The organism is Providencia sp. UF-224, from assembly GCF_058245955.1.
Genome location: NZ_JBSICC010000003.1, coordinates 1 through 57,671 on the forward strand (window position 1 = coordinate 1; position 57,671 = coordinate 57,671).

Consider the following 57,671-nt stretch of genomic DNA (forward strand, 5'->3'; position numbering starts at 1 on the left):
GTGGTGGGCGATAGCGGGCTCGAACCACTGACCCCCTCCTTGTAAGGGAGGTGCTCTACCAACTGAGCTAATCGCCCAATCATTTATTTTTCATCGTCAACGGTGGTGGGCGATAGCGGGCTCGAACCACTGACCCCCTCCTTGTAAGGGAGGTGCTCTACCAACTGAGCTAATCGCCCCGTCGTCGATGGAGGTGCATTATAGGGATACGGAGTTCAGAGTCAACGCTTTTTCGATAGATTTTTTTCGTTCGTTGCAAAATTAATCAAGATGTTTCAATATTCGCCAGAAAAGCTGCCTTTTTAATCAATTACCTATATAATTTAGCGTTTTTATTCTTTCATAAACTGAAAATATATTTGCACCTCTGCATCAATTTCATTTTTTTGCCTCACTTTTCCATTTTCTTTTCTTGTATCTTCATAACTTGATTGAGGAATCACCACAGGATGATAGAATAGAGGCACATTTTAGCAATGCTGACAGACTTCACGCGTTTAAAGCTTCATACAGCATCACGATTAATCGTACCATGCTGCATACATTAGCCTTCTATCTATTCAACCGTGAACTCTTAAGCGCTTCAAAAACAATGTTTTGCAATTAAGGCAATCTCGATGAGTAAAATCAAAACCCGTTTTGCACCAAGCCCAACTGGCTATTTGCACGTTGGTGGTGCACGTACCGCTCTGTATTCCTGGTTATTTAGTCGCCACAATCAGGGCGAATTTGTCCTGCGAATTGAAGACACCGACTTAGAACGTTCAACTCAGGAAGCTATCGATGCCATTATGGACGGTATGAACTGGTTGAATTTAAATTGGGATGAAGGCCCTTATTATCAAACTAAGCGTTTTGACCGTTATAACGCAGTGATTGATCAAATGTTAGAAGCAGGTACTGCTTACCGCTGTTTTTGCTCAAAAGAACGCTTAGAAGCACTGCGTGAAGAGCAAATGGCGAATAATGAAAAGCCTCGTTATGACGGTTGCTGCCGCGACCATGCGCATAACCACACAGCTGATGAACCGCATGTTGTTCGTTTCCGGAACCCACAAGACGGTTCTGTGATTTTTGATGATAAAATTCGTGGCCCAATTGAATTTAGCAACCAAGAGTTAGATGATTTAATTATTCGTCGTACTGATGGCTCACCAACGTATAACTTCTGTGTTGTTATTGATGACTGGGACATGGAAATTACGCACGTTATTCGTGGCGAAGATCATATCAACAACACGCCTCGCCAAATCAATATCCTAAAAGCATTAGGTGCGCCAGTACCTGTGTATGCTCACGTTTCAATGATTTTAGGTGATGATGGCAAAAAACTGTCTAAACGCCATGGTGCAGTTAGCGTCATGCAATACCGTGATGATGGTTACCTGCCACAAGCGCTACTGAACTATTTAGTGCGTCTGGGTTGGTCCCACGGTGACCAAGAAATTTTTACCATTGACGAAATGAAGGAGTTTTTCAGCCTTGATGCTATTAGCAAATCAGCAAGTGCATTTAATACTGAAAAGCTGCAATGGTTAAACCACCATTACATCAATACATTACCTGCTGAAGAAGTGGCGGTGTACCTTGCATGGCATATTGAGCAGCAAAATATTGATACCAGCAATGGTCCACAATTAGTTGAGCTAATCAAATTACTGGGTGAACGTTGTAAGACGCTGAAAGAAATGGCTGAATCTTGCCATTACTTCTACCAAGACTTTGAAGAATTCGATGCTGATGCAGCGAAAAAACACCTGCGCCCTGTTGCTCGCCAGCCATTAGAAGTGGTTAAAGATAAATTAGCCGCAATCACTGATTGGACCGCAGAAAATGTCCACCAAGCAATTGAAACTACTGCAACTGAATTAGAAGTCGGCATGGGTAAAGTGGGTATGCCTTTACGTGTTGCTGTAACAGGTGCTGGTCAATCTCCGGGCCTCGATGTGACTGTCCACGCAATTGGCCAAACGCGTTCTATTGCTCGCATTGATAAAGCCTTAGCGTTTATTGCTGAACGCGAAGCATCTGCCCAATAATTGATGCTATCCCTGCCCTCATTTCTTGGGGGCAGTTTTTCCTTTCTTATATTTATTCTTACGTTGATTGCAAAATGCTCTATATTTCAGCAATTAAACGGAAAAACCGATTATTTTATTGACACTCCTATCGAGCTTGAATATGATGCCTCCCGTCCAAAAGATTTTGTTTGGGGCTATAGCTCAGCTGGGAGAGCGCTTGCATGGCATGCAAGAGGTCAGCGGTTCGATCCCGCTTAGCTCCACCATATTTCACCTTCCTTTATTAATTTCCTTTTGCTTCCGTTTTTATCCAATTTATAAATTTAATGATTTCTGGCCTTTCAATTGTTTCAGGCAGCATCACCAAATAATAGGCAAACTTAGCGGGCCATGGCTTATCAAGCACTTGCACTAAGCGTTTCTCTGCAATTTCTTGCATGGCATACTCTTTAGGTACCAACGCCAATCCTTGCCCAGCAATTGCAGCACGGATCAGCAAGTAATCATCGTCAAATGCACTTCCGCGTTTTGCTTTTTCGTTGTATTCCACCCCATGAGCCGCCAGCCAAAGCGACCAATCCATACGGTCGTTATCTTGCAATAATGGGTAATTAAGACAGTCCTGAGGGGTTTCAATCACTGCGCTAAGCGGAAAATTTGGACTCATCACTGGCAATAAAACGGGGCTTATTAGCTGCTCACTGACTAAATTTGGGTAATTCCCTAGCCCATGTCGAATAGCAATATCGACTCGCTGTTGGTGCAAATTAACCAATGTTGCAGAGGCCTCAATATGCACTTCTATTTCAGGGTGTAACTGGGTAAATTTCCCCAAACGAGGCACTAACCAAGAAGCCGCGAACGAAGGAACTGTGCTAAGAGTGATCGTTTGTTCTTGCTGTATATTTTCAAGCACATACATAGCACCCTCGATTTGTTCAAACGCCTGCAACAATGCAGGGTAAACTCGTTGCCCCGCATGTGTTAACTCCATACTGTGATGACTACGCACAAACAAGGCTACCCCCACCCGCTCTTCTAACAAACGAATTTGCTGGCTAACAGCCCCCGAGGTCACACCAAGAAAGCTCGCAGCCTGCTTAATACTTTTATGTTTTGCCACTTCAGTGAAAGCGCGTAAGGCAAGTAAGGGGAGCACTGGATTCATAGTTTAGTTTTTCTAAATTCAAGTTGAGTTTATATGGTTTTATTTTCTTCATTAAAAAACCAATAATCAAAAGGAAATATCAATATATCCAGATAAAAACTAGAAGGCAACTATGCTTGAACTTTATACCGATAGCTCCCCAAATGGATTCAAGATAACCATAGCATTAGAAGAACTAAACTTGGATTATCACCTTAACCATATACAGATTTCCCGAGGGGATCATCAACAGCCTACTTTTTTGCAGCTTAATCCTCACGGTCGTATCCCTGTCCTTCATGACCCACAAGCGGACATTACCCTATTTGAATCCGCGGCTATCTTACTGTACCTCGCAGAGAAAACAGGCAAACTTTTACCTAACACGCCTAAACAGAAATGGGAGGTCATCAAATGGCTACAATTTCATTCAGCCAGCCTTGGTCCGATTATTGGCCAGTGGGTCAATTTCGCAATTTTCGATAAATCAGTTAAACCAGATGTGGTTGAACGTTATTTCACAATGACACACAAAGCACTCAAGGTATTAGACCAACAATTGCAAAATAACCTCTTTATTGCAGGAGATAGCTATACGATTGCGGATATTGCTAACTTTGCTTGGCTACATATTGCGGAGGTGATTGACTTCGACTTTAGCCAACACACGCATTTATTTGAGTGGTACCAACGCATTGCAGCAAGACCTGCTGTCAAAAAAGGCATTGCGCTCCCAGCCCCTGCAACTGAAGCATAGAATAGGAAATTCACTTGTGAATACAACGGCTTTTTTACCGAAAACCAAAGCATTACCTTCGACTTCATTTACTAACCATATTGGTTACCGCCGCATGTTCGCCCCTGGTAAACTGACATTGGGGATCTTTCTTCCCTTACGATTTTATCAAGGAGATGAACAAGTATTAAAAGGGCAAATAGAACTAATTGAATATATTGACCAAAAGAATTTTGCTGCGGTCTGGGTACGAGACATTCCCTTATTCGACCCCATTTTTGGTGATGCAGGGCAACTTTTTGACCCACTCACTTATTTATCGTTTATTGCTGCCAGAACAAAGCAGGTTGCACTCGTCACCGGTAGCTCTATTTTTTCACTGCGCCACCCAATTGATTTGGCCAAAGCTGCCACCACTATCGACCAACTTTCTGGTAACCGCTTAGTGATGGGAGTAGCCTCTGGGGATAGAGCCATTGAATACCCAGCTTATGGGATTGATTACGAACAGCGGGCTGCTCGTTTTGCTCAGTCGATTGATTACTTCCGCCAGCTGATGCAGCGCGGCTCTCTGGAAATTCAGTCACCTTTAGGCACAATAAGCCGCGCAGAATTGTTACCTAAACCGGTTGCAGGGCAAATTCCCTTAATTGTGACAGGTTCATCTGGCCAATCCAAACAATGGGTAGCGGATTACGCTGATGGTTGGCTATCCTACCCTGAAGCCACCAGCCACTCTGAAGGGGCAATCCGGCTAGGGCAGAAAATTGAGGCATGGCGCTCCCTCATTCCAAACAACGATTTCCGCCCACACATGACGAACGAATGGATTGACCTTGTAGATGACCCGAACTACCCAAGAACACCGTTGCGTGGAGGGTTTACCCTGCGTACTGGGCGCCACGGTTTGATTCAATTGCTTGAAGAATGGCAAGATGCGGGGGTAAACCATGCCGCATTAGGTATTCAATATTCACAGCGCCCAGCGGCAGAGGTTCTACAAGAAATGGCGGAGGATATTTTACCGCACTTCCCAAGCCACCAAGCAATACAAGGAAAACCTGTAGACTGGTAATGTTTAGTAGGCGCCTTATCTTGCTACATAAGGTGCCTAAAAGAATCACTGTGCTGTATAACCACCATCAATGGGAATAAATGCACCCGTTATAAAGCTGCTGTCCGTTGATAATAAAAAAGCCACCACATTCGCTATCTCTTCTCTTTTCGCCATCCGCCCCATTGGATGTGTCGATGCCATCCAATCTTGCGTATCCTGTGGTAGCATCGCAATATTCGGTGTTTCAACATAACCAGGCCCTACGGCATTAATCCGTATACCTTTTTTGGCATTCTCTAACGCAGCTGAGCGTGTAAGCCCTAATACCGCATGTTTGGCCGCAGTATAAGGTGCAATACCCGCTATCCCTGTCACACCATTGCAGGCAGATAAATTGACGATTGCCCCACCGCCGCTGCGATGAATTGCAGGTATGGCGTATTTCAAACCATGAAATGTCCCTGTGATGTCTGTTTCAATCACGTCATGCCATGCCTCTAATGGGTAATCCTCAATATTTACACTATGCGGGCCTGTCACACCTGCGTTGTTGACTAAAAAATGCAGCGCACCATATTTTGCTTCTATCTGCTCAATGGTTGATTGGAAATCCTTTGCATTTGCCACATCCATTTTTATTGCACTAATACGCTCCTCTGTTGGCGTAATTTCGTGGACAGCTCGCGTTAGGGCCTCTTCATGACGCCCTGTTATAACCACTGTCGCGCCTAATGAGTGCAGTTTTAATGCAATACCAAAACCTACCCCTGTAGATGCTCCTGTTACCAACGCGATTTGGTTTGTGAATTGTTGCATAGCCACCTCAATTATAATTAACTTTAGTTAACTATAATTAATTAACTAAAGTTAATCAATCACTCGTTTTCTTCTTAGTGCCAAGGTATACTTTCCCTGTTGAATAATAAGGAAGAATTTTTATGTCCCGTTCCCTTGAAGACGCATTATCGTTGTTGCAATGCACACTGGTTGCACGCCGTGTCAGCTATACGCCTGAACAAATTACGTGGGGACAATATGATGTACTGGAGATTTTGAGGCTTAAAGGGGATTTAACGCCAAGCCAACTCAGCCAATTACTGGGCATTTCTCGACAAAATTTATCGAAGTTTTTACGGGTATTAAAGTCTTTTGAGTTTGTCGAACAATATCAGTCTGAAGAAGACAAGCGGGAATTGATCACACGTTTAACAGACAAAGGGGCTCATTTTTTACAACGTGCGGCAACAGGCCGAGCAGAAAATGCAGTTAAAGTTAAAGCCGCATTAACGCAGCAAGAACAAGACATTTTTATTCAGTTGAGTCAGAAAATTACTGACGCTTTAGGGCATGAGTGATCTCATCACTTAGCCCGTTTTAACGGCTTTACTAACCCTTCTAAACCTTCAATTTTCAAACCAAGGGTCATTTCCATCAACTGCCCAAGCCGCCCAGCTGGGAACTCCCCTTTCTTATAAAACCAAAGAAGGTATTCTTCTGGTAAATCAATCAAAATACAGCCTTTGTATTTACCAAATGGCATATAGGTATTTGCCATATCGATAAGATCTTGCTTTTCCATTGTTGCCCCCATAAAAAAACGGCGTCCTAATGAACGCCGCTCTTAATCTAACACTTTTTTGCGAATTACAATACTAATCCGACAACTGCAGCAGATAAGAAGCTAACTAAGGTTGAACCGTATAGTAATTTCAGACCAAAACGCGCCACTGTGTTACCTTGTTTTTCATCTAACCCTTTGATAGCACCAGCGATGATACCAATTGAAGAGAAGTTAGCGAAAGAAACTAAGAATACAGACAAGATACCAACAGAACGCTCAGATAAGCCACCTGCGATAGCTTGCAGGCCATCCATTGCAACGAATTCATTCGTTACCATCTTGACCGCCATGATCCCACCCACTTGCAGCGCTTCATCCGCTGGGATACCTAAGATCCAAGCAAATGGATAAAACACATAGCCCAGCATAGTTTGGAAGTCGATACCGAAAATAGCAGAGAAAATACCATTAACCATTGCAATCAAGGCGATAAAACCAATCAGCATTGCAGAAACGATAATCGCGACTTTAAACCCAGCAAGAATATATTCACCTAACATTTCAAAGAAGCTTTGGCCTTCATGCAGGTTGCTCATTTGAATGTCTTCTTCACCTTCAGGTGGGTACGGGTTGATTAAAGACAACACCACGAACGTACCAAACATATTCAGAACCAGTGCGGCAACGACAAAACGAGGCTCCAGCATTGTCATGTAGGCACCCACGATTGACATGGATACTGTGGACATCGCGGTAGCCGCCATGGTGTACATTCTGCGCTCAGACATGCGGTTAAGCTGGTCTTTATAGGCGATAAAGTTTTCAGACTGACCCAGTAACAATGAGCTTACTGCGTTGAATGATTCCAGTTTACCCATTCCGTTAACTTTAGATAACACAGTACCGATGATACGGATCACAATCGGTAGGATTTTAATGTGCTGTAAAATCCCGATTAAGGCAGAAATAAAGATGATTGGGCACAGAACTTGTAAGAAGAAGAACGCTAAATTCCCTTCAATCATGCCGCCGAAGATAAATTTTGTCCCTTCTGCTGCGTAACCCAACAAGTGCGTAAATACCCCAGCGACACCCAGAACAAAAGACTCACCAATATTTGATTTCAAGAACAGGTACGCTAATGCAATTTGAATAACAAGCAGTTGAACAACATAGCGAGGACGGATCCCCCTACGGTTACTACTTGCTAAAATGGCAAGAGCAGCGATTACTACTAAAGATAAAACGAAATGCAGGATCGAGGTCATATGCGACTCCAACAAATTTAAGAATCAGTCTATGTGCATATTCTATGTAATAGGTAACATTTAAATGAGACAGATGTCACATTAATATGAAAACTAACTAGGTGTATTTTGCAAAAAGCAGAAGGGGATCACGTTTCAAACAGAGAGAAAGGGACAGATGACCTTTTTTGCACAGAAATTTAATTAAAAATTTAGTTTAGGTCTTACAACAACCTATCAGTGACTTAGTCACCTCACCTTAGTGAGATAACTAAGCCAAATAGAATATAGTTCACTATTCAATATTCAGCAAACGAATCAACTCATCTTCATCAATCACCTGAATACCTAACTCATTCGCTTTTGCTAATTTCGAACCGGCCGCTTCACCCGCAATCACCATATCCGTTTTCTTCGACACACTCCCTGCGACTTTTGCCCCTAAAGCCACTAGCTTATCTTTCGCTTCATCACGGGTTAAAACACTCATCGAGCCCGTTAATACCACGGTTTTACCTGCGAATGGGCTATCAATGTCGGCACTATTAACCACTTTCACTTCTGGCCAATGAATATTCGCTTTCGTGATTAAATCGTTAATAACCGCTTGGTTATGCGCTTCGTGGAAGAAATTTACCACATGCTTAGCGACTACATGGCCGATATCTTGTACGGTTTTTAAAGACTCTTCATCCGCAGCCATAACTGCATCTAATGTTGCGTAGTGCGCCGCCAAGTTAGCCGCTGTCGCTTCACCAACTTCACGGATCCCTAGTGCATAAATAAAGCGGGCTAACGTGGTTTGTTTAGACTTTTCGAGCGCATCAATCAGCTTTTGTGCAGATTTTGGCCCCATTCTATCCAACCCAGTTAACTTGCCTGCACTTAATTGGTAAAGGTCGGCTGGTGTTTGTACATATTCTTTTTCGACCAACTGGTCGATAATTTTATCGCCCATGCCATCCACATCCATAGCACGACGAGACACAAAGTGTTTGAGTGCCTCTTTACGCTGCGCACCACAAATTAACCCACCCGTACAACGCGCAACAGCCTCACCTTCAATACGTTCAATGTCTGAGCCACAAACAGGACACTGAGTTGGAAAGACGATTTCACGGCTATCTGCGGGGCGTTTATCCGCAACCACACTGACAATCTGTGGAATAACATCCCCAGCACGACGAATAATCACCGTATCGCCAATATGCACGCCAAGGCGCTCGATTTCATCTGCGTTATGCAATGTCGCATTACTGACAATAACCCCCGCGACTTGGACAGGCTCCAGGCGTGCAACGGGGGTGATCGCCCCCGTACGCCCGACTTGGAACTCCACGTCTTTCAATAACGTAATTTGCTCTTGTGCAGGAAATTTAAATGCCGTAGCCCAACGCGGTGCGCGGGAAACAAAACCTAACTCCTCTTGGATTGCAATTGAGTTGACTTTAATCACCACCCCATCGATATCAAACCCTAATTCAGGGCGAACTTGTTCGATTTGGTGATAAAAATCCAGTACTGCTTTATGGCCTTGGCGCAGCTGTACATAGTCACTGACGGGCAGACCCCACGCTTTAAACTGCTGCAAACGATCATAATGCGTGTCTGGCAACGTACCACCTTCAATCAACCCAACTCCATAACAATAGAATGTCAGAGGCCTTTTCGCGGTGATGCGCGGGTCAAGCTGGCGCAATGAGCCCGCAGCGGCATTACGTGGGTTAGCGAAAACTTTACCATCAGTTCGACGCGCTTCTTCATTTAACGCTTCAAACCCTTTTTGTGGCATAAAGACTTCACCGCGAATTTCCACACGAGCAGGAATGTTGTCTCCCGTTAAACGTAAAGGGATTGCACGGATAGTCCGCACATTCGCCGTAATATTTTCGCCAACAGTGCCGTCTCCACGAGTCGCCGCTTGTACAAGTTCGCCATTTTCATATAACAAACTCACCGCCAAACCATCAAGTTTCAATTCACAACAAAATGTGAGTTCATCGCGGTTTTTTAAGCGATCTCTAACGCGTTTATCAAAAGCCAAGTAACTCTCTTCATCAAAAACGTTATCCAAAGACAGCATCGGAATTTCATGGCGCACCGTTTCAAATGCGGACAAAGGTGCGGCACCGACACGCTGAGTTGGCGAATCGCTGGTGATAAGCTCTGGATTCGCTTCTTCTAGCGCCTTCAAACGCTGCATCAGTTTGTCATATTCCGCATCAGGAATTTCAGGAGCATCAAGTACGTGATATTGGTATTCGTGATGGCGTAACTGTTTTTTTAATTCTTCGATTTCGTTTTTGGTAGTCATGATCCACTCGTAAAGATAAAAAACCCCCAATCAAGGGCTGACGCCACAAGAAATCAGGCATATTGAAAGCCAGATTATTGATTTTCTGGCTCGGTGATAAAATTAGTTAATGTGGGTTTTTACCGTAAGTTCAACACCCAGCGCTTTCATCACGGCTAACGTGGATTTTAACGTAGGGTTACCATCTTCACTAAATGAGCGATATAACTGCTCACGGGAAAGCCCCGTTTCTGCCGCGATTTGGCTCATACCCTTAGCTCTGGCCACAATGCCTAACGCTTTCGCAATGTACGCTGAATCCCCTGTTTCGATTGCGTCAGCCATAAAAAATGCAATCTCTTCATCATCAACCAACGCAAGTGCGGGATCATAGGTTGTTAAATTACTCATCATTGTTTTCCTCCAAAATCCACTTCTTAGCGAGTGTTTTGGCTAATGTAATATCCCGTGATTGTGAGCTTTTGTCACCACCACAAAGGAGCAAAATTATCGTATTACCACGCTGTTGAAAATAAACGCGATAACCAGGGCCATGGTGAATTCGTAATTCACTGATCCCCTCACCAACTGGTGTTGCATCCCCTGCTAACCCATTAGCTAAACGAAAGAGGCGCGTCGCGATGATGGTCTTAGCCCTTTTATCTTTTAGCTTAGATGCCCATAAACGGAATGCTTCTGTTTGTTTAAGTTCTTTCATATCCTCGATTGTAGTTTAAAAACTACACCCTGTAAAGATAACCAATTTCACGTCATTCAACTTGTGCCAACCATGGCACAAAGCCATACATATGCGCCTCGTTCTTCATCCGTGGCAATCTATACTTTATGAATAATGCAGATATTTTACGTTTGATTCGAAACCTGATCCGTATTGGCATCGTGACCGCCGTTGATGCCCAAAAAGGCTGTCGGGTGCAAATGGGGAGTTTAGAAACCGGCTAGACCAAGTGCATAAGGGTGGCAAATTCATAGGAAAGCCACAATGGGATATTTTAGTATAAACAAAATGAATAGAGCCCCTTATAGAAAGGGGCTAAAGCTAGAGATGGGGTGCATCGTGGATGTGGTGTGGCTACCGCCATACATACCCTTATGTAAAACAGTCAGTTTTAGCTAATAAAAACCCCCAATCAAGGGGGCTTTGTAAAACGCTTGTTTAATTTAGTGTATTTCTGATCCGCGCATGATACACCTCTATTTTTTGCGGTGTCAGCATCTTACGCTCATCATCTAGCACCACCCCGCCTGCATCAGATGCAATGCGCTGCGCTGCTTGTAACATCAGTTTAAAGTTTTGGCTCGCATCACCGTAGGATGGCACCATCATAAACATGGAAATACCCGGTGTAGAGAAATCAGCCATGGTTTCAGGGTCAAAAGAACCCGGTTTTACCATATTCGCTAAACTAAACAGGACAGGCCCAGTGCCTGACGGGTTTACATGACGATGGAAAATTTTCATTTCACCGTATTGGAAGCCCGCTTGAAGAATACTTTGCAGTAACACTTCGCCCTGCAATTCTTGCCCCTGATGTGCTGCTACATGAAGTACCAGGACTGTCTCCTTGCTATTTGTTGTAGCAGAATTTTCCTGTGGCTCAGTTTTCGTCTCAGTGTGTGGCGGCGTCTGTTCATGATGTACCGGTTGTGTCTCTTCTTGTAAATTGTGGGTGTCAATATGCGGTTCCGATGCATCATGATGCACCGGTTGAGTACGTATTTCAGGCTCAGCAGCAACCTCATCATTCATGTTGATGGTAAGCTGCTCCGGTACGTGCGGTGCTTGAACACGCTGTTCAGCTGGTTCATGATGAACAGGCTGCTCTGGCGTAGCACTCATTTTAATTTCAGGTTCAACTGATGGTAATGGCTGTATATTAGGTTCAACTTGAGACTCATTTTTTACCGGATATACAGGCTCAGTCGCAGCGGGTTGAACAGGTACCTGCTGTGTTGATTGATTTTCAGTAAATAATGCAGAATCATCATAATTCGATGAATTCTCCTGCGTATCATTTTTTCTACGTTTTACAGGTCTATCGCGAAATAACTTTGATCGCTCTTTACGGCTGGTCCATAAACCATGCAGTAATAAAGCGACAATCGCTATCGCACCTACGACCACTAATATTAGACGCAAATCCTGCATCGCTGATATCTCTAGTTGATGAATGAAAGTGCCATCACGGCGGAAACTACCTTAAGATTATTTCTCAATTGCTCTAAGTGCAACCCTCAGAACGATTTTCTTACAAGAAAGAGAATATTCCGCTTTCGTTTGCTGCTTTTTTAAGCGAATAATGGCTGGTCAGCCTAAATTCATATCTATATGATACAAGGTCAACCGAAAAGGAGAGAACAAGAAGTATGACCCAATCGACATTTTCGCCACAAAAAGACCACTCTGGTTTTTATTATTTTACACAAGGATGGCGACTAGTTACACGTCCTGGCATTAAACGTTTTGTGATTTTGCCCCTATTAGCAAACATTCTTTTCTTAGGAGGCGCATTTTGGTGGTTATACACTAAGCTTGGTGGCTGGATTGACCAAGTAATGAGCTATGTTCCTGATTGGTTACAATGGCTTAATTATCTTATTTGGCCTGTTGCTTTGATTTCTATTTTATTGGTATTTACCTACTTTTTCAGTACGGTTGCCAATATTATCGCTGCACCGTTTAATGGTTGGTTATCCGAAAAGCTTGAAGCAGAACTTACGGGTAAACCCGCTCCAGACGGTGGCATGGCTGATTTATTAAAAGATGTTCCGCGGATGATCAAGCGTGAATTTGTCCGTATCGGTTACTATTTACCGAGGGCAATTGGCTTATTAATCTTATTTTTGATACCCGGTATTGGCCAAACCGTTGCCCCCATCTTATGGTTCCTATTTGGTGCATGGATGATGTCAATCCAGTATTGCGACTACCCTTTTGATAACCACCGTGTCGGTTTTAGCGAAATGAAGCAAGCCCTTGCTAAAGATCGCATGAAAAACATTCAATTCGGAGGTGTGGTCAGCTTGCTGATGATGGTGCCGTTTATCAACTTAGTCATCATGCCTGTTGCCGTTTGTGGTGCAACATTAATGTGGGTTGACCGCTACCGTAGCCGCTACGCACGTTATTAATCTCTCTTTGCGCAGGTTTAATCGCCTGCGCAGTTACCTATTTTCTTACGCTATTCTGCCTTATTACCCATTCTTTAGAACTATTGGATCTAAAATAGCCTTTTGTTATAAGCTTAGACCTAAATCATATTTGCATTAATTTCTTCTTCACGTATGTTGAATCCATACCTACTTTATAGTGAACGCCGAAGACTATTTTATTGGCTAACCGATTTTTTAAGGATATCCCATGAGCAAAATTTATGAAGATAATTCGTTGACCATTGGCCACACCCCACTTGTTCGTTTAAAGCATTTTGGAAATGGCAATATTTTGGCGAAAGTGGAATCTCGTAACCCAAGTTTCAGCGTTAAGTGCCGTATCGGTGCAAACATGATTTGGGATGCTGAGAAAAAAGGTATCCTGAATAAAGACAAAGAGTTAGTCGAGCCAACCAGCGGTAACACGGGGATTGCACTTGCTTATGTGGCAGCGGCAAGGGGCTATAAACTCACACTCACCATGCCTGAAACCATGAGCATCGAGCGCCGTAAGCTATTAAAAGCATTAGGGGCTAACCTCGTGCTGACCGAAGGTGCCAAAGGGATGAAAGGCGCGATTGCGAAAGCAGAAGAAATCGTTAACAGCAACCCGAAAAAATACCTCCTACTGCAACAGTTTAATAACCCAGCTAACCCTGAGATCCATGAAAAAACTACGGGTCCAGAAATCTGGGAAGATACTGACGGTAATGTCGATGTTATCGTTGCAGGTGTCGGCACAGGCGGTACGATTACAGGAATTGCGCGTTACCTGAAAAAGACCAAAGGTAAAGATGTGACCATCGTTGCCGTTGAACCTGAAACTTCCCCAGTAATTACTCAAGCATTAGCGGGTGAGGAAATCAAACCAGGCCCACATAAAATCCAAGGGATCGGTGCAGGTTTCATTCCCGGTAACTTAGATCTCACCCTGCTAGATAAAGTCATTCAAATCAGTGATGACGAGGCGATTAAAACCGCTCGCGAGTTAATGGAAAAAGAAGGTATTTTAGCGGGAATTTCTTCGGGTGCAGCGATTGCAGCAGCGACAAAAATTGCGGCAGACCCTGTTTACAAAGGCAAAAATATAGTGGTGATTTTACCCTCTTCTGGTGAACGTTATCTTTCAACTGTGTTGTTTGCAGATATCTCAGCTGACTAGCATACTTTCGTTACATAATCGTTAAAAAAGCACCTCATAGGTGCTTTTTTTGTGGTACGGATCAAAGTTTAGCACGGATAGAGGTGATTTCTTATCTGGGGTTTAGTATTAAACATAGTAATTATTTTGCACCTCGAAATTAATCAAATTTTAGTCAAATGAACATACCTCTTAGAATGTTTTCGGCTAACCTAGATAATCACAATTTTGAGCGTGAAAAACAAAAAAGGGTTGATACAGCACAAAGTAGGAAACCTTTTTACAAGTTAATAATCTAACTTATACGCAAACCTAGTCGATTTCATCTACAATTGGCTGGGTCATTAAAAAAACGAAAGTTATTGAGGAAATACTATGTTCCAGCAAGAAGTCACTATTACAGCACCAAACGGTCTACATACTCGTCCTGCAGCGCAGTTTGTGAAAGAAGCAAAAGCATTCTCTTCTGATATTTCTTTGATTTCAGGCGGCAAATCCGCTAGCGCAAAAAGCCTGTTTAAGTTACAAACATTAGGTTTAACGCAAGGTACTGTTGTGACCATCTCCGCAGAAGGCGAAGATGAAAAAGAAGCCGTTGAATATTTAGTTAAACTGATGGGCGAATTAGAATAATTTCGCACGTAAGAGAACGCGTTTAATCGATTTCATTCTCTGTCCCTGAATGATTTCATTCGGGGATATTTGCATAATCAATAAAACGCAGCGCAGTCTCTGCAACATCAGAACTCCCAGCACTAACAGCAGTAAGGTAATATTATGATTTCAGGAATTTTAGTATCCCCAGGTTTTGCTTTTGGTCAGGCTTTGATCCTCAAAGAAGATCCTATCGTTGTTAGCACAAAAAAAATCGCAGACGATCAGGTTGAAAAAGAAATTCAACGCTTCATTGAGGGGCGTAATAAATCCGCCGAACAACTGAGTCTCATTAAAGAAAAAGCCGAAAAAAATCTAGGAGCCGAAAAAGCTGAGATTTTTGAAGGTCATATCATGCTGCTGGAAGACGAAGAACTTGAGCAAGAAATTGTCTCTTTAATCAAAGGCGATAAAAAAACGGCTGATGCTGCTGCTTATTCCGTGATTGAAGATCAAGCTCAAGCCCTTGAGTCCCTAGATGACGAATACCTCAAAGAGCGTGCGGCTGACGTACGTGATATTGGTAAACGTTTGTTAAAGAATATTTTAAATATTCCTATTGTTGATTTAAGCGCTATCAATCAAGAAGTTATTTTAGTTGCTGCTGATTTAACCCCGTCAGAAACCGCGCAATTAAACTTAGATAAAGTTTTAGGCTTTATTACCGATTTAGGTGGCCGTACATCGCATACGTCCATCATGGCTCGCTCATTAGAGTTACCCGCAATTGTTGGAACAAGTGATGCCACCAGCAAAATTAAAAATGGCGATTTTATCGTCTTAGATGGTGTGAATAACACTATCCACCTGAATCCATCAGACGCAGAAATTGATAAACTCAAAGCGTTCCGTGATGATTATCTGCAAGAAAAAGAAGAACTGGCTAAATTAAAAGACTTGCCAGCCATTACGTTAGATGGTCATCAGGTTGAAGTTTGTGCCAATATCGGGACTGTGCGCGATGTCGCAGGTGCCGAACGTAATGGCGCTGAAGGCGTGGGCCTCTATCGCACCGAGTTCTTATTTATGGATAGAGACGCCTTCCCGACCGAAGAAGAACAATTCCAAGCTTACAAAGCGGTTGCTGAAGCAATGGGCAGCCAAGCCGTTATCGTCCGTACAATGGACATTGGTGGCGATAAAGACCTGCCTTATATGAATTTACCGAAAGAAGAGAACCCATTCCTCGGCTGGCGTGCAATTCGTATTTGTCTTGATCGCAAAGAAATCTTACACTCACAGTTAAGAGCTATTTTAAGGGCGTCAAATTTTGGTAAACTGCGTATTATGTTCCCAATGGTTATTTCCGTTGAAGAAGTTCGTGAACTAAAAGCAGAGCTAGAAATGCTAAAAGCTCAGTTACGTGAAGAAGGTAAAGCCTTTGACGAAACAATTGAAGTTGGCGTGATGGTAGAAACCCCAGCCGCCGCTGTGATTGCTCGCCATTTGGCTAAAGAAGTCGATTTCTTTAGTATTGGGACGAATGATCTCACTCAATACACTTTAGCGGTTGACCGTGGTAATGAACTGATTTCTCACCTTTATAACCCGATGTCGCCAGCTGTTCTTAACCTAATCAAACAAGTGATCGATGCATCACATGCTGAAGGTAAATGGACAGGTATGTGTGGCGAGTTAGCAGGTGATGAACGTGCAACCTTATTGCTACTTGGCATGGGGCTGGATGAATTTAGTATGAGCGCAATCTCAATTCCGCGTATCAAAAAATTAATTCGCAATGCGAACTTTGCTGATACCCAAGCTTTGGCTGAACAAGCACTTGCTCAACCAACAGCGGATGAATTGATGAAACTTGTAGATACCTTTATCCAAGAAAAAACGTTATGCTAAGAACAGCACATTAGTTCGGTCCCATATAAAACGATTAGGAGAAGGTCCATGGGTCTGTTTGACAAACTGAAATCACTAGTTTCGGAAGACAAAAGTAGCAGTGGCAGTATTGAAATTATCGCCCCACTATCAGGCGAAATCGTCAATATTGAAGATGTTCCAGACGTTGTGTTTGCAGAGAAAATTGTCGGTGACGGTATCGCCATCAAACCTGCTGGCAATAAAATTGTTGCGCCAGTAGATGGTACAATCGGTAAAATCTTTGAAACCAACCATGCGTTTTCTATTGAGTCAGACGATGGTATTGAACTGTTTGTTCACTTCGGTATTGATACCGTTGAGCTCAAAGGTGAAGGCTTCAAACGTATCGCTGAAGAAGGCCAAGCGGTCAAGAAAGGCGATTTAGTCATTGAATTTGATTTAGCTCTGTTAGAAGAAAAAGCAAAATCTGTTCTGACGCCAGTTGTGATTTCGAACATGGACGAAATCAAAGAGTTAAATAAACTGACAGGTTCAGTGACAGTAGGTGAAACTGTCATTATGCGTATCAAGAAATAATTATCACGCATAATAATTGAAAAACCATCAGGTGGATAACCTGATGGTTTAACTCGTTCTAGCGTTTCCTAATGAAAGTCTTATTTTTACCAAAAAAACAACATATTAAGAATCAAAAACGCCAGTCGATAAGTAACGGTCACCTCTGTCGCAAATAATCGCGACAATCACCGCTCCCGGATTTTCTTTTGCTACTCTTAAAGCCCCTGACACCGCACCACCGGAGCTCACACCACAGAAAATACCTTCATGCCTCGCAAGAGCTTTCATCGTCTCTTCAGCGTCTTGCTGGTTAACATCCAGTACGCTATCCACAAGTTCACCATCAAAAATCCCAGGAAGATACCCAGGTGACCAACGGCGAATACCCGGTATTTGGCTTTTTTCAGCAGGCTGCAAACCAACAATATGCACGTCTTTTGATTGCGATTTCAAATAACGGCTAACACCCGTGATAGTGCCTGTTGTTCCCATGCTTGATACAAAATGGGTGATCTTACCGTGCGTTTGCTGCCAAATTTCAGGGCCTGTTGTTTTAAAATGAGCAAGTGGGTTATCCGGGTTATTAAATTGGTCTAAGACTTTCCCTTCCCCATTTTTTTCCATTTCTTTTGCAAGATCTCGTGCTCCTTCCATACCGACGGAGGTGCTGACCAAAATTAACTCAGCACCGTAAGCTTGCATGGATGCTTGGCGCTCTTTACTCATGTTCTCAGGCATTAAAAGCTTTAATTTATACCCTTTTACCGCGGCAATCATTGCCAGTGCAATGCCTGTATTGCCACTCGTTGCTTCAATTAATGTATCACCCGGCTTAATTTCGCCACGTTTTTCAGCTTCACTGATCATGGAAAAGGCAGCTCTATCTTTTACAGAGCCTGCCGGATTGTTACCCTCGAGTTTTACCCAAATTTCAGCATCAATCCCTTGCGTCAAACGCTGAAGTTTTACTAATGGGGTGTGACCAATAAATTGTTCCAGTGTTGACACTTTCGCATCCTTATAATTTTTATTTATCGCTTAGAATTAATAGAAATAAGATATTACCCCAATAAACCTATGATTGGACATGAATTCTCTTCATATTATTATTAGAAAAATAGATTATCTTTATTACTCATACTGATATAGCTAATTGATATATTATATTACAATAAGTTTATAGAATTTCCAGCTATATTTCTTATTTTCATGTAAAATAATATACTTATATATCAATACATTAAAATAAAAAATCAACAAATGAAGCCCATTACCAATAATCAAGGTATGGGCAAATGAAAGGAGTGATATATGGCAGGAATAATAGAAATTAACACCGATAATGTTTAAATTATCGGTGTTATAAATAATGAAAAGTTATATTCATGCACTTTGTGCTAATTGGGGAAACACTAATTCTGTATCACCTTGATATATTTTTACTTCTTGACTGCCAAGAAAATAATGTTCACCACGATTAGGGATTGCTGTATTTGATTGCCAAATCACAGACAATGGGCCATTCCCCCACCCTATCGGTTGCACTGTCAGTTGCCAAAAATGCCCTCTTGGGCCTGATTCTGTCACTCTAACAGGCAAGCGGTGTTGTGCATCCACTTCAGGCTTCAATGAAATGTCCCATGGGCGTAAGAAAACATCTACCTTACCTTGATGAGCACTGGTATGGTTCAACGAAAATTCATAACCGTCAATCGCTAAAGCAGAGCCTTTGATCTGTGCGGAAATTTGGTTAACTTCGCCCATAAACTCCAGTACAAAACGGGTTTCTGGTCGCTGCCAAATATCATTTGGTGTACCAACCTGCTCAATGTTCCCTTGACTCATGACCACGATCCTATCCGCAACTTCCATCGCTTCTTCTTGGTCGTGTGTCACAAACACGCTAGTAAATTTAAGCTCATCATGCAATTGACGTAACCAACGACGTAATTCGATACGCACCTGTGCATCTAACGCACCAAAGGGCTCATCTAACAATAAAATTTGCGGGTCAACGGCAAGTGCTCTCGCTAGCGCAACACGCTGTTTTTGCCCCCCAGAAAGTTGCGCAGGAAAACGCGAAGCTAAATGGGCTAATTGCACCATCTCCAGTAATTGCATCACCTTTTGCTTAATTGCTTGGGATGATGGTTGCTGCTTACGTGGTAATACTGTTAAGCCGAACGCCACATTATCGAATACCGTCATATGGCGAAATAACGCATAGTGCTGAAAAACAAAGCCAACGTGCCTGTCTTTCGCATGAATTTGGCTCACATCTTGCCCGTGAAAGCGCAATACGCCCCCACTTTGTTGCTCAAGCCCTGCAATAATTCGCAATAAGGTGGTTTTTCCTGAACCGGAAGGGCCTAATAAGGCCACCATTTCACCCGATGCAATATCCAGTGAAATATCGTTGAGTACTTGGGTTTTCCCAAAGAACTTGCCGATTTTTTCAATTTCAATACTCATGTTTAATGGACTCCTGATTCAGACTGCTGACGGCTTAAATGCCACTGTAAAGCACTTTTAAGAATTAGCGTAATAATGGCCATGAGCGCAAGAATAGCCGCAGCGGTGAAGGCACCGACCGTGTTATAGTCCTGATGCAATAGTTCAACTTGTAACGGTAAAGTGTAGGTTTCACCACGAATAGCGCCTGACACGACCGATACAGCACCAAACTCACCAATTGCCCGCGCGTTAGTTAACACAACGCCGTATAACAGCGCCCAGCGAATATTCGGCAATGTAACGCGCCAAAACATTTTCCAACCTGATGCGCCAAGTAATACCGCAGCTTCATCTTCTTGGCTTCCTTGGCTTAACATCAGTGGTACCAACTCTCTCACCACAAATGGGCAAGTCACAAATATGGTGACTAACGCCATTCCTGGCCATGAAAACATCAATTGGATATCAAAACCTTCAAGCCACCCACCAAGCCAACTGTTTGAGCCATAAAATAGCAGGTATAACAGCCCTGCGACCACTGGTGAAACTGCAAAAGGGATGTCGACCAATGTGAGTAATAATTGCCGCCCTGGGAACTGGAATCGCGTCACTAACCATGCCATCATCGTTCCAAAAATCAAATTAACAGGAACCGTAATCAACGCAATTAATACTGTTAATCCAATAGCATGAAGCATATCTGGGTTAGATAAATTAAGCAGAACTTCTCCTAACCCTTTTTGAAACGCCGTGATAAAAATCCAAATAATTGGGATCACCAGCAACAGGATGGAAAAGAAAATACCTGCGGCGATAAGAAACCATTTTCCCCAGTTAACCGGTGTCCGTTGGGCAGTTTGTAGCGGAGTAATTTGCGCCATTATTTCCCCCCCAACCGTTTACCAAAGCGACTTTGAACTAAATTGACACTGAATAACAAGAGTAGCGATACGGCTAAAATCACTGATGCAACCGCACTTGCCGCAGGGTAATCAAATTGCTGTAACTGGCTGAAAATCATTAAAGAAACCACTTCGGTTTGCCAAGCAATATTTCCTGCAATAAAGATTATTGCACCAAACTCGCCGAGGCTACGCGTGAATGACAAAACGGTTCCCGCTAGTAATGCCGGGGAAAGCTCTGGCATGATCACACGGCGAAAAGTTTGCCAGCGACTCGCCCCCAATGTTTGTGCAGCTTCTTCGTATTCTGGCCCGAGTTCTTCCAATACAGGCTGAACAGTGCGTACCACAAATGGAATGCTGGTAAATGCCATTGCCACGGCAATACCTAACCAAGTATTCACCACTTTAATATCAAACTGGTTAAGATATTGACCGTACCAACCTGATGTCGCAAATAAGGTCGCCAGTGTTAACCCAGCAACTGCCGTTGGCAATGCAAAGGGCAAGTCCACTAAACCATCTAGTAATGTTCTGCCTGGAAAGCGATAACGGGTTAAGATCCATGCTAATAACATGCCAAATACCGCATTAAATAAGCTTGCCACCAAAGCAGACAACAATGTCACTTTATAAGCCGCAACCACTTGCGGGTAGCTAATCACTGCCCAATATTGTTGCCATGTCATCTCCGACAATTGGATCACTAACGCACTCATCGGTAACAGCAAAATCAAACAGGTATAAAACAAGCTGCTACCTAGCGTCAGGCCAAAGCCCGGCAGAAAACGCTTTCCAGACCGATTCATTAACGGCGCCCTTGTGCCATTAGTTCATCAAACTCCCCTCCCGTTGAGAAATGCACATCCATCACTTTTGGCCAGCTCTCAAATTGGGATTCAACAGTAAATAATTTCGTTTCTGGGAATTTGCTTTTGTTCGCTTCCATTACCGCTTTGTCATTCACGCGGTAATTAAAATTAGTAATAATTTCTTGTGCTTGCGGGCTATATAAATAATTTAAATAGGCTTTTGCAACATCTTCCGTGCCATTTTTTTGCACGTTTTTGTCCACCCAAGCCACAGGGAACTCCGCCAAAATATCCACTGGTGGGACGATCACTTCGTAATCAGATTCACCGTATTGTGAACGGATATTGTTCACTTCTGACTCAAAACTTATCAGCACATCCCCAAGACCGCGCTCAATAAACGAGGTTGTCGCACCGCGGCCACCAGTATCAAACACTTCCACATTTTTAAGGAATTGCTTCATTTGCTCGCGTGTTTTCGCAGTATCGCCTTTGTTTTCTTGGTTAAATGCACCCCAAGCGGCAAGGTAGGTATAACGGCCATTGCCAGATGTCTTTGGATTTGGAAAAATCAATTTCACATCGCTACGGACAAGGTCATCCCATGTCTTAATCCCTTTCGGGTTATCTTTACGCACTAAAAAAGCCATCGTGGAATAATAAGGTGAGCTGTTATTCGGTAAGCGTGCCTGCCAATCTGCGGGGATCAAATTCCCTTTATCATGCAAAATTTGCACATCTGTTACTTGGTTATAGGTCACCACATCCGCTCTTAGCCCCTGCAAAATCGCCAAGGCTTGCTTTGATGACCCTGCATGAGATTGCTTGATGGTTAATTTGTCATCGGGATGAGCCGCATTCCACTGTTTTTCAAACGTTGGATTCAGCGCCACAAATAATTCACGAGCAATATCATATGAACTGTTAAGCAGTTCAGCAGCGAATAAATGCGGGCTACCTAATAAAGACACAGTCGCTAAGCTGGCTAAAGCCGTTTTCTTAAAAAAAGTTGTTTTCATGTCATTCCCATTCGTTACTAAACCAAATATCTGTATGGCTTCACTGTAGCGGTTTTAGTTATAACTGTGTAGTTATCAATCAAGTTTTGATATATCAAATTGGAATAACAAAGAAACAGAGGAAATAAGCACTAAGATTTCATTAAGTATTAGCAAGTTAAGTACGTGAATACTGTTCAGTTATAAAATTAAGCTTAGTGATACGTTGATAAATTGTCTCAAAAAACACATGACATCCACTTTATACTTGAGTAGTCATAACACGGTGTGTATCGTGTGTATATCAGTTAACGAACTGGAGGGATCGTGAAAAGTTCGGAACTGATAAATATATTACAGAAAAATGGTTGGGAACTTGAACGTATAAAAGGAAGCCATCATCAATTTTCCCATCCACATTTTTCAATTATCATTACAGTTCCGTATCCACAAAAAGATTTGAAAATAGGCACATTAAATCAAATTCTTAAGGCCGCGAAACTGAAACACTAATCGAAAGAAGCGTTCGTCACTGAGCGCTATCTTTATGGAGATGAACTCATGCTTTATCCTGCCTTTATAGAGATTGATCAGGATGGCAGTGCAAGTGGCTGGTTTCCTGATATTACAGGATGCACTTTTGCTGGTGATAACGTTGAGCAGGCTTACACCGAAGCAAAATCAGCAATTGATGCACATTTTGAATTATTATGTGAAAAAGGATTCGATATTCCATTACCTCAATCACAGCAGTACCATGTTACAACAAACGCAAATGACTACCAGCAGGGTGTCTGGGTATTTGTCGATATTGATATGGATAAATATGATGGACGAGCTGAGCGAATTAATATCACTTTGCCACATCGGTTATTATATCGTATTGATAGGTTAGTAAAAATGAACCCTGAATACGATAGCCGAAGTGCTTTTCTCGCCGAGGCGGCACGTAAAGAGTTGCAAAAAGCCATGAAAAATCACGAAAAATAGTAACTCAGTAAAGTGCTTTAAAGAAAAGGAAATCGCCGCATCCGTGCGGCAGGAGTCATCTATAGCGCAAGCAAGGTTTCAATAGATGGCGCGTAATAATAGCTGCCAGAGACCGCTTTCGTCATACGCAGCAGGTCATCATGTTTACCGTCTTTTTCACCGAACATGCTTAACAGTTGCTGTTCAATATTGTGTAACCTTGCGCAATAGGCGATGAAAAATAACCCGTGTTTACCGCTTGCTGTCCCATATGGCAAGCTGTGGCGCATCACGGAAAGCTCTTCACCGTCTTCTTCAATCACGACACGAGAGACGTGGGAAGTGACATTTCGAGCATCTTCATCCAGTTCAACGCTGTCTTTCTTCGTTCGGCCAATCATTTTTTCTTGTTCATGTTCAGAAAAACGATCCCACTTTCTTAAATCGTGCTCATAACGTTGCACTAAAACGTAGCTTCCACCTTTATCGTTCCCTTCTTCAATCAAGGTAACTTCGGCAATTTCTTCCCCTTGTGGGTTTTCAGTGCCATCAATAAAGCCACTTAAATCGCGATCTTCAACCCAGCGGAAACCATGAATTTCTTCAACGACATTGATGGACTTACCGAATGCTTTTAGTGCCGCTTGCGCTAATGAAAAGTTAATATCATGGCGTAAGGACTGAATATGAATGAACATATCGCGCTGAGTTGCAGGTGCCAGCCCTTTCCCGAGTGCTCGAAACGGCTTTAGTTCAGGTGCACTCTCTGCATGCCCCATTTGCTTCCACGTATCAGAACCAAACGCAATCACTGCACCTAGACGGTCATCTGGATACTGCGCCTGTAATTTTGTTAAAGCATCGACAAAGTTTTTGCAACCTGCTTTCACTTCATCCAGCGAACCTTCTTGCACCAATGCTTCAATAAAAATACCGAAACGACTGTGTTCTTTCAAAATACCACTTTGAGAATGAGACATACGGTAAACCTCGTAAAATGAATATGTTATCTAACCTATCTATTATCTAGGACGATATCACTATCGTACCTTATCGTCATCTTCTTCACCTTGTTTTAACGCAAGGCTTTATAGGTTTCGCTCTCTATTATAAGAAAGAAAATTTAACAAAGGGGAAATTTCTTTAAGAAATTTAATAGAAAAAATATCGGAGAGATAAAAAAATACCGTAAATGATTTAGCCACTTACGGTATTTTTTGAAGAAAACTTATTTATGCCAAAGAATTTGAGAGATTTCCCACTCTTTTAGGTCGTTATCTGACGGCATTAAATCTTCAGGGCCTTGCCATTTACCTGTAAAGCGATACACCACTTGGCTAGATTGTGGTGAATTACATTCCACTGTAGGGGCATTATCGACACGCTCACCTAATCCACACACGCCAAAGGCTTTTTCATAAATATCGCTAAATGGCGTACCGATTTTTGGCCCCCACTCCGTCACAACATTCGGGTCACTCACCACAATTCGTGAGACATAACCATGCTCAGGGCCAATAATTTCAACTTTAACTTTATCGTCATCAATACCTTGGAAAATCGTGACGACCTCGCCATTTTCCATTTGCATCCCATTACGGATGGCATAACGGTTATTCAGTTGTTCTTTAACAGTATCCGCCTGCATGGGGGTAAAATTAGTCACTTGGCCAAGACCAGAGCTGGACACCATAAGTGGGCTACTGAACCACGTTGATGGAGAGAAAACTTTAAACCCTGCACAGCCCGATAACATTAACACGGTGCCTAAAAGTGAAATTTTTAACGTTGGGGCAAACCACGCTGGGGTGTTTAAATTTGCATGTTGGGACATATCATCCTCTTTAATTCGTCGCATAATGCATATTGTGACAATCTATTTGCCGAAACATTCAAATCAATGGGTCAACAAATAGCAATTAACTTAGAAATCCGTTTCGTGTGTTAATTTTTTCGAGTAAATCAAGCGCTCAGGCTGTTCTTCTTCATACTGCATTTTTTCAAACATATAGATAGCGGCATCAGATTCTTCACTCACTAATAATTCTATCCTACCACACCCACGAGCAATCAATTTCTTTTCAAGACGGCTCACTAACGCATTGGCGATGCCGCGCCCACGATAATCAGGGTGTACAGCAAGATAAACGGCAGTGCCACGGATACCATCATAACCCCCCATAATAGTGCCAACAACTTCCCCAGTTACTTCAGCAACTAAAAACAAGTCTGCACCACATTGTAATTTACGCTCGATGTCTAGCTCAGGGTCACCTGAGAATTCATTAAGGGAACAACGCTCCCATAATGTCAGCACCTCTTCATAATCACTTTGGCGGAAGATCCGTATTTCCATAACATTTGCCCGTTTAAACTAATCTTCCTGCCATTATCACTGGTTTTACAACACAATCAATATTCAATATGCCTTTTTTACCTTAAAGGGGTATACTTTAACCATTATTTTTTCCCTTTGGTTTTATTATAAAACAATGAATTACCCTGATATCGATCGTGTAAAAGCCTATTTGCAAAGCTTACAAGAGTCTATTTGCAAAAAAATCACTGAGCTAGATGGTAAGGAAACTTTTCTAGAGCAAACATGGGAGCGCGCTGAAGGTGGTGGCGGTCGTAGCCGTGTTTTAACAAATGGCACTCTATTCGAGCAAGCGGGTGTCAATTTTTCACATATCAAAGGTGCTCAACTGCCGGTCTCTGCATCCGCACACCGACCTGAACTGGCAGGCCGTAGCTACCAAGCGATGGGCGTTTCCTTAGTCATCCATCCTCTAAATCCATATATCCCAACCACACATGCTAATGTGCGCTTTTTTATTGCCGAAAAAGAGGGAGAAGCTCCCGTTTGGTGGTTTGGCGGCGGGTTTGATTTAACACCGTATTATGGTTTCACTGAAGATGTTGTTCATTGGCATACTGTTGCACGAGATTTATGCAGCCCCTTCGGTGAAGATGTTTATCCCAAATATAAACATTGGTGCGATGAATACTTTTTCCTGAAGCATAGAAACGAACCTCGGGGTGTTGGCGGTTTGTTCTATGATGACCTCAACCAAGGCGGCTTCGATCACTGTTTTAATTTTACCCAAGCTGTCGGTAATGGTTTTTTAGACGCATATGTACCGATTGTAGAAAAACGACGCGACTATCCATGGGGCGAACGAGAGAGACAATTTCAGTTATATCGCCGTGGTCGCTATGTCGAATTTAACCTTGTCTGGGATAGAGGTACATTATTTGGTTTACAAAGTGGCGGTCGAACCGAGTCAATTCTAATGTCAATGCCTCCACTTGTTCGCTGGGAATATGACTATCATCCCGCATCAAATAGTCCCGAAGAAAAACTCTATACTGACTTTTTAATTTCAGGTAAAGAGTGGTTATCACCATAATTAATAATATGCACTTATAGAGAAAGGTAGAAATATTGCGTTTTTACCTTTCTAATAAAATGCAGCAATCATTAACTTAGTTCCTTAGATATCATATAGTTACAAATAAAAAATAACCGATTATGATTCCATCTCACCCACTTGAAATGGAGTTATAACATGAGTCAAATCCTTGCCCGTTCATTATTATCCCCGTGTTTAGTATCAAATTTCATCGCTGAAAATGGTTCAAATGAGCTTAAATCTACCCTAATACACATTAATGATATGATGAGCCGCGTTTCTTCTGATGAAGAAGTTCAACGCCAGCGTAATTTACTTTCTCTGTGCAAAGATAATGCTTACAACCGTGTTATCCGTGATGCACAACAGCCTGTTGCACACCAAAGTCATCAACATTCTGATTTGCCTATTTGCCAACGTGATGAACTCTCAACCGATGAACATATGCTTTATGATGATTATAAAGTCATCATGACTGAAGAGGATGCCAAAGCACCATCAGCACCTGCTGGCCATGTTTTCAATTCTATCGGTACGATCCGCCAATTTTTCAAGGAGAAATTAAATATTGATCAAATGTTTGGTTGTGCTGCTGATATCAATGCGATTATTCATTTTGGAACAAACTACGCCAATGCTTTCTGGGATTCTCAAGCTATTTTCTTTGGGGATGGAGATGGAAAAACTTTTGGTCCATTCTACAATGACATTGACATAATCGCGCATGAACTTGCTCATGGCTACATTAGCTCAAAAGCCAATTTTAACTATATATTTCAATCTGGTGCATTAAATGAATCTGTTGCTGACGTTATCGGCATCATGGTCAAGCAGTTTATCAACAATGAAAGTGCTAGCACATCCAATTGGTTACTTGGGGAAAAACTGTTCATTGATAAAGTTAAAGCCCCTGCCCTGCGTTCTATGTCTAAACCCGGTAGTGCGTATTACTTTTCAAAGTACAATAAAGACCCGCAAGTTGCTCATATGCAAGATTATAAGGATCTACCTTATACTATTGATAACGGTGGTGTTCATATTAATTCAGGTATTCCAAATCGCGCATTCTACTTATTGGCGACTGAATTAGGCGGTAATACTTGGGATGTTGCTGGGAAAATATGGATAGCTGCGGTGTCCGATCCTGAAATTACATCAAAATCTAACTTCAAACAGTTTGCAACCGCAACAGTGAATAATGCACGTAAACTATTTGGGGAAAAAGTGGCCTTACAAACACAAAAAAGTTGGGAAGATGTTGGGCTGGTACTCGATAAACCTTAATTGTTCACCACAAACCAATAAATTAAAATGTAATTAATTATCCAATCGTGTTTTCATTATTTATATAAAAAAGGCCGATGTTTAAGCACTGTAAATGCCCAATCACTCAGCCTTATATTGCAGTAAAATTTTAACTAAACCCACACGTTAACGCTTTTTCTTTTTACGACCCGGTTGTGTAAATTTTTTACGTGTAGGGTTTTCAGGTTTTGCCTTGGGTTTACTTCCTGTACTTTGTTTCGCACTACTACTTTTATTGCTTGTCTGCACTTTTTGTGATTTTTTCGGCTTAATATCTGATTCTGATTTTTCCATCATATCAAATAGTTCAATAAGCTCATCGTCGGTTAAATCACGCCATTCACCTACAGGTATTCCTGCAAGTCCAACATTCATAATACGAATACGCTCGAGTTTCGTGACTTCAAAGCCAAAATGTTCACACATACGACGGATTTGGCGATTAAGCCCTTGTACAAGGGTAATGCGAAAAACAAATGGCGCTTCTTTTTTGACCTTACATTTTTTGGTCATTGTGCCAAGAATAGGAACACCTGCGCCCATGCCACGGATAAACTCGTCGGTAACCGGTTTATTGACCGTCACAAGATACTCTTTCTCATGGGAGTTGCCTGCACGCAGAATTTTATTGACCAGATCCCCGTGGTTAGTTAAAAAAATCAGTCCTTGGGAGTCTTTATCAAGACGCCCAATCGGAAAAATACGGGTACTGTGATTAACATAATCAACAATATTATCTTTCTCACCACTTTCTGTCGTACTGACGATCCCCACAGGTTTATTGAGGGCTATCAAGATTAAGTCATCTTCATTACGCGCTTCAATCAGTTGACCATTTACTTTAACGATATCACCTGCAAAAACTTGGTCACCAATACCTGCACGTTTCCCGTTGATAAACACATTACCTTGCTCAATATAACGGTCGGCTTCACGTCTTGAGCAAATACCGCTTTCGCTTATATATTTATTTAGACGTGTGGAAGAACGAGTATCCATAAATTCCCTCAATCATTTATGACCCGTCGACGCCATTGTTATTCATTATTGGCCGCACGGGTTTGCGCTTTAGTCGCTAAAATTGTCAAAAGATAATATAACAAAAAGCCGTAACAGGTTGATGTGTTACGGCTTTGACTTTCATTAAGGCAAAATACGCCTTAATGACATTCTAACGTTTTTTCAAATGCTGCATTAAACGCTTACGCTTACGTAATTGCGTTGCAGTTAGCTTGTTTTTCTTATCTGCATACGGGTTTTCACCCTCTTTAAACAGAATACGGATTGGTGTTCCCATCACTTGTAATGAACGGCGGAAATAGTTCATCAAATAACGTTTATAGCTATCTGGTAAATCAGACACTTGGTTACCGTGGATCACCACAATCGGTGGGTTATGTCCGCCTGCGTGCGCATATTTCATTTTCACGCGACGACCACGGATCAACGGTGGTTGATGCTCATCTTCGGCCATTTTCATAATACGGGTCAGCAATGCCGTACCAACACGACGTGTTGCAGATTCATAGGCTTCTTGAACAGATTCAAATAAGTTGCCAACGCCGCTGCCATGTAGTGCAGAAATAAAGTGAATACGCGCAAAATCCACAAAGCCAAGACGTAGCTCAAGCATGTCTTTAACGTGTTCGCGATCTTCCGGCTTCATCCCATCCCATTTGTTGACCGCAATCACCAATGAACGACCCGCATTCAGAATAAAGCCCAGTAATGATAGATCTTGGTCAGAAATACCTTCACGTGCATCGATAACTAATAAAACTACGTTAGCATCTTCAATGGCTTGTAACGTTTTGATGACTGAGAATTTTTCGACCGTCTCAGTGACTTTACCCCGCTTACGTACCCCAGCCGTATCAATGAGAATATATTCACGCTCATCACGTTCCATTGGAATATAGATACTGTCACGAGTGGTGCCAGGCATGTCAAATACAACCACACGCTCTTCACCTAAAATACGGTTTGTTAACGTTGATTTACCCACGTTAGGGCGGCCAACAATCGCTAATTTAATTGGTAGCGTTGTTGGGTCAAAATCATCTTCTTCGTCTTCAGCAAGCTCACCTTCGGCTTCTAGCTCAGCCCAGTATGCCGCATTTTCTTCTTCTTCCGTTAACTCAACTTCTTCTTCATCTTCACCAATAAATGGTTTCAATGATTGTTCGATTAGTTGAGTGACGCCACGACCGTGGGAGGCAGCGATAGGGTGAATTTCACCTAAGCCAAGGGAATAGAAATCACCAATTGCCGTGGTAACATCAATACCATCAGTTTTATTGGCAACTAAATAGGTTTTTTTCTTGCGACTGCGTAGGTGTTTAGCGATGCCTTCATCAGCAGGCATTAAGCCTGAGCGCGCATCAACCATAAAGAGTACGATGTCTGCTTCTTCAATCGCTTGTAAGGACTGTGCTGCCATGTGTGTTTCCACACCTTCTTCAGTCCCATCGATACCACCCGTGTCGATAATAATGAATTCATGCCCTTCAACTTCAGCACGCCCATATTTACGGTCACGAGTCAGACCAGGAAAGTCCGCTACTAATGCGTCACGGGTACGGGTTAAACGGTTAAATAACGTGGATTTTCCTACGTTTGGACGCCCTACCAGCGCTACGACGGGTATCATTCTTAGATGCCTCACAACTTTAATTAACTAAGGAATTCTGAGGCTTAAACTCAGAAAACAAAAAAACGAAACGGCTCCTGTTATCAGGAACCGTTTATTTTATCGATAAAATGGCGTTTTGTCAGGAAATTAACGCGTTAACAGATAAACTGTTCCGTTTTTCGCCTGAACCATGAGCTTATCACTCGCCACGACTGGACGTGCATGAATACCGGAGCTATTCAGTTTGTTTTGTGCAACAAAGCCCCCAGTGTTCATATCCAACCAGTGTAAATAACCTTCTTTATCACCAACAACAAGGTAACCATTATACATTTCTGGTGCAGATAACCCACGGTTTAACAGTTCTTCTTGCGTCCACAGTGTTACACCATCACTTTTACGTACAGATAGCACACGGTCATTTTGGTCTACCAGATATAAGTTTTCACCGGATAACACCATGTTGTTTACTGAGCCTAATTCGCGTTTCCACAGAATTTGCCCTGAACGCATATCTAACGCAGCTAATGTGCCGTTGTATGCAATCGCATACACTTTACCATCGTCAATGATTGGTGACATATCTACATCATTCAAACGACCAATTTCAGTTGAGCTGGTCACTTGTGAAATACGTTGCTGCCAAATCAGCTGACCTTGGGATAATAACACTGCACTAACACGGCCGTTATCACCACCGACGATTGCGGCACCAAAGGCGACCGCTGGCGCTGACTCACCACGTAAAGACAGTGATGGCGTATCCATGTTCACGGTCCATTTGATTTCACCGCTGTTAACATCTAACGCCTGCAACTGGCCATTGCTGGTGTGGATCATCACTAAGTCATTGCTAACCGTTGGTTTAGACAGCGCTTCACCAGCAACTTCCACATCCCAAACGACTTGTCCATCGTCTTTGTTCAACGCAATCACTGTACCGCGTTCAGTACCAATAAAGATTTTGTCACCATCAATGGTTAAACCACCAGACAGCAGCGCAGACAAATTAGCAGAAAGGAAGCCAGTACGCTTAGAGAGATCAACAGACCAAATTTCTTTGCCGCTATCGAGCTCTAATGCTTTCACTAAACCTTTACGATCAGCCGCATAGACTGCTGAACCATCCCAAACAGGCCCTAATTCAGAGTAAAATTGTTCAACACCGTTACCAACAGATTTATCCCAAACAATTGATGGGGTAAATTGATTCTCAACCTGTGGAAGTGGCGCCATAATGATAGAATCAGTTTCGCTGGAACAACCGGCAAGTAAAGCTGAAGCGACGAGGCCTATCAAAAGAGTTTTGCGCAACTGCATGTTTGTCGTTTCCTTTCTTCTTATGAATTAGATACGTTGTTCAATTTCAGAGTCAAAATACCTCTAAGAGATTGAGAACCTTCACTTTCTAACCCCTGTGCGTAAGCCGCTTTCGCACCGACTTTATCGCCCTTATGGAGTAAGGCATCACCACGGACATCCTGTGCCGTTGCTTGCCATGACTTACCTTTAATGTTCGCTACAGAAGCGATTGCTGCATCAGCGTTGCCTTGTGCAAGTTGCACTCGCGCTAAACGTAGATTGATAAGGTCTTGCATATCAACCGTTTTCGCTTTTGCTAGCGCGTTGCTTAATGCTGTTTGCGCATTCGCTAAATCACCTTTATCCACCGCGATTTGCGCGAGCTCCAGCCCCATCATGGCACTGTAAACATCATCCGTTTCAGCTGCAAATTTTTGTGCGGCAATAACACCCTGCTCTGAACCTGAGCGTAATTGGGTGTTAATGGTTTCATATTTTTGCGCACTTTCTTGTAGGATATTGACTTTATGAGACTGCCAATAGTTCCAACCGAATACCCCACCCACACCAATGACGAGACCAATGACTAATGGCGCGCCATAATTCGCGAAAAAGCGTTTAATCGCGTCAACTTGATCATTTTCGTTTGTATAGACTTCCACTTGTCTCTCCTTAACCTAATAGCTCAGTGATACGTGATGCCATTAGTTGCTGTGAAATGGTTTCTTGCTCGCCAGTACGCAAATCTTTTAGGGTAACTTGGCTATTATTAATTTCATCTTCCCCCAAGATCAGCGCAATTTTAGCGCCTTGCTTGTCGGCTCTTGCTAACTGTTTCTTGAAGTTTCCACCACCGTGGTTAGTCATTAACCGCAATGTTGGTAATTCGTCACGCACTTTTTCTGCAACCAAAAGCGCGGCTTGTTGGCTGTTATCACCAAAAGAGGCCAAGTAGACATCAGCAACTGAAGTGTCAGCTGTAAACTCAGGGTTCACTTCCTGCACTAATAACACCATGCGCTCCATGCCCATTGCAAAGCCAACCGCAGGCGTTCCGCGACCACCCAGTTGTTCAACTAAGCCATCATAGCGACCACCCGCACACACCGTACCTTGTGAACCCAGTGCTGTCGTTACCCACTCAAAAACAGTGCGGTTATAGTAATCAAGGCCACGGACTAAACGCTGATTAACACGGTATTTAACTCCCGCATTATCCAATAATTTGCATAAGCCATCAAAGTGCTCACGTGATTCGACATCAAGGTAGTCAAACAGTTCCGGCGCATCGTTCAATAAAGTTTGAACATCTTGATTTTTGGAATCCAAAACACGTAATGGATTCGTGTACATACGACGTTTGCAGTCTTCGTCCAACTTGTCTTTGTGTTGCTCTAAGAATGCCACCAGTGCTTCACGGTAATTAGCACGCGCCTCTAAAGAACCAATGGAGTTCAGCTCTAGGGTGACATGTTCGCTAATCCCTAACGCTTTCCACCAGCGCGCTGTCATGAGAATGACTTCAGCGTCGATATCTGGCCCCGCTAACCCAAACACTTCAGCACCTAATTGGTGGAATTGGCGGTAACGGCCTTTTTGTGGGCGCTCATAACGGAACATTGGCCCTAAATACCATAAACGCTGTTCCTGATTGTACAGCAGGCCATGCTCAATACCCGCACGGACACAACCTGCGGTATTTTCAGGGCGTAATGTCAGACTTTCTTCGTTACGGTCGTTGAAGGTATACATTTCTTTTTCAACAACATCCGTCACTTCACCAATCGCTCTGCGAAATAGCGGGGTCTGCTCTACAATCGGGGTACGAATCTCACTAAAACCATAACCCTGTAAAATATTTTTTAATGTTGCTTCGATTTTCTGCCATACACGTGTATCAGCTGGCAAGTAATCATTCATGCCGCGAATGGCTTGGATATTTTTTCCCACGTTCTTTCTCTATTTTCAGAATTACATTAGTTTGATTATAAGAGCGAAATATCATCAGGTTCAATCAACAAACAGCAAATCCTGATACGAATCGAGATTTATCCGTTGATTTGCGCAGTCCTTGACCGATTTCAAACACAAACACAGATAATAATTTGAATTGTGCTCTAAAAATTCAAGCTACAACAGATAACGATGCAGCTTGAAGTTATATGAGCAAATCTAGTTTTTTAAATTAATCTCGATTCGGTTGCTTTCGTCCATCATGGCCGCTTTAGCACGAATCTTCGCTTCTAATTGGTCGATAATTTTATCATTATCGAAGCGTTCTTTTTGGCGCTTACCATCTTCATAAAAACCGCTTTTGGTTTTAGCACCCGCAACGCCTAACGTTGAAACTTCGGCTTCACCTGGGCCATTGACCACACAGCCAATAATCGAGACGTCCATTGGTGTGATCAAGTCTTCTAAACGCTGCTCAAGTTCATTCACCGTGCCAATCACGTCAAACTCTTGTCGTGAACAGGTTGGACACGCAATAAAGTTAATGCCTCGAGAACGGATCCGTAATGATTTGAGGATATCAAACCCAACTTTAATTTCTTCAACAGGGTCAGCTGCTAACGAGATACGCAAGGTATCACCGATGCCTTCAGACAGTAACATGCCAAGGCCGATAGCAGATTTAACGGAACCCGCACGCGCACCGCCTGCTTCGGTGATCCCTAAATGCAGCGGTTGGTCGATTTTATTCGCCAGTAAACGGTATGAACCGACGGCTAAAAATACGTCAGAGGCTTTAACGCTGACTTTGAATTGGTCAAAGTTCAGTCTATCCAAGATATCAACATGGCGCATCGCCGATTCCACTAACGCTTCTGGCGTTGGTTCGCGATACTTTTCTTGAATATCTTTTTCCAGTGAACCGCCATTCACCCCTATGCGAATAGGAATGCCATAATGACGAGCACAATCAACAACTTGACGAATACGCTCTTCACTACCAATATTGCCCGGGTTAATCCGTAAGCAGTCCACGCCGTATTCTGCGACTTTCAACGCGATGCGGTAGTCAAAGTGAATGTCTGCGACTAATGGCAAGTTAACTTGTTGTTTAATCAGTTTGAAAGCTTCCGCTGCATCCATTGTCGGAACAGAAACACGCACAATGTCGGCTCCAACACGTTCAAGAGCTTTAATTTGGCGGACAGTAGCTTCGACATCAGTAGTGCGGGTGTTAGTCATTGACTGAACAGCGATAGGGGCACCGTCGCCTATTGGCACGCTACCTACATTGATACGGGTGGATTTGCGTCTTTTTATCGGTGATTCGTTATGCATTTTTCTTTAATTCTCCGAACGTCCATGTGCTCTTTGTTACCGTGGTATAGTGTTAACTATTGCTTCTATGCATTCCACTATACACAAGAAAGCAAACTATAACCTATCAAAAAAGATGTTTTCGGATATAGTTTGCTTCTTCTTTACAATTTATTTTTAAGCTTCTGGCAGCTTAAATTTCGCAGGACGTTTCGCTTTAATAAAGCGACTTAAGTCAACTGGATTACCTTGAAATTGAACAGTCACGTTAGCTGGCGCACCGATATTCAAACGATAAGGTGCTGTGCCATCGAGCTCCAGTTTATCGCCATTATTTTTCGCGCCACTGAATAAAATTTTATTGTTCGCATCACGGATTTCTAACCAACACTGCCCTGTAAAATTCAAGACTAATGCACTGCTACTCACTGGTGCAGGCTCTTCCGTTTGCGTATTTTGCGTTCTGTTTTGTGAAACTGTTGATTGAGGTGCATTCGGCAATGGAATGGTTCTCACGCTTGCTGGTTCAGAAGCAGTATTTGATGCAGTCCCCTCTGGAGCCAATGTTTCTGGCGTATTTTCCAGTGTCGCTGTTCCAACTGTAATGGAAGGATCATCGATTGGGTTAGGTAATTCAACAGGTGTTGAGTTGGTATCTTGTTGAGACAAAATCAAATCGCTTTGATTCGCCATCGAAACTAATTCGTCTTTTTGCGCGTTGTGGTCTTGCCACCACCAAATACCCACCATGGCTATCAAGATAATCACAATTAACCACGTTAGTTTCATTAACCAACCTTCGCGTTTTTTGCGTTTCTTACCCAGTGAGTAGCTTTGCATTGGCGACACTTTAGCCAGCGGAACAGGCTCTTCCACTTTCATAAATGCTTTAATGTCACTTTCTGGCACACCCACCATACGAGCATATAAACGGATGTAACCACGTAAAAAAGTGGGCTCAACACCAGCAGGAGCAATGTCTTCTTCTATCTCTTTTACCGTACTGATTTTAAGGCACAATCGTTCCGCAACAACATCTTGCGTTAGCCCCATGCGCTCACGTGCCTGCGCCAATAATTGTCCTACAGTGACACTAGTTTGTTCGGTATTATTTTCGATAGTCATTTGCTGGCAACACTATTTCCAAGTTAAAAAAATATAAAGCGAACATTCATAAGCTTTATTCGTCAGAATTTATCATAGTTTTGAAACAACAATTAAATTTATCTTATTGCTTTAACTATTGTAGGTGAACAAAGGCGTTTTGCCTAACGTAAAAACGCCTTGAAACATTACCTAACTCACTGATTGGATAATATCTATAAATCAGACTGATTTTACTTGGATAGGTTCCCCAGCTAAGCGTTTTTTCAACGTTCGCTTGGTTCTATCGATCACATCGCCAGCTAATTGACCGCAAGCTGCGTCGATATCATCACCACGAGTCTTACGAACTATAGTCGTAAACCCGTATTCCATCAATACTTTAGAGAAACGATCAATACGACTGTTCGAACTTCGACCATATGGTGCTCCCGGGAACGGGTTCCATGGGATCAAGTTAATTTTACTTGGTGTGTTTTTCAAGCATTCAGCCAATTGGTGTGCTTGTTCTACACTGTCATTCACGTGGTCAAGCATTACATACTCAACGGTGACGCGCCCTGCATTTGCATTCGATTTTGTCAGGTAACGATTCACACTATTGAGGAAAGTTTCGATATTGTATTTCTTATTGATTGGAACAATATCATCACGAATATCATCGGTTGGCGCATGAAGTGAAATCGCTAATGCCACATCAATCATATCACCGAGTTTATCCAACGCAGGAACTACACCTGAGGTTGAAATCGTGACACGGCGTTTTGATAAACCAAAACCGAAATCATCTAACATGATTTCCATCGCAGGCACCACATTGTTTAAGTTGAGTAATGGCTCACCCATTCCCATCATAACAACGTTAGTAATTGGACGGCGTCCACTGGATTTTAGTGAACCAATAATTTTTGCGGCACGCCAAACTTGGCCGATAATTTCTGAAACACGCAGATTACGGTTGAAACCTTGTTGCGCTGTTGAACAGAATTTACACTCGAGCGCGCAGCCCACTTGGGATGAAACGCACAAGGTTGCACGGTCAGCCTCGGGGATGTATACCGTTTCAACCAGTTGGTCGCCAACTTTGATAGCCCACTTGATGGTCCCATCTGATGAACGTTGTTCATCAGCTACTTCAGGGGCGCGGATTTCAGCCACTTCTTGCAACTTGGCACGAAGGACTTTGTTGATATCCGTCATTTGCTCAAAATCATCGTAGCAGTAGTGATAAATCCATTTCATCACCTGATCGGCACGAAATGGTTTTTCGCCCATTTGCGCGAAAAACTCACGCATTTGCTTGCGATTTAAATCGAGTAAGTTAACTTTTTGATTCGTTTTTTCTGGGGTGACAGAAATAGCGGAAGATGTTGCACATTGTGCATCAGTCGTCATATCGGACATGTGTATTGCCTCGTTGTTACACTTTCGGCAGTGCTGAGTTCAGCACGACGTAGATTTTGGTAGTCTTAAAAATATAAGCGCCCTGCTAATTATAGCAGGGCGTGGCATTGTACAAACTTTACAACAATAATGCTAATGCACTTTGATGTTGAGTTTATTAGCGCGGGCAGATTTCGTCAGCAGTGAAGAAATACGCGATTTCACGTGCAGCAGATTCTTCAGAATCTGAACCGTGAGTTGCGTTTTCTGTGAAGCTGTCTGCGTAGTCAGCACGTAAAGTACCTGCTAATGCGTTATCTGGGTTAGTTGCGCCCATCAGGTCACGGTGACGTTGAATTGCGTTTTCGCCTTCTAACACTTGCAGCATGATTGGGCCAGAAGTCATGAATTCAACCAGACCATCAAAGAAAGGACGGCCTTTGTGTTCAGCGTAGAAGCCTTCAGCTTGTTCACGCGTTAAGTGCATCATTTTAGCAGCAATGATTGAGAAACCCGCGCTTTCGAAACGGTTGTAGATAGCACCAATCACGTTTTTCTTCACAGCGTTTGGTTTGATAATAGAAAATGTACGTTGAACAGTCATAAATAACCTCTTAGCGATTTATTAGGCCTTTATTCTTTGCTCTTCCCTGTAAGTTAGGATGCAAGAACGTAAAATAGGGGCATGTTGTAGTTTTTTATATTATTTCTAATTCGGATATTAGGGTTTTTGCCTCTAAAAATCAGCGCACCTAGGAAAAAGAAAAATAAGGCGATGATTATAGGGGCTCTGATTACAATTTCCTACAGTCACAACAACATTTTGTTAAAGTTTTTATAGCAAAAAACACTATTTTTTCGGGTAAGTCACGTTTTTCCTCTGTTACTTAACTCTAAAGTTTAGTGCTGTGACTTGCCCGCTTAAATCTAAAACAGATATTTGGTAGTTGCCGCTTTTTTCGAGCGTGAGCAAAATAGACCCATTTTGCTCAGTGGAGCTCACTTGTTCGCCATTTAAGAACCACCATTTCTGCCCTTGCCCCCCTTGCGTGACTAAGCGCAAATCCAAACTGGTTTTCCCCGGCAAACGCTGTAAAACTTCCCCATCACGCACACCCGAAATCAATAATGGCGGCATTTCTAATTTCAGTGGCGGGCAGCTTAAATCGGCTTTTGGTAGCCGATTTTCCCGTTTTTCACTTGATGGCAACCAAGACTCAACTGTAATTGGCCACAGATGCACCTCTTTTTCTTGGGCATTCGGGCAATCCGCGGCGACTTGCAAACCTTGGTCATTGACCCAGATTTTTTGTCTTAACCCCAATAACGACTCTTGGTCACGCGCCATTAATGTTGGCGGGATGGTGTTATCCAAAACCCAACTTAAACGCCGCTGACGGCAGTTGCTGTCATCTTTCAATAGCGCAGTCCCCCCCGGCCAACAAATCACCGCTTGGCTAACACTCGCAGGCTTGTTATCTTTTGGCAGTGTTTCGTGGGAAAGGTAAATTCGGCTCAACAACATGCCATTGACTTGGTTCATAATCGGGATAGCCGTTGCAACGCCTAATTGCCCAGCGACTGGTGTGGCATCAGGCCGCCCAACCCAAACCCCTATGGTATAACGTGGATTAACACCAATCGCCCATGCGTCTCGGTAACCATAACTTGTGCCCGTTTTCCAAGCCAAATTCAGTTGCCCTGATAAGTTAGCCTCTGGAACTGGACGTGCCTCCCCGCCCATAATACGACGGACAATCCATGCCGCTCCCGGTGACATTAACGCCCTATCGCGAATTTCATCCGTTGGTTTAAAACGCAGTGGCGACACATTACCTTTACGCGCAAACGCACTGTAAGCCGACACTAAATCTTCCATTCGCGTTGCTGTACCGCCTAAAATCAAGGATAAATTCGGCTCGCTGCCTACAGGGAAGCGTAATTCCGTGCCCACATTCCGTAATTGCGCAGTAAAACGCTTACTGCCATACACATCTAATAGTTGTACTACGGGTAAGTTTAATGAACGCACGAGCGCATCACTCACACTCACAGGGCCATAAAAACCGCTATCGAAGTTACCTGGTCGATAATCATTAAAACGACGTGGCACATCTTGCAGCAATGATTCAGCGTGGATCAGCCCGTCATCCATCGCTAACGCATATAAAAATGGCTTTAATGTCGAGCCTGGAGAACGCCATGCGCTGATCATATCCACATGCCCAAAACGGCTATCATCTTGAAAATCAATGGAGCCGATATAGGCTTTCACCGCCATATCGGAATGATCGACCACTAAAATCCCCAAGGAAGTTTGCTTGGGTAGCTGGTTTTTCCAGTTCATCGCCATGTCTTCCAGTTGGCTTTGCAAACTGGCATCAATGGTGGTTTCAATAATCGACTCTTGAGCGTCTTTGGTAACTCGTCGAGCCAATAACGGCGCCGAGTGTGGGTTTTTACGCGGTGCGAGCCAAATTTGCTCTTGCTTGATATCCGCCACTTTTTCGTGGCTCCACACTTGGTACTCTTCAAGCCTATCGAGCACTTTATCCCGCGCGGCTTGTGCACGCTCTGGGTAACGGTCTGGTCGCAAACGGCTTGGGGCCTGAGGCAAAACCGCAAACAAAGCGGCTTCACTGGCAGTGAGCTTGGCAGGGGATTTATTCAAATACACCCAGCTTGCTGCACCAATACCCTCTATCGTGCCCCCGTAAGGCGCACGGTTTAAATACATTTCGAGAATATCATCTTTCGAATAATGGTATTCCAACTGCGCTGTACGCCACAACTGCTTTAGTTTACCGCCCAATGTACGTTCATGAGGGTCGATAAGCCGCGCCACTTGCATGGAAATGGTGCTACCACCCGATACAATGCGCCCTGAGCTCACAAACTGCCCTGCTGCACGCACTAATGAAAACGGGTTCACACCGGGGTGTTGGTAAAAGTGGCGGTCTTCATAGGTTAATAACGCTTCGATAAAATCCGGGGAAACCTCATCAATTTTAACGGGAAAACGCCAAATTCCGTCTTTATCCGCAAAGCGCCACAGTGGTGTACCATCAGCGGCCACAACGGTTCGTGCCATTTCTATCTGTTTGATTGGCAAAGGCCAAATTTTGTCTGCCACTAAAAATAATAACGGCAGCAAAATGAGCAGAGACACGAACGTAATGCCTGTGCGACGTAACCATTTTTTCATTGATGGGTGTACCGAAAAAGAAGTAAAGAAAAGCCCTTATATTCTCTATATAAGGGCTTAAGGTGATAACTAGCGAACGATTTCCACTTGGCCTTCTGAGTAGCCCGTAGCACGCCAATCAGGGACATACATTGACTCAACTTGTGGGACAGGGATGCTATACACACCCGGTGTCACGGCACGCGCTAAGTAAACCAAGGTAGTTGGGCGATACTGCTGAACTTCAACGGCAGCCACAAAGCGGTCGTCACGGTATTCCATATGACGGATTTGCGATTGTTGCATGTCATCAATCAGTTCTTGCAAGTTCGGCGCAGACTCACTTAAATTCGCGCTGCTATTGGCTAAGTTCTGGTTTTCCAGCTCTAAGCCTGCAGGCAGTAAATCCACCACCAGCGCATCTGGCACGCTTTGTGACGCTTGAACTTCCAGTTTCACCACTACCATTTCACCGCTTCTTAATCTATCCAGTGAAATACGGTTACCTTTCATATCAAAGTAGCTGCGTTGAATTCCCAGCACATTCGACATTGGTTTCGGTGAACGTTGTGGGTAACCCACCACATTCAGGCGCGTATACAATGTGTTTGTACCACTGTTTTCAATGCTATAGCCGTTTTGAATTTGCCCTTTGCTTAGGAACTCGCTAACAGGTTTGTCTGAAATCATTGGTGGTTCTTGACCGTTAATTAACGCTTTCCACGGTGCTTCAGACTCATTCAAGTAGAAACGACCCGCTAAGAACAGCGCATTGCTTTCTTGTGTTGAGAAATAACGTTTTGAGGTCAGGTTATTTGATAGCGTTTGCAGTTTTTGGTCACGGGATTTTGGCATCAAATTGTATTCATTTAATAACGCAATAATCATTGCATCATCACGAATGGTTGAACCGTAATCACCAATATAGTTATAACCAGTACGTTGCTTTTTCAGACCCTCAATAATCGCACTTTCACCACGGGATTTATCCCCCATCAGGTTTAATGCGACCCCTAACTGAACCAATGGTAACCCGCTGATAGCATTGTTACTTTGGCTATATAGCTGGCGCAATGCCCCTAACGGCGCTTTTTGTTGTGATGCTAATACTAAACCTGCGTATGCTTGAGTCGCAAAGCGCGCTGCTGGCAGGTTGTCAGTGTATGGGTAATTGATTTGGTTACCATCTTGCAAGTAACTTAATAAACGCGTATTGGCGTTGCTCAGCGCGTCTTGCGGAACGGTGAAACCACGCTGGTTTGCTTTGTTTAAAAAGTCTGCTGCATAAGCCGTTAACCAGTATTCTTCACGTCCGTTTCTATCCCATAAGGAGAAACCACCGTCGCCGCGTTGCATGCTTAACAAGTGTGGAATGCCAATTTCAATCGCTTTATGGCGATCCGCATCTGTTTGCGTTTTAATGCCTAGCTTGCTCAGCTCTGCTTGTGTCGAGAATAAAGATGGATACAAGCCACTGATGGTTTGCTCAAGGCAACCATACGGATACGCAAATAGCTCACGAATATAACGAGAAATATCTAACGGTGGACGGCTAGTCAACAGCACTTGCCCTTCCAGTGTCTCTGGGTTCAATGCCGCAATTTGATTGGTTGGCAATGACCACACGGTGCCCGGCTCTATCGCCGTCGCAAAAGCAACGGTTTCCGCAGGCTGTGCAGGACGTACGCCTACTTTCCAGCTATTGCTGTAATCCTTGTTTGCTTCCCCGTCAATCTTCATGCCATTAATCGTCATCGACACTTCACCTTGACCAAAGCCATAATCTGCTTTGACAGGTAAGTTGATTGTCGTGCGCTTACCTTTTGGCAGCTCTAATTCACGGCTCGTCACACCATCCAGCTTCACCATACCCGACGCTTTGAAATTCACTGTCAGGTTTTGCGTGTTGTCAGTCATGTTCGTTAGATCGAGGGCAAAATAGGACTTGTCCCCACCCGCCATAAAGCGAGGCATCGACATTTGCGTCACTAACGGAGCTGCAACAATCACTTTGCTGTCCGCATGGCCGAAATCTTTTTCATTCCATGCCTGCGCCATCACACGTAATTCACCATTAAAATCAGGGATTGCGAGGGATATTTCCCCTTCCCCGTTTTTATCCAATGTGACCGGTTTGGCTTGCTCAGCGATAATTTGCACTTCCGTCAGTGGCTTCATACCACCACGTTCCAGCGCTGCATCTTCACTATCACCACCAAAGCGCAGATTTGCAACTTTACCTTGCCCTTCAATCAGATGGCCATAAACGTCATATTGGTCAACGCTGTAACGCTTACGACCAAAGAACGCGTCGTATGGGTCTGGCGTTTTGAAATCAGTGATATTCAGTACGCCCGTATCCACTGCAGATAACAGCACATTCACTTTTTCAGGCAGTGGCTTGCCATCTTGCGCTGTCGCTTTGATTTTCACCGTTAAGTCTTGGTTTGGACGCATTTTGTCTGGTGACGTTAGCGCCAAAGCAATTTTACGGTTTTCATCTGCGATCGGCAGATGCAGCACGCCTACAGCACGTTTTACAGTGGCTTCTTTCGAGTCATCACCCGGACGAACAACAACGGCTGAGATATATAAATCGTGACGCGCCCACTCTTTATTCACAGGCACTTCAACGTCTAAGCCTTTTTCAGGCACATCAATCTCTTCCCACCACAGTGGGCCATTGCTCGACTCAAGAAGCACGTAGCCTTTACCTGCTTTTGGTGATTCAATGCGAACTTTCGCTTTTTCACCCGGTAAATAAGCCGGTTTATTCAGGCTTAATTTCACTTGATCAGGGCGTACAGAGCCGCTTCCGCCAGTGTTATCTTGCCATGAATACCCCGCCCAGAATTGCAGGCTAGAAACTAATTGGTTTTCTGGGTTCAACACTTCAATACGGAATGCGCCCCAATCCACAGGGAAGGAAACTTTGGCAGTGCCATCTTTGGCAATCGCGATATTTTCATTCGCCATCACTAAATCTTTTTGATCGTAATTGGATGACCAGCCACCGCTTTCAGACCAACTCCAGTAATAATCACGGCGCTCATACACTAAACGCACGGTTAAGTTGTCAGCCGCCAGTTTATTACCCGCCGCATCTGCCATGACTAATTCAAACTCAGCGAGTGAGTTTTCGTCCACATTATGGCGTTTTACATAGCGGTCAGTGCGGTAATCATAAATTTCTTTTTTCGCGAACAATGGGCGAATACCCACCAGTTTCTCTGCTGGCCAAATCGCTTGTTCCGCACGGCGTGTCACTGGGCGACCACCCGCTTCTAATAAGCTAGCTTGTAACACCGCAGAAATTGGCGAGCGCGCCCCACTCCAATTGCTATTTGGGATAGAAATAACGGTTTCGCCATTACTATCGAGAGTCAAGTCAAATTCATCCAACTTACGCGGTAGGCCTTCTTCATTGACGGCACCAAATTCAAAGCCGGGTAATTTTGCGACCGCTTCACGGTTGGCTTTCAGGAGTATTTGCCCTTGCAGCTCATTGCTTGCTGCCGGTGCGCCATACAGATAACGGCCTTGAATATCAAAATCAACGGATTGATCCGTTAAGCGAGGCACATCACTGCCAACGATTTCTAATGCCATACGCTCTGGCATAAAATCTTCAACATTGAATTTGTAGTAACGCTGAGGGGAACCATCCCCTAAATCAAAGCGTAATGACCAGCCACCTGTTTCCGCATTTTTTGGAATTTCAAATTGGTATTGATATAACCCATTTTGGTTTTCCTCAGGCTGCCAAACAAAGCTGCGCACCACTTGCCCATCGGTTTTCAAAATATCGACTTTAACTGGCTGGGATTTGACAGGGTTACCGTCGCCATCACGCAGTAAACCGTTCACGAGCAATAATTCACCCGGGCGATACAAATCACGAGGGCCAAAGGTAAAGAATTGTTTTGCAAAGCCTTCAGGCCCTGAAATATCGAATTCAGACAGGTCTAACGCAGGTTGCGTTAAATCAATCATACTGGTTTGCCCATCGTGGGTTGCCAGTAATAACTTACCACCTGCCAGTTTATCTAATTGCGCATGGCCGTCACCGTCAGTAGTGCCCTTGGTCACTAATTGGCCTTTTTCATCCAAAATGCGCAGTTCCACACCTTTAATTGCGGAGCCTTTGGCTAATGATTGCGTGAAAATATCCACACGGTCTTGGTAACTGTGCAGCGATACACCGATGTCACTCAATGTGAACACTGTCGCTGGGAATTGATAGCTGTATGAGCCCGCTTTTTGCATAATCGCAAGGTACACACCATCTTGCTGAAGTTCTTTGATATCTTTTAGCGGCAGTAAAACAGTTTGGCGGGTATTTTTATCTGGGTTTAAATCAAAACGCCCGGTATAAGCCAGTTCGACTTTATCCAGAAACTCTTCCGAGTACCAATATTCGTAATTACTGCGGTATTGCCACTGGGCTAAAAATTGCGGCAACTGTTTTTCGTCCACACGGAAGAAATTCACATCGACTTTATCAACATTCAACGCAATAACCGGCAAGCCTTGTGCTACTTTACTTGGCAATAACGAACCTTTACTTGCAAAGCCAACGGTAGGGATGATTTGCGCTGTGGTGAATTTTTTATCGAACGTTTCAGAAATGGTGCGCTCATTAACCGCTTTAATCCCCGGGTTAATGGTGAGGTTTAATTCTTTTGATGGCGGTAAATGGCGAAAACGCAGTTCCATTTGGTTATCAGACAGTTCCCAAGCACCATCTAACTTCCCTGATTTTACATCAATCAGGTTCACAAACTGCCCAAAATCTTGGTTTGCTTGCAGCGGAACTGAGAACGTAATCACCATCGCACTTGCACCATCAAGTTGCAGTTCAGACGCATCCAACACCGTTAAATCTTTCCCTGCGTACTTTTTAATGAGCTCTTCAGTGGAAAGTTTTGGAGCCGCTTTTTTCTGCTCGGCAACTGGTGCTGTTTTAGTTTGGTTTTCTGTCGACGATGCGACATTATTTTCTTTTGTGGTTGGCTCTTTCGCCGTATCATCACAGCCGGATAATGCCATAACCGATGCTAATGCGATTGCAATATAGCGTTTTTTCGTTTTTAGACCCGCCAATGAAGCCCAACTGGATTGTTGTTTCATTACCGCCCGCCCTTTAATTAGTTAGAAATATGCTGTTTTTCTTAAGGCCTTAACAGAAGGTTAAAACCCATTATGCATTTGAAATGGTTCTAAATTATGCATAAATGAAAACGATAGATGTTTGTTTCATTCATCGACATAATTTAACAGAATGTAATAAAAAGACCTATCAGACAAAACGGAAAAAACTATCAGGGGCAAAAACAGTAAATTTGCGGGATATTTTATAAATAGAAAGCGGAATATAAGTGTAATTAATTATCTATTATCCATTTATGAGTGAGAAAATACAATTCTCCCACTCAACACGGGATTTTATTAGGTATTTTTTACTGGGATGGTATCTCGTAAAAAACTGCCTAAACGGCGCTGGTAAAATGGCTGAACATGTTGAGTAATAAAATGGCTAATGCCCTTTTCATGTTCATTGACCACACAAAAATCAATTGATTCATCATCATTTAAGTATTCACAAGCCAATGTGCCCGCTTCATGAATAATTGTGTCGATATTCTCTGCACCTGTCGTAAATTCTAACGCGATCATTAAGATAGGATTTTCGTCACCCTCTTCATCTTCAAGCGCTGACACCATAAAAGCCCGTCTGACAACTTTATGTTGCTTAAAGAACTCAGTCAGTGCATCAACAATCGCTTGCGGCTCTTCGTCTAATACACTTAATTTTAGTGAGGAACCTTTCGGCACTGTTAACTCTGTAAATTGGATCTCAGTTTCTTGGTTAGCATTATTGTTCGATTGCTGCGACATGCTCATCCCCTATCCTAAAAAATAATCGCTTATTATACGCGTACTTTCGTTAAGGTAAAAATTGTTGAGGTAAAAAAATAGGCACGAAAAGTTTCCCCTTCGTGCCTGATATCAATAACCGCGATTTATTTTGCTTTACTGATTAACAAATTCGCCAATGTACGCACACCAATACCCGTTGCGCCTTCAGCCCATAAGCTGACTGGTGATTTGCGGTACGTTGCAGAGCAGTCAATATGCACCCAATTTTGACGGTAATTTTCGACAAAGTGGGATAAAAACGCCGCTGCAGTGCTCGCACCTGCCGTGTGTGACGGTGCTGCAATGTTATTTAAATCGGCAAAACCTGATGGCAACTGTTGACGGTGGAATTCAGCCAATGGCAAGCGCCAGAACAGTTCAAACTCCGCATCAGAAGCGCTCATTAAGTCAGCAACTAATTTATCATCAAAACTTAGTACGCTGTGGTAGTCACCACCAACTGCGGTTTTGGCTGCACCTGTTAAGGTCGCGGCGTCGATGATGAGTGTCGGTTTTTCTTTGCTTGCATCAATCAGACCATCTGCGAGGACTAAACGACCTTCCGCATCCGTATTCATGATTTCAACCGATTTACCATTACGGTAGCGAATAATATCCCCTAATTTAAAGGCGTTGCCGCTGACCATGTTGTCTGCAAGGCACAGGAACATTTTGACACGTTTTTTCAAGCCGCGGGAAATCGCTAATGCTAATGAACCTGCCAGTGTTGCGGCACCGCCCATATCTGCTTTCATGGAGTTCATGGAAGAAGATGGTTTAATGCTGTAACCGCCTGAATCAAATGTAATTCCTTTACCCACTAATGCCGCGAATACGGGCGCATCTGGGTTAGCGCCTGGGTTATAATCAAGCGCTAAAAATACGGGTGGGCGGCTAGAGCCACGGCCTACCGTATGAATACCGGTATAGCCTTGCTCTAATAAGTCGTCACCTTTTACAATGCGATAGCTAATGTCTTGCGCACCAACGGTGCAGAGTAAATCGATAGCACGTTGAGCCAGTTGTTCAGGGCCAAGCTCTTCTGCTGGTGCGTTAATCACATCGCGCACCCAGTCAACGGTGCGAATACGGTTTTCTAATTCTTTACGGTCATCTTCTGGCAATACTGGCCATTCAATGGTTCTCGCCCCTTTGGGTGCACGAAAACCTTGCCAAAATGCCCAGCTTTTTTCTAAATCCCAGCCTTCGCCAGTCAAGGCAATATTGCGAATACCTTGACCATCTAATTTGCGACCAGCGCTTTGCACTGCACAGAGTTTGCCGGCATGCTTCAGGTGAATTGTCATCCCTTTATCGCCAGAGCTTAACAATGCGCCTTCCCCCCAGCATGGTGCGGCAGGCTCACAAGAAATCATTACTGGCATAATTTGTTTTGTCATCGTTTCTCTCACTTTGTCTATTTTTGCAGACAGCAAAAGCCCAATAATCTGTCGGCAGATGGCATTACCTTAACTGATTAATAGCGCTAGGGATATCATTATAGTGCTGATATAAAATAAAAAACCGAGCACTATTTCTAATAGCCACTCGGTTTTTAGCGTTTATTGCTAATTATTCGAACTCATCCAGCCAAACTAATAAGATTGCCTCGAGGATTTTTTCGTTTGATTTTTCCGGGTCATCATCAAATTCTTCTAAATCGCAAATCCACTGGTGCATATCGGTAAAACGCACTGTTTTGGGATCAGTATCTGGAAATGCATCATACAATGCTTCACCGATTTCACGGCTATTTGACCATTTTAAGCTCATGTTCTCTCACCAATTTGATTATCAACCTTTCATCCGCACTTCAATACGAGAAATATGACGACCATTTCGATTTTTTAAATAATTCATGTTCTCGCTAGGCGGCAAGTGAGACTATCCCTAGGAGCATACAAAAGTATGTGACTAGGGTAGTCGAAAGTAGCCAACACCGCGAGAGCGTGAAGTATGACAAAAATCAGTGTTCGCGGGCGTGGTTAATCGTATATTTCGGTAATTCGACGACCAAATCCTCATCCGTTACCAATGCTTGGCAGCTCAGACGGCTTTCGGGTTCTAGGCCCCATGCTTTATCCAACATGTCGTCTTCTAATTCGCTGCTTTCTTCCAAAGAATCAAAGCCTTCGCGAACTATGCAATGACAGGTTGTACAAGCACAAGATTTCTCACATGCATGTTCCAGTTCGATACCGCTACGCAGTGCCACGTTTAAAATCGACTCGCCCTCTTGTGCTTCAACAACGGCACCGTCTGGACATAAATCACTATGAGGTAAAAAAACTATTTTAGGCATAATTATATCTCATCCACAGAATGGCCTGACAACGCTTGGCGAATAGAAGCATCCATTCGACGCGCAGCAAAATCCTGCGATTGCTTATCCAGTTGTTTAATGGCATTTTCAATTGCGACGGGGTCTGTGCCCTCAACCGCTTTAATTAACTCATTGACCGCATTATCAATTTCTGACTCTTCGGTTGGTGTCAGTAAATTTGCATCTTGCTCTAATGCGCTCGTTAAACTTTCAAGCACTCTTGCCGCTTCAACTTTTTGCTCCGCAAGGCGGCGCGCAGTTAAATCATCTTGCGCGTTAGTCATTGAATCTTTAATCATGTTTGAAATTTCATTGTCCGTTAAACCATAGGATGGCTTAACTTGAATTGAGGCTTCTACTCCTGTGGATTTTTCCATAGCGCTCACGCTGAGCAAACCATCGGCGTCCACTTGGAATGTGACACGGATATGTGCGCCACCTGCGGCCATTGCAGGAATATCACGCAATGTAAAACGCGCTAAAGAGCGGCAATCTGCCACCATTTCACGCTCACCTTGCACCACATGAACACTCATGGCAGTTTGGCCATCTTTGAATGTGGTGAATTCTTGTGCGCGAGCAACAGGGATAGTGGTATTACGTGGAATGACTTTTTCCACTAAGCCCCCCATGGTTTCTAGACCAAGGGAAAGCGGGATCACATCCAGCAACAACATATCGCTATCAGGCTTATTACCCACTAAAATGTCGGCTTGGATAGCCGCACCAATAGCGACAACTTTATCAGGGTCGATAGAAGTTAGTGGTGTTTTGCCAAAAAACTCCCCCACTTTTTGACGTACAAGTGGTACACGAGTTGAACCGCCAACCATGACGACATTTAGCACGTCATCCGCCTCTACGCCCGCATCTTTTAATGCACGGCGGCACGCCATTAACGTACGTTTGATATGCGTTTCAATCAGCGCTTCAAATTGTTCACGGTGAATTTCACCCTGCCAATTGGCAAGCTGAATAGTTGCGGCATCTGCATCACTCAGCGCAATTTTTACGTCAGTGGCAATATTCAATAATTGGCGATTTAAATGGTGGTCACCTTGCAGTGAAACACCGGCTTGGTCGGCAATCCACTGCGCAAGCACTTGGTCAAAATCATCACCACCGAGCGCGGTATCGCCCCCCGTAGCTAACACTTCAAACACACCACGACTTAAACGTAAGATTGATACGTCAAATGTGCCACCACCGAGGTCATAAACGGCGATAACCCCTTCTTGGCCTGAGTCTAAACCATAGGCAATGGCGGCGGCAGTCGGCTCATTGAGCAAACGCAATACATGCAAACCTGCAAGGCGTGCGGCATCTTTAGTACCTTGACGCTGCGCATCATCAAAATAGGCTGGCACGGTGATCACCACGCCATCCATTTCACCACCAAGGGTGTTTTCAGCGCGCTGTGCCAGTGTTTTTAAGATATCTGATGACACTTGAATAGGATCAACTTGCCCTGCTGCTGTATGGATGAACGGTAATCCGTTTTCACTGGCGATCAGTTGATAGGGCAAATCAGGGTAGCGTTTTTGAATGTCTGCCAATGAACGCCCCATCATTCTTTTTACGGAAATAATGGTATTCACAGGGTCTTGTTCTGCGAGCTGCTTTGCCTCCCAACCAACGCGCTTTGCATCAGTTTGGTAATTGACGATAGATGGCAGCAAAACACGCCCTAGGCTATCGGGTAGCGCGGCAGCTTCACCACTGCGTACCGTGGCAATCAAAGAGTGTGTAGTTCCTAAGTCGATACCTGCCGCCAATTTACGTTGATGCGGCGCAGCGGTCATACCCGGTTCACTGATTTGTAATAAGGCCATAATCGTTTTCTCTTAAAATTCGTCCAGTAACCGTTCTTCGAGCTGCTCAGCTTGTTGCTGCAACTTATCGAGAAAACGCAGTTTGCGTACAGTATCAGCGGCTTTATCCCACTGCATCGCATCCAATTCGTTGACCATTAATAGGCTTCTATCTTGCTGCATTTTTTTGACGTTTTTCATAAATACTGTCAATAAATCAAGCGCATTGGCACTATTTTCAATATTGTCGAGCTCTTCACGCAGCTCAAGTTGCTCCATCAAAAATGCCGTATCATGCATAGTATGTTGTTCATTATTAATATCGAAACCATGCAATGAAAGCAGATATTCCGCCCGTTTTAGCGGATGGCGTAAAGACTGGTAAGCCGCGTTAATCGTGGCAGCTTTTTGAAGGGCTTGCATTTTTTCCTGCTCAGAAGAAGCAGCAAAACGATCAGGGTGATATTGACGCTGTAAATCTTGAAAGCGCTGTGTAAGTTGTTCGCTATCAATTGCGTAATTTTGGGTTAACCCAAAGAGAGTAAAGTAATCCATAAGTGCTTAGTGTCTCGAACCGGTTACCAATGCAACAAACACCTTGTTTAACAGCATCCACTACATTGGTCGAAAATCATGCGTTTATGAAGGCATTATACGTGAAAACTTTCACCGCATCCGCATTCGCTATTGACGTTAGGGTTATTGAATTTAAACCCTTCGTTTAAGCCTTCTTTGACGAAATCCAGCTCGGTACCATCCAGATAAACGATGCTTTTGCCATCAACAATGACTTTTACACCTTTATCTTCGAAAACTGTGTCTTCTTCATTGATTATATCAGCGAACTCAAGAACATATGCCATTCCTGAACAACCTGAAGTTCTTACACCTAAACGCAAGCCTTCACCTTTACCGCGATTTTGCAGGAAAGATTGAATACGCAGCGCTGCACTTTCTGTAAGAGAAATAGACATTGCAAACCTCACTTTAGAAACAAACAAGGCAGATGCTACACAATTGCCGCATCCGCCTTCAAATTATTTTTATACCTTTCACCCTGTTGATAAGTAATCACTTACTTAGCGATATTCAACATCTTGGATGGCCGATATTTTGACCAGATATAGGGCGATAACTTTTTGTTATTTATTAATATGGATTGCCCTATAAACTGATTTAAACCTTATTTGCTTTGGCGTTTGCTTTTGTAATCTGCAATAGCAGCTTTAATTGCATCTTCAGCCAAGATTGAGCAGTGAATTTTCACTGGCGGCAATTCTAACTCTTCTGCAATCGCTGTATTTTTGATTGACTCCGCTTCGTCTAAGCTTTTGCCTTTCATCCACTCAGTAACCAGTGAACTTGACGCAATCGCTGAGCCGCAACCGTAAGTTTTAAAGCGTGCATCTTCAATAATGCCGTCATCGCTAACTTTGATTTGTAGCTTCATGACGTCACCACAAGCAGGTGCACCTACCATACCACTACCAACACTTGGGTCGCTGTTGTCGAACGAGCCAACGTTGCGTGGATTTTCATAATGATCGATAACTTTTTCACTGTAAGCCATTTTTAAACTCCTGAAACCGTCTGATTAATGGTGAGACCATTCGATGCTGTTAAGATCTACGCCGTCTTTAAACATATCCCATAAAGGAGACAGCTCGCGTAAGTGGCCAATTGCGCCATGAATCATTTTGATTGCATAGTCAATTTCTTCTTCTGTCGTGAAACGACCTAAAGAGAAACGGATTGAGCTGTGTGCTAGCTCATCATTCATCCCTAAAGCGCGCAGTACATAAGAAGGTTCTAGGCTTGCAGAAGTACATGCAGAACCTGAAGATACAGCCAAATCTTTTAATGACATCATCAGTGATTCACCTTCAACATAGTTGAAGCTGACGTTCAGAATGTGCGGCGCACCGTGTTCTAAATCACCATTGAGGTAAACTTCTTCGATATCTTTAATGCCATTCCATAAACGTAAACGCAGACCGCGCAGACGCTCAGATTCCGCCGCCATTTCTTCTTTAGCGATACGGTAAGCTTCACCCATGCCCACGATTTGATGCACAGGCAATGTGCCTGAACGCATTCCGCGCTCATGACCACCACCGTGTTGCTGTGCTTCAAGGCGAATACGAGGTTTACGGCGAACGTATAACGCACCGATCCCCATAGGGCCATAGAGTTTATGTGCAGAGAATGACATTAAATCCACTTTTAATGCGCTTAAGTCGATAGGTAATTTACCGACACTTTGTGTTGCATCAACATGGAAAATAATCCCTTTGCTACGGCATAATTCACCGATAGCCTCGATATCCTGAACCACACCGATTTCGTTGTTTACGTGCATGATAGAAATCAGGATAGTCTCTTCGCGGATAGCGTCAATCAGGTCTTGCATCGCAATTAAACCATTGCTTTGTGGTGACAAATAGGTCACTTCAAAACCTTCACGCTCTAATTGACGGCAAGTGTCTAAAACGGCTTTATGTTCCGTTTTACACGTAATAATGTGGTTGCCTTTCTTCTTATAGAAGTTCGCTGCGCCTTTAATGGCTAAGTTATCAGACTCGGTTGCGCCTGATGTAAAGACGATTTCACGTGGATCAGCACCCACTAATTCAGCGATTTGGTTGCGTGCAATATCAACCGCCTCTTCGGCTTGCCAGCCAAAACGGTGAGAACGGGACGCTGGGTTACCGAAGTTCCCATCCATTGTTAAGCATTGCATCATTTTTTCAGCTACACGCGGGTCAACCGGTGTTGTTGCTGAATAATCAAGATAGATTGGTAATTTCATTGCTCACATACTCCAAAGGACAAATTAACTTGCCTTTAATTTTTTAAAGATACCGATGGCGGAACTTAGCTCTTCGTCTAGGCACTCACTACTCGGTATCGACTGCAATTTTTAATATAATATTTTAAGCACGTACATTGATAATGGATTCAGGCGTAATGCCGTTTGGCATGGTTTTGCGCTGTTCATTATCTTGTCTATCAGCAACAACCATCACTTCTTGATTTTTCACAAGCTCATCAAGACTGATGCTGCTGAGGAAACTGGTGATTCGGTCGCTTAAATCACGCCATAATGCATGCGTTAAACAGCGGTCGCCGTTTTGGCAACCTTCTTTATTACCTTGGCAACGGGTTGCATCAACAGATTCATCAACCGCAGCGATTACTTCAGCAACAAAAATTTGGTCAGCGTCTCTACCAAGCAAATAACCACCGCCCGGACCGCGGACGCTAGAAACTAGCTCGTTTTTACGTAAACGAGAGAAAAGTTGCTCAAGATAAGAGAGGGAAATTCCCTGACGTTCAGAAATATCAGCTAGAGGTACTGGACCTGACTGAGAGTGTAACGCGACATCAAGCATCGCAGTTACTGCGTAACGTCCTTTGGAAGTGAGTCTCATAACATATTACTCCGTGGTAAAATATGGCTGAATTGTGACATTCCTGAGTAATTTAGTCAACTATTTACCTGACTATTTTACTCAAGTATTATTCACTGACTTTCACCACGGATTTCGCCTCACTTTTTCGCCCATTTTTCCATCGACGTTAAGATACCGCGCAGAATGTGTAGCTCTTGCGTCTCGATGTGTGCACGGGTAAATAAACGACGTAACTTATTCATAATTAAGCCTGGATGTGCTTTGCGAATAAAGCCCGATTCGTTTAATACGCTCTCAAGGTGCACATAAAAACGCTCAACATCTTCAGAGGGTGGATATTCTACCTCATCATCATTTGAGGTCACGGCATTTTTTTCATCCATGGCTAAATACGCCATACGGATCTCATAACTCACCAATTGTACCGCCATTGCAAGGTTCAATGAACCGTACTCTGGGTTAGTTGGGATATACAAATGATACTGGCATTTTTGCAGCTCTTCATTAGTTAGCCCCACTCGCTCACGGCCAAATACGATTGCGACTGGCGATTCTTTTGATTGCTCGACAGATTTTACGCCACATTCACGCGGCTCAACCATTGGCCATGGCAATGTCCGTGAACGTGCACTGGTTCCAATCACCAATTTGCACCCTTCGAGGGCTTCATCTAAGGTTTTTACGATAGTTGCGTTACCAATGACATCACTCGCCCCAGCAGAGAGCGCGATTGAATGTGAATCAGGTTCGACAAGAGGATTAACAAGATACAGATTTGAAAGCCCCATGGTTTTCATTGCGCGAGCTGTGGAGCCCATATTGCCAGTGTGTGAGGTTTCAACAAGAACGATACGAATATTATCTAACATGATTTATACGTTTAATGAAAAAATTATCGGCATAGCTTAACACAAAATTGCTTATTGTGACGAACATCTATATACTTCGGCTCTCAAGTTTTTTGTTCTTTAACATTCCAGTGGAAAAAGCCCATGCATCCGATGCTTAACATCGCCATACGTGCCGCACGTAAGGCCGGTAATCACATAGCTAAAAACTATGAAATGCCTAGCAATATTAAAGTCACTCAGAAAGGTACGAACGATTTCGTCACCAACGTTGACCAAGAATCTGAGCAGTTAATTATTGAAATCATCCGTAAATCTTACCCAGACCACACAATCATCACTGAAGAAAGTGGTGAATTATTAGGTAAAGATGATGATATTCAATGGGTAATCGATCCACTGGATGGCACTACCAACTTCACAAAACGTCTCCCTCACTTTTCAGTTTCTATCGCTGTACGCGTTAAAGGCCGTACTGAAGTTGCTGTGGTTTACGATCCAATGCGCAATGAATTATTCAGCGCAGTTCGTGGACAGGGCGCACAACTTAACGGCTACCGTGTTCGTATCGATGAGAAACGTGACCTTGATGGCGCTATCGTTGCAACGGGCTTCCCATTCAAACAAAAACAACACGCCCCTGTATTTATGAACATCATGACAGCGATGTTTGATAAATGCGCCGATTTCCGTCGCACAGGTTCTGCGGCATTAGATTTATGCTATGTGGCTGCGGGTCGCGTCGATGCTTACTTTGAAATCGGTTTAAAACCATGGGATTTCTTAGGCGGCGAACTCATCATGCGTGAAGCAGGCGGGATCATGACCGATTTTATCGGTGGTCATAACTACTTAGCTTCTGGCAACTTAGTTGCAGGTAGCCCACGTGTCGTTCGCGATATACTGTCTGTCATGAAAGATGAATTGTCTGAAGCGTTAAAACGTTAATCAGAATATTGATAGAAGCCCACAGATGTGGGCTTTTTTATACCCATTAACTTACCCCTAATAAAATCACACACTTTATTAGTATCTGTAAATTAATAAAACATTAGTTATAACAAGCTCAAACTTATAACGATAAACTCTAATCAATATGGCTTGTCATAAAAACTTGCACTTTCACTCCGTTAATTAATTACTTTTAAAGAATCAATCTATTTAACTTGTTTTAAAAAAAACTATTTCACGTTGAAACTGAAAACCATCATTATCAATATAAAAAATTTTAGACATTAAAAATAATCACGCCAATAACAAAAACATCAGAAACATTCACATTAATATCTTAATATTCAAAATACACCTATTGATTGTATCTTCTAATTTAAATAAAAATCACATTTCCATTATTATCATAAATATATAAAAGACGGTAATCTCATTAAATATTTTTTATCATTTTATATTTGAAAAATATAAAATCCATATCTAGCATGAAATAAGGCAGCTAATTATTAACAGGCTGCCATTCAAAGTTATATAACTTTATTCTACTTGACCTTAATGGGGTTAACTATGTCTAGATATATACTACCTCTGTCTTTAGTTTCTTTATCTGTTATATCAGGTTCAGCACTCGCGGTGACAAATAGTCCTGGGGGTATTATTTCAATCTCCGGTGCTATCAGTGATACCACTTGTACCATTAATGGTGGTAATAGTGCTGATATGTCTATTGCCTTAGATCCAATTATTGCAACTGATGCAGGAACAACGGCAAATACCGTGATAACCAAGAACCAAAAAACATTTGCATTAACGTTTTCGAATTGTGCTCAAGTTGGCGGGGGGACACCTTCGGGTACATTAAAACTGCACTTTTCATCCAGTAATATATCGCCTTCTGGCCTATATCTGGTGAATACCACAGCGAATGAAAACGACCCAGCTGTTGCACGTAATGTGGGTTTTAGTTTGTCACAAACCACGTCGCCAACCGTTGCTATTCCTTTAAATGCAACATTTGATACCGCCCTTACCGCAGCAAATACAACCGGTGCGGCAGGCGCAACATTAAACCTTATTGCAAGTTATTATAAAACGAATACAACCGCAGCCCAAGTTGGTGCATTGCAATCTAACGTCATTTATACAGTGTCTTATTTATAAAAAAAATTGAAACCAGACTCAAATGGGTCTGGTTTTTTGGGGTGTTTATGCAAAATATATTAATGACAATTATCTTATTATTATTTCCACAATTG

The 57,671-nt window shown here is 43.1% G+C and carries 54 protein-coding genes, 3 tRNA genes and 1 pseudogene (1 of these 58 running past the window's edge); 18 read left to right on the forward strand and 40 right to left on the reverse strand.

The window, feature by feature from the left end; translation table 11 throughout:
* Position 1 precedes the first annotated feature (1 nt).
* Together AC4IFO_RS04035 and AC4IFO_RS04040 are read right to left on the reverse strand one after the other, a co-directional pair.
* Positions 2-77, reverse strand: a tRNA-Val gene (locus AC4IFO_RS04035).
* A 26-nt stretch (positions 78-103) separates the two neighbouring features.
* Positions 104-179: transfer RNA gene (locus AC4IFO_RS04040), tRNA-Val, on the reverse strand.
* A 438-nt stretch (positions 180-617) separates the two neighbouring features.
* Between AC4IFO_RS04040 and gltX the strand changes: the two genes are divergently transcribed.
* Positions 618-2,039 (forward strand): glutamate--tRNA ligase, encoded by a 1,422-nt coding sequence (gene gltX, locus AC4IFO_RS04045; RefSeq protein ID WP_490732062.1) that lies wholly within the window; start codon positions 618-620, stop codon positions 2,037-2,039.
* 172 nt (positions 2,040-2,211) lie between these two features.
* Positions 2,212-2,287: transfer RNA gene (locus AC4IFO_RS04050), tRNA-Ala, on the forward strand.
* Positions 2,288-2,304: 17 nt separating this feature from the next.
* On the opposite strand, the gene AC4IFO_RS04055 is transcribed toward AC4IFO_RS04050, so the two are convergent.
* A complete protein-coding gene (locus AC4IFO_RS04055) occupies positions 2,305-3,189 on the reverse strand; it encodes a LysR substrate-binding domain-containing protein (protein ID WP_490732064.1) in 885 nt (294 codons plus the stop codon).
* A 112-nt stretch (positions 3,190-3,301) separates the two neighbouring features.
* Between AC4IFO_RS04055 and AC4IFO_RS04060 the strand changes: the two genes are divergently transcribed.
* Together AC4IFO_RS04060 and AC4IFO_RS04065 are read left to right on the forward strand one after the other, a co-directional pair.
* On the forward strand, positions 3,302-3,925 hold the full coding sequence (locus AC4IFO_RS04060) for a glutathione S-transferase family protein (protein WP_490732066.1): 624 nt from the start codon (positions 3,302-3,304) through the stop codon (positions 3,923-3,925).
* Between the two features lie 16 nt (positions 3,926-3,941).
* On the forward strand, positions 3,942-4,979 hold the full coding sequence (locus AC4IFO_RS04065; RefSeq protein ID WP_490732068.1) for an LLM class oxidoreductase: 1,038 nt from the start codon (positions 3,942-3,944) through the stop codon (positions 4,977-4,979).
* Between the two features lie 45 nt (positions 4,980-5,024).
* Here the strand turns inward: AC4IFO_RS04065 and AC4IFO_RS04070 are convergent, their stop codons facing one another.
* A complete protein-coding gene (locus AC4IFO_RS04070) occupies positions 5,025-5,777 on the reverse strand; it encodes an SDR family NAD(P)-dependent oxidoreductase (protein ID WP_490732070.1) in 753 nt (250 codons plus the stop codon).
* A gap of 122 nt (positions 5,778-5,899) precedes the next feature.
* Between AC4IFO_RS04070 and AC4IFO_RS04075 the strand changes: the two genes are divergently transcribed.
* Positions 5,900-6,316 carry a MarR family winged helix-turn-helix transcriptional regulator gene (locus tag AC4IFO_RS04075; RefSeq protein ID WP_490732072.1) on the forward strand — a complete coding sequence of 139 codons (417 nt, stop codon included), beginning with the start codon at positions 5,900-5,902 and terminating at the stop codon, positions 6,314-6,316.
* 5 nt (positions 6,317-6,321) lie between these two features.
* Here the strand turns inward: AC4IFO_RS04075 and AC4IFO_RS04080 are convergent, their stop codons facing one another.
* From AC4IFO_RS04080 to AC4IFO_RS04100, 5 genes are all read right to left on the reverse strand, one after another.
* Positions 6,322-6,540 (reverse strand): DUF3820 family protein, encoded by a 219-nt coding sequence (locus AC4IFO_RS04080; protein ID WP_490732074.1) that lies wholly within the window; start codon positions 6,538-6,540, stop codon positions 6,322-6,324.
* Between the two features lie 65 nt (positions 6,541-6,605).
* Positions 6,606-7,790: a NupC/NupG family nucleoside CNT transporter gene (locus AC4IFO_RS04085; RefSeq protein ID WP_353243358.1), complete on the reverse strand. Its 1,185-nt coding sequence runs from the start codon at positions 7,788-7,790 to the stop codon at positions 6,606-6,608.
* A gap of 274 nt (positions 7,791-8,064) precedes the next feature.
* Complete coding sequence (gene ligA, locus AC4IFO_RS04090) at positions 8,065-10,083, reverse strand: NAD-dependent DNA ligase LigA (RefSeq protein ID WP_490732076.1); 2,019 nt, start codon at positions 10,081-10,083, stop codon at positions 8,065-8,067.
* A gap of 102 nt (positions 10,084-10,185) precedes the next feature.
* Positions 10,186-10,473 (reverse strand): addiction module antidote protein, encoded by a 288-nt coding sequence (locus tag AC4IFO_RS04095; RefSeq protein WP_369312148.1) that lies wholly within the window; start codon positions 10,471-10,473, stop codon positions 10,186-10,188.
* Positions 10,466-10,780 carry a type II toxin-antitoxin system RelE/ParE family toxin gene (locus tag AC4IFO_RS04100; protein WP_490732079.1) on the reverse strand — a complete coding sequence of 105 codons (315 nt, stop codon included), beginning with the start codon at positions 10,778-10,780 and terminating at the stop codon, positions 10,466-10,468. The genes AC4IFO_RS04095 and AC4IFO_RS04100 overlap by 8 nt, the downstream gene beginning before the upstream one ends.
* Positions 10,781-10,908: 128 nt before the next feature.
* On the opposite strand from AC4IFO_RS04100, the pseudogene AC4IFO_RS04105 reads away from it, so the two are divergent.
* Positions 10,909-11,019 (forward strand): annotated as a pseudogene (locus tag AC4IFO_RS04105) (phage baseplate assembly protein V); the annotation flags it as partial.
* A gap of 220 nt (positions 11,020-11,239) precedes the next feature.
* Here the strand turns inward: AC4IFO_RS04105 and zipA are convergent.
* The gene (gene zipA, locus AC4IFO_RS04110) at positions 11,240-12,232 is read right to left on the reverse strand and encodes a cell division protein ZipA (protein WP_490732081.1); all 993 of its coding nucleotides are present in this window, start codon (positions 12,230-12,232) and stop codon (positions 11,240-11,242) included.
* A 218-nt stretch (positions 12,233-12,450) separates the two neighbouring features.
* On the opposite strand from zipA, the gene cysZ reads away from it, so the two are divergent.
* From cysZ to crr, 5 genes are all read left to right on the forward strand, one after another.
* Positions 12,451-13,215 carry a sulfate transporter CysZ gene (cysZ, locus tag AC4IFO_RS04115; protein ID WP_490732083.1) on the forward strand — a complete coding sequence of 255 codons (765 nt, stop codon included), beginning with the start codon at positions 12,451-12,453 and terminating at the stop codon, positions 13,213-13,215.
* 229 nt (positions 13,216-13,444) lie between these two features.
* On the forward strand, positions 13,445-14,398 hold the full coding sequence (gene cysK / locus AC4IFO_RS04120) for a cysteine synthase A (RefSeq protein WP_490732085.1): 954 nt from the start codon (positions 13,445-13,447) through the stop codon (positions 14,396-14,398).
* Between the two features lie 354 nt (positions 14,399-14,752).
* Positions 14,753-15,010 carry a phosphocarrier protein Hpr gene (gene ptsH, locus AC4IFO_RS04125; RefSeq protein ID WP_490732087.1) on the forward strand — a complete coding sequence of 86 codons (258 nt, stop codon included), beginning with the start codon at positions 14,753-14,755 and terminating at the stop codon, positions 15,008-15,010.
* A gap of 144 nt (positions 15,011-15,154) precedes the next feature.
* A complete protein-coding gene (gene ptsI, locus AC4IFO_RS04130) occupies positions 15,155-16,882 on the forward strand; it encodes a phosphoenolpyruvate-protein phosphotransferase PtsI (RefSeq protein WP_490732089.1) in 1,728 nt (575 codons plus the stop codon).
* A 48-nt stretch (positions 16,883-16,930) separates the two neighbouring features.
* The gene (gene crr / locus AC4IFO_RS04135; RefSeq protein WP_206082435.1) at positions 16,931-17,440 is read left to right on the forward strand and encodes a PTS glucose transporter subunit IIA; all 510 of its coding nucleotides are present in this window, start codon (positions 16,931-16,933) and stop codon (positions 17,438-17,440) included.
* A gap of 105 nt (positions 17,441-17,545) precedes the next feature.
* Here the strand turns inward: crr and cysM are convergent, their stop codons facing one another.
* The 5 genes from cysM to AC4IFO_RS04160 form a co-directional block, all read right to left on the reverse strand.
* A complete protein-coding gene (gene cysM, locus AC4IFO_RS04140) occupies positions 17,546-18,430 on the reverse strand; it encodes a cysteine synthase CysM (RefSeq protein ID WP_490732091.1) in 885 nt (294 codons plus the stop codon).
* A 375-nt stretch (positions 18,431-18,805) separates the two neighbouring features.
* Positions 18,806-19,894 (reverse strand): sulfate/thiosulfate ABC transporter ATP-binding protein CysA, encoded by a 1,089-nt coding sequence (cysA, locus tag AC4IFO_RS04145; protein ID WP_490732093.1) that lies wholly within the window; start codon positions 19,892-19,894, stop codon positions 18,806-18,808.
* Between the two features lie 2 nt (positions 19,895-19,896).
* Positions 19,897-20,757, reverse strand: a complete 861-nt coding sequence (gene cysW / locus AC4IFO_RS04150) for a sulfate/thiosulfate ABC transporter permease CysW (RefSeq protein ID WP_490732095.1) — start codon at positions 20,755-20,757, stop codon at positions 19,897-19,899.
* Positions 20,757-21,587: a sulfate/thiosulfate ABC transporter permease CysT gene (gene cysT / locus AC4IFO_RS04155; RefSeq protein ID WP_490732097.1), complete on the reverse strand. Its 831-nt coding sequence runs from the start codon at positions 21,585-21,587 to the stop codon at positions 20,757-20,759. The genes cysW and cysT overlap by 1 nt, the downstream gene beginning before the upstream one ends.
* Positions 21,587-22,609, reverse strand: coding sequence for a sulfate ABC transporter substrate-binding protein (locus AC4IFO_RS04160; RefSeq protein WP_490732099.1), 1,023 nt, complete (start codon positions 22,607-22,609; stop codon positions 21,587-21,589). The genes cysT and AC4IFO_RS04160 overlap by 1 nt, the downstream gene beginning before the upstream one ends.
* A gap of 306 nt (positions 22,610-22,915) precedes the next feature.
* Here AC4IFO_RS04160 and AC4IFO_RS04165 point away from each other — a divergent pair, with 306 nt between their 5' ends.
* A complete protein-coding gene (locus AC4IFO_RS04165; RefSeq protein ID WP_490732101.1) occupies positions 22,916-23,101 on the forward strand; it encodes a type II toxin-antitoxin system HicA family toxin in 186 nt (61 codons plus the stop codon).
* 48 nt (positions 23,102-23,149) lie between these two features.
* Positions 23,150-23,578, forward strand: a complete 429-nt coding sequence (locus AC4IFO_RS04170) for a type II toxin-antitoxin system HicB family antitoxin (RefSeq protein ID WP_490732103.1) — start codon at positions 23,150-23,152, stop codon at positions 23,576-23,578.
* A 59-nt stretch (positions 23,579-23,637) separates the two neighbouring features.
* Here AC4IFO_RS04170 and AC4IFO_RS04175 read toward each other — a convergent pair whose 3' ends face one another.
* The 3 genes from AC4IFO_RS04175 to AC4IFO_RS04185 form a co-directional block, all read right to left on the reverse strand.
* On the reverse strand, positions 23,638-24,537 hold the full coding sequence (locus AC4IFO_RS04175) for a Dyp-type peroxidase (protein ID WP_490732105.1): 900 nt from the start codon (positions 24,535-24,537) through the stop codon (positions 23,638-23,640).
* Between the two features lie 248 nt (positions 24,538-24,785).
* A complete protein-coding gene (locus AC4IFO_RS04180; RefSeq protein ID WP_490732107.1) occupies positions 24,786-25,391 on the reverse strand; it encodes an RpoE-regulated lipoprotein in 606 nt (201 codons plus the stop codon).
* 90 nt (positions 25,392-25,481) lie between these two features.
* Positions 25,482-25,913, reverse strand: a complete 432-nt coding sequence (locus tag AC4IFO_RS04185) for a GNAT family acetyltransferase (protein WP_490732109.1) — start codon at positions 25,911-25,913, stop codon at positions 25,482-25,484.
* A gap of 136 nt (positions 25,914-26,049) precedes the next feature.
* On the opposite strand from AC4IFO_RS04185, the gene hemF reads away from it, so the two are divergent.
* A complete protein-coding gene (hemF, locus tag AC4IFO_RS04190) occupies positions 26,050-26,967 on the forward strand; it encodes an oxygen-dependent coproporphyrinogen oxidase (RefSeq protein WP_490732111.1) in 918 nt (305 codons plus the stop codon).
* A 159-nt stretch (positions 26,968-27,126) separates the two neighbouring features.
* On the forward strand, positions 27,127-28,254 hold the full coding sequence (locus AC4IFO_RS04195; RefSeq protein WP_490732112.1) for a M4 family metallopeptidase: 1,128 nt from the start codon (positions 27,127-27,129) through the stop codon (positions 28,252-28,254).
* Positions 28,255-28,401: 147 nt separating this feature from the next.
* Here the strand turns inward: AC4IFO_RS04195 and rluF are convergent, their stop codons facing one another.
* The 22 genes from rluF to trmJ form a co-directional block, all read right to left on the reverse strand.
* Entirely contained in the window at positions 28,402-29,274 is an 873-nt protein-coding gene (gene rluF / locus AC4IFO_RS04200) for a 23S rRNA pseudouridine(2604) synthase RluF (RefSeq protein WP_490732114.1), read from the reverse strand.
* 172 nt (positions 29,275-29,446) lie between these two features.
* Positions 29,447-30,925, reverse strand: a complete 1,479-nt coding sequence (der, locus tag AC4IFO_RS04205; protein WP_219247039.1) for a ribosome biogenesis GTPase Der — start codon at positions 30,923-30,925, stop codon at positions 29,447-29,449.
* Positions 30,926-31,054: 129 nt separating this feature from the next.
* A complete protein-coding gene (gene bamB / locus AC4IFO_RS04210) occupies positions 31,055-32,227 on the reverse strand; it encodes an outer membrane protein assembly factor BamB (protein WP_490732117.1) in 1,173 nt (390 codons plus the stop codon).
* Between the two features lie 20 nt (positions 32,228-32,247).
* Positions 32,248-32,871 (reverse strand): YfgM family protein, encoded by a 624-nt coding sequence (locus AC4IFO_RS04215; RefSeq protein ID WP_490732119.1) that lies wholly within the window; start codon positions 32,869-32,871, stop codon positions 32,248-32,250.
* A 10-nt stretch (positions 32,872-32,881) separates the two neighbouring features.
* Entirely contained in the window at positions 32,882-34,159 is a 1,278-nt protein-coding gene (hisS, locus tag AC4IFO_RS04220; RefSeq protein ID WP_219247033.1) for a histidine--tRNA ligase, read from the reverse strand.
* A 222-nt stretch (positions 34,160-34,381) separates the two neighbouring features.
* Positions 34,382-35,500 (reverse strand): flavodoxin-dependent (E)-4-hydroxy-3-methylbut-2-enyl-diphosphate synthase, encoded by a 1,119-nt coding sequence (gene ispG / locus AC4IFO_RS04225; RefSeq protein WP_219247031.1) that lies wholly within the window; start codon positions 35,498-35,500, stop codon positions 34,382-34,384.
* 156 nt (positions 35,501-35,656) lie between these two features.
* The gene (rodZ, locus tag AC4IFO_RS04230; protein ID WP_490732122.1) at positions 35,657-36,604 is read right to left on the reverse strand and encodes a cytoskeleton protein RodZ; all 948 of its coding nucleotides are present in this window, start codon (positions 36,602-36,604) and stop codon (positions 35,657-35,659) included.
* 201 nt (positions 36,605-36,805) lie between these two features.
* Complete coding sequence (gene rlmN, locus AC4IFO_RS04235) at positions 36,806-37,987, reverse strand: dual-specificity RNA methyltransferase RlmN (protein WP_206082452.1); 1,182 nt, start codon at positions 37,985-37,987, stop codon at positions 36,806-36,808.
* A 157-nt stretch (positions 37,988-38,144) separates the two neighbouring features.
* The gene (gene ndk / locus AC4IFO_RS04240) at positions 38,145-38,570 is read right to left on the reverse strand and encodes a nucleoside-diphosphate kinase (protein WP_219247027.1); all 426 of its coding nucleotides are present in this window, start codon (positions 38,568-38,570) and stop codon (positions 38,145-38,147) included.
* A 279-nt stretch (positions 38,571-38,849) separates the two neighbouring features.
* Complete coding sequence (pbpC, locus tag AC4IFO_RS04245; RefSeq protein WP_490732125.1) at positions 38,850-41,171, reverse strand: peptidoglycan glycosyltransferase PbpC; 2,322 nt, start codon at positions 41,169-41,171, stop codon at positions 38,850-38,852.
* A 69-nt stretch (positions 41,172-41,240) separates the two neighbouring features.
* Positions 41,241-46,280, reverse strand: coding sequence for an alpha-2-macroglobulin family protein (locus AC4IFO_RS04250; RefSeq protein WP_490732127.1), 5,040 nt, complete (start codon positions 46,278-46,280; stop codon positions 41,241-41,243).
* Positions 46,281-46,598: 318 nt separating this feature from the next.
* A complete protein-coding gene (locus AC4IFO_RS04255) occupies positions 46,599-47,048 on the reverse strand; it encodes an enhanced serine sensitivity protein SseB C-terminal domain-containing protein (protein WP_490732129.1) in 450 nt (149 codons plus the stop codon).
* A 125-nt stretch (positions 47,049-47,173) separates the two neighbouring features.
* Positions 47,174-48,469, reverse strand: coding sequence for an aminopeptidase PepB (gene pepB, locus AC4IFO_RS04260; RefSeq protein ID WP_273804587.1), 1,296 nt, complete (start codon positions 48,467-48,469; stop codon positions 47,174-47,176).
* Positions 48,470-48,641: 172 nt separating this feature from the next.
* Entirely contained in the window at positions 48,642-48,842 is a 201-nt protein-coding gene (iscX, locus tag AC4IFO_RS04265; protein WP_490732132.1) for a Fe-S cluster assembly protein IscX, read from the reverse strand.
* 193 nt (positions 48,843-49,035) lie between these two features.
* Positions 49,036-49,371: an ISC system 2Fe-2S type ferredoxin gene (gene fdx, locus AC4IFO_RS04270; protein ID WP_225819015.1), complete on the reverse strand. Its 336-nt coding sequence runs from the start codon at positions 49,369-49,371 to the stop codon at positions 49,036-49,038.
* Positions 49,372-49,373: 2 nt separating this feature from the next.
* Positions 49,374-51,224, reverse strand: coding sequence for a Fe-S protein assembly chaperone HscA (gene hscA / locus AC4IFO_RS04275; RefSeq protein WP_490732134.1), 1,851 nt, complete (start codon positions 51,222-51,224; stop codon positions 49,374-49,376).
* 12 nt (positions 51,225-51,236) lie between these two features.
* Positions 51,237-51,758 carry a co-chaperone HscB gene (gene hscB, locus AC4IFO_RS04280; protein WP_490732136.1) on the reverse strand — a complete coding sequence of 174 codons (522 nt, stop codon included), beginning with the start codon at positions 51,756-51,758 and terminating at the stop codon, positions 51,237-51,239.
* Positions 51,759-51,853: 95 nt separating this feature from the next.
* Entirely contained in the window at positions 51,854-52,177 is a 324-nt protein-coding gene (gene iscA / locus AC4IFO_RS04285) for an iron-sulfur cluster assembly protein IscA (protein WP_047756461.1), read from the reverse strand.
* 209 nt (positions 52,178-52,386) lie between these two features.
* The gene (iscU, locus tag AC4IFO_RS04290) at positions 52,387-52,773 is read right to left on the reverse strand and encodes a Fe-S cluster assembly scaffold IscU (RefSeq protein ID WP_206082463.1); all 387 of its coding nucleotides are present in this window, start codon (positions 52,771-52,773) and stop codon (positions 52,387-52,389) included.
* A 24-nt stretch (positions 52,774-52,797) separates the two neighbouring features.
* On the reverse strand, positions 52,798-54,012 hold the full coding sequence (locus tag AC4IFO_RS04295; RefSeq protein WP_219247012.1) for an IscS subfamily cysteine desulfurase: 1,215 nt from the start codon (positions 54,010-54,012) through the stop codon (positions 52,798-52,800).
* Positions 54,013-54,136: 124 nt separating this feature from the next.
* Positions 54,137-54,634 carry a Fe-S cluster assembly transcriptional regulator IscR gene (gene iscR / locus AC4IFO_RS04300; RefSeq protein WP_004264917.1) on the reverse strand — a complete coding sequence of 166 codons (498 nt, stop codon included), beginning with the start codon at positions 54,632-54,634 and terminating at the stop codon, positions 54,137-54,139.
* Between the two features lie 119 nt (positions 54,635-54,753).
* Positions 54,754-55,485 carry a tRNA (cytosine(32)/uridine(32)-2'-O)-methyltransferase TrmJ gene (gene trmJ / locus AC4IFO_RS04305; RefSeq protein WP_490732139.1) on the reverse strand — a complete coding sequence of 244 codons (732 nt, stop codon included), beginning with the start codon at positions 55,483-55,485 and terminating at the stop codon, positions 54,754-54,756.
* Positions 55,486-55,608: 123 nt separating this feature from the next.
* Between trmJ and suhB the strand changes: the two genes are divergently transcribed.
* The 3 genes from suhB to AC4IFO_RS04320 form a co-directional block, all read left to right on the forward strand.
* Positions 55,609-56,412, forward strand: a complete 804-nt coding sequence (suhB, locus tag AC4IFO_RS04310; RefSeq protein ID WP_219247008.1) for an inositol-1-monophosphatase — start codon at positions 55,609-55,611, stop codon at positions 56,410-56,412.
* 570 nt (positions 56,413-56,982) lie between these two features.
* Entirely contained in the window at positions 56,983-57,576 is a 594-nt protein-coding gene (locus tag AC4IFO_RS04315; RefSeq protein ID WP_490732142.1) for a fimbrial protein, read from the forward strand.
* A 47-nt stretch (positions 57,577-57,623) separates the two neighbouring features.
* On the forward strand, positions 57,624-57,671 hold the start of the coding sequence (locus AC4IFO_RS04320) for a fimbrial biogenesis chaperone (RefSeq protein ID WP_490732144.1). 645 nt of this gene lie beyond the right edge of the window; the window shows 48 of its 693 coding nt (coding positions 1-48); the start codon lies at positions 57,624-57,626; its stop codon lies beyond the right edge, outside the window.

Excerpts from the sequence above, each read along its gene's own strand:
- gltX (WP_490732062.1), top strand. The coding sequence starts at position 618 with ATGAGTAAAATCAAAACCCGTTTTGCACCAAGCCCAACTGGCTATTTG.
- AC4IFO_RS04055 (WP_490732064.1), bottom strand. The coding sequence starts at position 3,189 with ATGAATCCAGTGCTCCCCTTACTTGCCTTACGCGCTTTCACTGAAGTG.
- AC4IFO_RS04060 (WP_490732066.1), top strand. The coding sequence starts at position 3,302 with ATGCTTGAACTTTATACCGATAGCTCCCCAAATGGATTCAAGATAACC.
- AC4IFO_RS04070 (WP_490732070.1), bottom strand. The coding sequence starts at position 5,777 with ATGCAACAATTCACAAACCAAATCGCGTTGGTAACAGGAGCATCTACA.
- AC4IFO_RS04075 (WP_490732072.1), top strand. The coding sequence starts at position 5,900 with ATGTCCCGTTCCCTTGAAGACGCATTATCGTTGTTGCAATGCACACTG.
- AC4IFO_RS04080 (WP_490732074.1), bottom strand. The coding sequence starts at position 6,540 with ATGGAAAAGCAAGATCTTATCGATATGGCAAATACCTATATGCCATTT.
- AC4IFO_RS04085 (WP_353243358.1), bottom strand. The coding sequence starts at position 7,790 with ATGACCTCGATCCTGCATTTCGTTTTATCTTTAGTAGTAATCGCTGCT.
- ligA (WP_490732076.1), bottom strand. The coding sequence starts at position 10,083 with ATGACTACCAAAAACGAAATCGAAGAATTAAAAAAACAGTTACGCCAT.
- AC4IFO_RS04095 (WP_369312148.1), bottom strand. The coding sequence starts at position 10,473 with ATGAGTAATTTAACAACCTATGATCCCGCACTTGCGTTGGTTGATGAT.
- AC4IFO_RS04100 (WP_490732079.1), bottom strand. The coding sequence starts at position 10,780 with ATGAAAGAACTTAAACAAACAGAAGCATTCCGTTTATGGGCATCTAAG.
- zipA (WP_490732081.1), bottom strand. The coding sequence starts at position 12,232 with ATGCAGGATTTGCGTCTAATATTAGTGGTCGTAGGTGCGATAGCGATT.
- cysZ (WP_490732083.1), top strand. The coding sequence starts at position 12,451 with ATGACCCAATCGACATTTTCGCCACAAAAAGACCACTCTGGTTTTTAT.
- cysK (WP_490732085.1), top strand. The coding sequence starts at position 13,445 with ATGAGCAAAATTTATGAAGATAATTCGTTGACCATTGGCCACACCCCA.
- ptsH (WP_490732087.1), top strand. The coding sequence starts at position 14,753 with ATGTTCCAGCAAGAAGTCACTATTACAGCACCAAACGGTCTACATACT.
- ptsI (WP_490732089.1), top strand. The coding sequence starts at position 15,155 with ATGATTTCAGGAATTTTAGTATCCCCAGGTTTTGCTTTTGGTCAGGCT.
- crr (WP_206082435.1), top strand. The coding sequence starts at position 16,931 with ATGGGTCTGTTTGACAAACTGAAATCACTAGTTTCGGAAGACAAAAGT.
- cysA (WP_490732093.1), bottom strand. The coding sequence starts at position 19,894 with ATGAGTATTGAAATTGAAAAAATCGGCAAGTTCTTTGGGAAAACCCAA.
- cysW (WP_490732095.1), bottom strand. The coding sequence starts at position 20,757 with ATGGCGCAAATTACTCCGCTACAAACTGCCCAACGGACACCGGTTAAC.
- cysT (WP_490732097.1), bottom strand. The coding sequence starts at position 21,587 with ATGAATCGGTCTGGAAAGCGTTTTCTGCCGGGCTTTGGCCTGACGCTA.
- AC4IFO_RS04160 (WP_490732099.1), bottom strand. The coding sequence starts at position 22,609 with ATGAAAACAACTTTTTTTAAGAAAACGGCTTTAGCCAGCTTAGCGACT.
- AC4IFO_RS04170 (WP_490732103.1), top strand. The coding sequence starts at position 23,150 with ATGCTTTATCCTGCCTTTATAGAGATTGATCAGGATGGCAGTGCAAGT.
- AC4IFO_RS04175 (WP_490732105.1), bottom strand. The coding sequence starts at position 24,537 with ATGTCTCATTCTCAAAGTGGTATTTTGAAAGAACACAGTCGTTTCGGT.
- AC4IFO_RS04180 (WP_490732107.1), bottom strand. The coding sequence starts at position 25,391 with ATGTCCCAACATGCAAATTTAAACACCCCAGCGTGGTTTGCCCCAACG.
- AC4IFO_RS04185 (WP_490732109.1), bottom strand. The coding sequence starts at position 25,913 with ATGGAAATACGGATCTTCCGCCAAAGTGATTATGAAGAGGTGCTGACA.
- hemF (WP_490732111.1), top strand. The coding sequence starts at position 26,050 with ATGAATTACCCTGATATCGATCGTGTAAAAGCCTATTTGCAAAGCTTA.
- AC4IFO_RS04195 (WP_490732112.1), top strand. The coding sequence starts at position 27,127 with ATGAGTCAAATCCTTGCCCGTTCATTATTATCCCCGTGTTTAGTATCA.
- rluF (WP_490732114.1), bottom strand. The coding sequence starts at position 29,274 with ATGGATACTCGTTCTTCCACACGTCTAAATAAATATATAAGCGAAAGC.
- der (WP_219247039.1), bottom strand. The coding sequence starts at position 30,925 with ATGATACCCGTCGTAGCGCTGGTAGGGCGTCCAAACGTAGGAAAATCC.
- bamB (WP_490732117.1), bottom strand. The coding sequence starts at position 32,227 with ATGCAGTTGCGCAAAACTCTTTTGATAGGCCTCGTCGCTTCAGCTTTA.
- ispG (WP_219247031.1), bottom strand. The coding sequence starts at position 35,500 with ATGCATAACGAATCACCGATAAAAAGACGCAAATCCACCCGTATCAAT.
- rodZ (WP_490732122.1), bottom strand. The coding sequence starts at position 36,604 with ATGACTATCGAAAATAATACCGAACAAACTAGTGTCACTGTAGGACAA.
- rlmN (WP_206082452.1), bottom strand. The coding sequence starts at position 37,987 with ATGTCCGATATGACGACTGATGCACAATGTGCAACATCTTCCGCTATT.
- ndk (WP_219247027.1), bottom strand. The coding sequence starts at position 38,570 with ATGACTGTTCAACGTACATTTTCTATTATCAAACCAAACGCTGTGAAG.
- pbpC (WP_490732125.1), bottom strand. The coding sequence starts at position 41,171 with ATGAAAAAATGGTTACGTCGCACAGGCATTACGTTCGTGTCTCTGCTC.
- AC4IFO_RS04250 (WP_490732127.1), bottom strand. The coding sequence starts at position 46,280 with ATGAAACAACAATCCAGTTGGGCTTCATTGGCGGGTCTAAAAACGAAA.
- AC4IFO_RS04255 (WP_490732129.1), bottom strand. The coding sequence starts at position 47,048 with ATGTCGCAGCAATCGAACAATAATGCTAACCAAGAAACTGAGATCCAA.
- pepB (WP_273804587.1), bottom strand. The coding sequence starts at position 48,469 with ATGACAAAACAAATTATGCCAGTAATGATTTCTTGTGAGCCTGCCGCA.
- iscX (WP_490732132.1), bottom strand. The coding sequence starts at position 48,842 with ATGAGCTTAAAATGGTCAAATAGCCGTGAAATCGGTGAAGCATTGTAT.
- fdx (WP_225819015.1), bottom strand. The coding sequence starts at position 49,371 with ATGCCTAAAATAGTTTTTTTACCTCATAGTGATTTATGTCCAGACGGT.
- hscA (WP_490732134.1), bottom strand. The coding sequence starts at position 51,224 with ATGGCCTTATTACAAATCAGTGAACCGGGTATGACCGCTGCGCCGCAT.
- hscB (WP_490732136.1), bottom strand. The coding sequence starts at position 51,758 with ATGGATTACTTTACTCTCTTTGGGTTAACCCAAAATTACGCAATTGAT.
- iscA (WP_047756461.1), bottom strand. The coding sequence starts at position 52,177 with ATGTCTATTTCTCTTACAGAAAGTGCAGCGCTGCGTATTCAATCTTTC.
- iscU (WP_206082463.1), bottom strand. The coding sequence starts at position 52,773 with ATGGCTTACAGTGAAAAAGTTATCGATCATTATGAAAATCCACGCAAC.
- AC4IFO_RS04295 (WP_219247012.1), bottom strand. The coding sequence starts at position 54,012 with ATGAAATTACCAATCTATCTTGATTATTCAGCAACAACACCGGTTGAC.
- iscR (WP_004264917.1), bottom strand. The coding sequence starts at position 54,634 with ATGAGACTCACTTCCAAAGGACGTTACGCAGTAACTGCGATGCTTGAT.
- trmJ (WP_490732139.1), bottom strand. The coding sequence starts at position 55,485 with ATGTTAGATAATATTCGTATCGTTCTTGTTGAAACCTCACACACTGGC.
- suhB (WP_219247008.1), top strand. The coding sequence starts at position 55,609 with ATGCATCCGATGCTTAACATCGCCATACGTGCCGCACGTAAGGCCGGT.
- AC4IFO_RS04315 (WP_490732142.1), top strand. The coding sequence starts at position 56,983 with ATGTCTAGATATATACTACCTCTGTCTTTAGTTTCTTTATCTGTTATA.